The organism is Enterobacter cloacae complex sp. I1M (assembly GCF_014982425.1).
GTDB lineage: Bacteria > Pseudomonadota > Gammaproteobacteria > Enterobacterales > Enterobacteriaceae > Enterobacter > Enterobacter intestinihominis.
Genome location: NZ_JADCLG010000010.1, coordinates 320,511 through 372,048 on the forward strand (window position 1 = coordinate 320,511; position 51,538 = coordinate 372,048).

Below are 51,538 nucleotides of genomic sequence, written 5' to 3' on the forward strand. Positions count from 1 at the left end.
GTCTGCGGATCAATTTCGATATTTACGCGCTGCCCCAGTTTTTTTGCGCCAAGCGTAGTACGTTGCAGCGTTTCAGGAATTAAATGCACGCAAAAACGCGTTGGCGTCACTTCACCGACGGTCAGACTAATCCCATCGATGCCAATAAATCCTTTATAAAGGATGTATTTCATTAATGACGGATCCTGCACCTTAAACCAGATTTGACGGTTATTTTCCGAGGTCACGATTTTCGCCACTTCTGCAGTGGTCATAATATGGCCGGACATCAGATGCCCGCCAATCTCATCGCTGAATTTCGCCGCACGTTCAACGTTGACGGTATCCCCCACCACCAGCTCACCCAGGTTAGTGATGCGCAGCGTCTCTTTCATTAAATCAAAGCTTATCTGGTTACCGTTAATTTCGGTCACCGTCAGGCAGCAGCCGTTATGCGCTATCGACGCCCCGGTTTCAATGCCGTCGAGCATATATTCAGGCAGCTCAACTACGTGAGTGCGGAAATTCGGTTTTTCATCAATGGACACCACTTTGGCAGTGCCCTGCACAATACCAGTAAACATGCTTACAGCTCCTGTTCATTCCGAACGGCGATGACACCGTATAATCCCACCACAATAACAGTTGAAAAAACAGGTTGCCAGTGATGCGCAATTTCTGGCGATTTTTTCACTAGATAATTAGTTAAACCCCGCTACAATAGCTGGCATCCCTCTGTTTTTTCTTCTTGCTGCCAGTAACGGCGGCCTTTTTAGTCTCTCAAATAACTACAATACAAAGGTGTTCACGTGCAGAAGTATATGATCGAAGCGCGTCAGTTATTGGCACTGGCCATACCGGTGATCGTCGCGCAGGTAGCCCAAACCGCAATGGGATTTGTGGATACGGTAATGGCCGGTGGTTACAGCGCCACCGATATGGCCGCCGTGGCGATCGGAACCTCAATCTGGCTCCCGGCCATTCTGTTTGGTCACGGCCTGCTGCTGGCGCTGACGCCCGTTATCGCGCAGCTTAACGGCTCCGGTCGACGCGACCGCGTAGCCCATCAGGTGCGCCAGGGCTTCTGGCTGGCCGGGGGTGTCTCCGTCCTGATTATGATCGTCCTGTGGAACGCCGGGTATATTATCCGCGCCATGCATAATATCGACCCGGCGCTGGCAGATAAAGCAGTCGGTTATCTGCGCGCCTTGCTCTGGGGCGCGCCCGGTTATCTCTTCTTCCAGGTGGCTCGTAACCAGTGTGAAGGGCTGGCAAAAACCAAGCCGGGCATGGTGATGGGCTTTATCGGCTTGCTGGTGAACATTCCCGTGAACTACATCTTCATCTACGGTCATTTTGGCATGCCGGAACTCGGCGGCGTGGGCTGTGGCGTGGCGACGGCTGCGGTGTACTGGGTGATGTTCGGCTGTATGCTCACCTACGTTAAACATGCGCGATCCATGCGCGACATTCGTAACGACACCGCCTTTAGCACGCCTGACTGGTCGATGATGAGCCGCCTTACCCAACTGGGTCTGCCCATTGCGCTGGCGCTGTTCTTTGAAGTGACGCTGTTTGCCGTTGTCGCCCTGCTGGTCTCGCCGTTAGGGATTATTGACGTGGCAGGCCACCAGATCGCCCTGAACTTCAGCTCTTTGATGTTCGTCCTGCCGATGTCCCTGGCTGCTGCGGTGACGATTCGCGTGGGCTTCCGTCTGGGGCAAGGCTCGACGCTGGATGCGCAAACGGCAGCCCGCACCGGGCTGGGCGTCGGCGTCTGCATGGCAGTCTGTACCGCGCTCTTTACTGTGCTGTTGCGTGAGCAAATTGCCCTGCTCTATAACGACAACCCGGAAGTAGTGACCCTGGCCTCGCATTTGATGCTGCTGGCGGCCATTTACCAGATCTCTGACTCCATCCAGGTAATTGGCAGCGGCGTGCTGCGTGGGTATAAAGATACGCGTTCCATCTTCTTTATCACCTTTATCGCTTACTGGGTTCTGGGCCTGCCGAGTGGGTATATTCTGGCGCTCACGGATCTGGTGGTGGATCGCATGGGGCCAGCCGGATTCTGGATGGGCTTTATCATCGGCTTAACGTCTGCAGCCATTATGATGATGCTGCGCATGCGCTTCCTGCAACGTCAGTCGTCTGCGGTAATTTTGCAACGCGCTGCGCGTTAATGACACAGTAGCCGCCGGCTGGCGGCTACTTTCTCTTCACTTTGCGCGGTAATGAAGCAATCGCGTGAAATCAGAGAGAAAAATGCATTTTCCCTCTTGCCACCTTGGGGCTGTGCCGCTAATATTCGTCCCCGTTGTCACCGACAACACAATGCGTTCATAGCTCAGTTGGTTAGAGCACCACCTTGACATGGTGGGGGTCGTTGGTTCGAGTCCAATTGAACGCACCATTCTGCGTCCGTAGCTCAGTTGGTTAGAGCACCACCTTGACATGGTGGGGGTCGGTGGTTCGAGTCCACTCGGACGCACCATTTCAGTCCTGAAATGGTGCAAAAATCCTCTTCTGAACGTCTTAATTTTTCCCTTCATTGAATGACTTAACCTTTCTCCTGCTACGCTTATTCTATGGTTCAGAAACGCAGGAACGCTTTCGATGAAAAAAATCGCCATTATCGGCTCAGGCCCAACAGGGATTTACACCTTTTACTCACTTCTTAACAACGCAGCACCGCTGTCGATCACCGTGTTCGAAAAAGCAGACCAACCCGGCGTAGGGATGCCCTACAGCGACGAGGATAACTCCCGGCTGATGCTGGCGAATATCGCCAGTATCGAAATCCCGCCCATTTTTATCACCTACCTCGACTGGCTCAAACAGCAGAGTGAAGCCCATCTTGCCCGCTATAACGTCGACAAAGACAGACTGAATGACCGGCAGTTTCTGCCGCGTATTCTGCTGGGTGAATATTTTCACGACCGCTTTCTCGCCGTCGTTGCCGAGGCGAAAAAGGCTGGGTTTCATATCGAGGTTCATCCCAACGCAGAAGTCACTGATATTAAGGCTGATGCAGACGGCGTGGCCCTATCAGTGAACGATGCCCCTTTCTCAAGGCGGTTTGATCTTGCAGTGGTCGCCACCGGTCACGTCTGGCCTGATGAAGATGAATCCACCCGCGACTATTTCCCAAGCCCATGGTCAGGGCTGATGGACGCGGATATCCGAGCCTGTGAGGTGGGGATTATGGGTACCTCCCTCAGCGGACTGGACGCTGCTATGGCGGTAGTAATGCAGCATGGTCGGTTTAGCGGGGAGCAGTTCGTTGTCAATAAAGGTAGTGAGGGGCTAAACATCACGCTGATGTCCCGCTCGGGCGTTCTTCCGGAGGCCGACTTTTACTGCCCTATCCCTTATGAACCGCTGTCGGTGTTAACGGAGTCTGTGGCAGAAAGCGAAATTGCCAAAGGCCCTGACGGGCTGCTTGACCGCATCTTTGCGCTGATGGTGAAAGAGCTTGAGCTGGCCGATCCGCGCTGGTGCCAGGCGATAGCGATCGGCACGCTGAATGCTGACACGCTTCGTGATGTCTGGTTTGAGGATCGTAAAAAGCATGGTCCTTTCACCTGGGCCGAAGCGAATCTGAAAGAAGTGGAGCGCAACAAGTGCGAGAAACGCACCGTTGCCTGGCGCTATACCGTGCTTCGTCTGCATGAAGTAGTTCAGGCCATTGTCCCTTCACTCAATGAACGTGACAGAGAACGGTTTAAATCCGGGCTGGAGCGTGTGTTTATTGATAACTATGCCGCCATTCCACCGCAGTCTATCCGCCGGTTACTGGCACTGCGCGAGGCAGGGATCATTAGCGTAGTCGCACTCGGTGATGATTACGCCCTGGATATCGGCAGCGATCAGACCGTCATCACCACGAAAGAAAAGCGTTATCGCTTCGACGTCTTTATCGATGCCCGCGGGCAGAAACCGCTCAGAAATAAGGATATTCCCTTCCCGACGCTGCGCAAACAGCTTGAGGAAACGGGGGATGAGATACCGGACGTGGGGGAAGACTACACGTTGCTGTCACCTGCGTCTCTGCGCGGACGTATCGCTTTTGGGGCGATCCCCTGGCTGATGCACGATCATCCGTTTGTTCAGGGTTTGTCTGAGTGCGCTGAAATTGGTAAAGCGATGGCGAAAGCGGCGGGGAATCCTGCGTCGGGCGTGCGACGAAAATTACCTTTCATGGAGTTTTAACAGGGCTTCCCTGCCCTGCGGTGTCGGATTACTCGAAGAAGACTTCCGGGTTTTCCGACAACGACACGAAGGTTTTAGTGTTCTTGTCCAGGGCAAGGATTTTGCCGCTTTCGATGTCATACACCCAGCCGTGCAGGCGAATGGCGTTGTTGCGCAGGCCTACCGCCACCGACGGATGGGTCTTGATGTTGCTCAGCTGAGCAAAGACGTTCTCCTGCACCATCGCATTCACTTTATCGATTGGCTGATCCCAGGTTTTCTTCTCAACCACCGCTTTTGCCGCATCAGAATAGCGCAGCCAGTGGGAAACGGCTGGCATCGGCTCCAGATCGGCGTTGTCAGCAATCGCCTTCATCGCGCCGCAGTTGGAGTGGCCGCAAATAACAATATCGGTCACGCCAAGGGCCACTACCGCGTATTCGATGGTTGCAGAGACACCGCCAGGCTCCGGCCCGAACGGTGGCACAATGTTGCCCGCGTTTCGAATGACAAAGAGCTGTCCTGGCTCCTGCTGCGTGACCAGTTCCGGAACCAGACGGCTGTCGGAGCAGGAGATAAACAGCGCTTTGGGATTCTGACTGGACGCTAAACTACGAAAAAGCTCTTTACGTTGCGGGAAAATCTCTTTTTGAAAGCTGAGAAAACCTTCAATGATATGTTGCATAGCCATTTCTCTTTAATCTGTTTTAGTTTAGGTATGATCGCGATCACACTCGTAAAATTTAACCACCGTGCCTTAGCGGAGACAAGCAATATATTTCTGGCCCGACCGCTGCACAATCTCATCTGCGTTCGCCGGGATGTTTTGCCCTTCAAAGGCCCCGTACAGTCGCTGGTACGTTTTCCCGGTCAGTCGACCGATCACCGATTCAACGGTGCGGGCAGGCAGCGGCAGCATATTCGGATAACTCCACATAAACGACACGGCGTCCTTACCAGGCGTAACCTGCAAAATATCACCGGCCAGCAGAACGCCGTCGCCTGACTGCCAGTGCAGCACCGTGCCGCCTGCAAAATGTCCGCCCAGACGCAGCAGCGTCACCGACGGCAAAATCTCCAGGGCGTCATCCTCCCAGAAGCGTATCGCCGGACTGTCACGCATCACCCACTGCCGATCGCTGGCTTGCAGGTAGATCGGCGCGTTAAACGCGGCGGCCCACTCCTGCATGGTGGTGTAGTAATGCGGGTGCGAAATCGCGATCGCGCTGATGCCCCCGAGCGCGTCAACTAACGCTCTGGTCGCCGGATCGAGGTTGGCGATGCAGTCCCACAGAACATTGCCCTGCGGCGTACTCAGCAGAAGCGCCCGCTGGTTGATGGCAAAAGCGGGAACGGTTTTGATGCTGAACAGCCGCGGCTCCAGCTGTTGCCATTTGTTGGTGTGCGTGGTCGTAAGGCTGTCGAAGTCCGTCCATGCCTGGCCCGTCACCGGGACATACTGGCGCTCATCGTCGCAAATCGGGCAGTTTTTGGGCTGTTCATCGTAAGCGGTACCGCAGGTTTTACAGAGTGTAATCATCGGCTTTCCTCAGCAATAAAGCACTGAGTATGGCAAGGATTATCCATATGTGCTGAGGGGTGCCTGGCCCGCTTTTTTTGACTTATACTGTGCCAGTATCAAAAACTGAATAACGCAGGTGGCACATGGAAATTGATCTCGATAACTTAGTCTTTAACGGGCTGGATGAAGCAGAAGAGCGCAACGCGGAACGTCTCGACGATGCGGATAAAAAAGCCCAGGCGATTGTCGCCGATGACGACTGCGGCGATGCCTGCAAGATCTGAATACAGAGCACCGGCCATGCCGGTGCTTTTTTTATGAATACATTTGCTACCCGCTATCAGATCTCCGGCGTTTTGCTAAACCCGGTCAGCATCAGGATCAGGCTTTGTTGAGATGACCCCGTCTCAAACTGATAGTGGTTTCCCTGACGATCGCCGCCGATATACCACGAAATTTCAGTTTTCCCTTCTGCCAGCGCCTTGCGTACCGCTTTATCGACATCCACCATCCGGTATTCGCGGGAGTGGTTCAGGTAAAGCACCGCATCCGAGCGATAGTTGCAGGGCGGCCGTAAATGCCAGCTCACGGTGGCCGGATCCCAGTCGTTGCTCGCCGGATAGAAGAAGATTTGATCCGCACCGTTGGTTTCCACTTTCCCGCCATAAATTCTCACGCGGTATTTAAACTGGGCAGGATCCTGTCCGGCAGGCAGCGGAGGAATGTTGAACTTCACCAGCGACAATGTTTCGCTGTTTTTCGTGCGTCCACCGTTCTTCCAGTTATCCTGCACCAGTAAGACCTGGGGATCGGGTTGTGAAAGTGCGGGTTCCATGCTGCTGAGCCAGACGTTGGCCTTCGCTTTTGAATAACCATACGGCACGGTGGTGCCGCAATCCATTCCGCGGTTCATGCACAGGTCGGTCATAAAGCGCGCGGCATCTTCCGTCCAGCCGTTCATGAAGTCAGCATGCGCCGTATACAGGCTCCCCCATCGCTCTTCACGTTCACTGCCATGCATGGTGGGGTCGAGGGAAAGCTGGACTTTACTGGTATCCAGAGAGCTAATTGTCGGAAGCACGTACGCAATATTCATGTTCACCGTCGGGATCTTCACCGGGAAGGCGGACGGACACTGTCCTTTCGTATCGTAGGTGGCGTTAGCCAGGCCGTGGGCGGGCTTCAGGTTGACCCCGTCCCAGCAGTTCGGGAACTGAATGCCGATATTAAACTGCACGGCATCCTTCGCCTTGCGTAAGCCGCAGACTTCACCCGTTCTGGTGGTGTAGCCCTTGCCGTTGGCGCATAAAAAGGTGATATGTGGATTTGGCGCGGTGCCGTGATGATCGCCCGCCAGCAGCGACAGCCCCGCCGGGAACGGGTGCAGCGGCCAGGCGTCAACGTTCGATGCCTGATAATAGGTTTTTTGATAGGCGGGTTTGACCACCGTTCCGTCCAGTAATTTTAGCGACGGAGCCCAGTAGGCCGAGCTGTCTGCTTTGTTATCGCAGGTGGTCTTTTCCTGGGTACGCAGCGATTCACGGCTGGAGTAAGCATCCGTTTGCACGTTACCAAAAAAATCGTGCAGCATGGCCTCGTTGGGCATGCCGTACATCATAATGGCATCATCGCCGAGGGTATGGGAATAACTGCATACAACATGCGCCTGTGGACCAGCGTGTGCCGCCTGCATGGCAAGCAATAGCACGGTGGCAGAAAGCGCGGGGGTTAATACTGTCCGTTTCATTATCATCTCCATCTGAGAAAGGAGATAGTGGTAACAAAACGGCTATCGTTTACCGAGGATTAGCCAGGGCATTTTTCCCTTCATTCTCACTTTACACGCATCACGCACAGCTCATTCCAGTACATTTCGCGCGTCCGGCGAAGTTCAGCGTGACGTTTTAACATAGAACCACTCCGGGTCGATGTTGGCTACGTCCACGCCATAGAGGCTGGCGACAGGCAGTATTGACTCAAGAACACGTTGCGCGCTGTTCTCCGCATTCGCTGGTCGGGGCGCAAAAAACCGCCGTAACGTGCTTATCCATTTTTTCATCGTCATTACCCTTCTCGCTTAACCTGGACTCAGTTAAACACGCCTTCATCATGAAGAGGAAATAACAATAATGACTGTTGATATGCGGGATCTGAAAAACTCGCGAGACGCTTCGTCCTAACCGGCCAGCGCTTTAACCACCGTTTCCATCGCTTTGGTGGTCAACTCACTGCGCTTAACGCGCTGGTTCGCCAGCGCGGTACGCAGTACCCCGGCAATCACGATATGCTTGGGCTCCTGCCCTAAGTCACGCATCTCCAGAACGACCTTGCCTACCACCCGACACATCTCCTGGTACAGCGCTTCGTCTTTGGTCACATTGCCCATTGCCATCACTCCGTTGCCCTAAACCGTCAGCTTAAATCATTCGTCGGCTGGATACAAAAAAGAAGCCCGGCGTGTTGTTCGCCGGGCTTCGTCTGGAAAATCAGGCGATTAGTTGTTTACCGGGATGACCGCGCCTTTGTATTTGGTGCGGATCCAGTCCTGAATCTCTTTGGAGTGCAGCACGTTCACCAGCGCGACGATATCCTTCTTCTTCTCATCACCGCGATGAACGGTAATGATGTTGGCGTACGGGTTATTCTCACCGCTTTCAACCGCAATTGGATCGTGGACCGGATCCAGACCAGCATCAATTGCGTAGTTGGCGTTGATCACCACCGCAGCACCTTCGTCGTTGTTGTACATCTGCGGCAGCAGAGATGCCTCGACGTTAGGGGTGAATTGCAGCTTTTTCGGGTTCTCCACAATATCGCTGATGCGCGCGGTCACTTTATCGATGCCTGGCTTCAGTTTGATCACGCCCTCTTTTTCGAAGATGGAGAGAATACGCCCTTCCTCGGAAACCGCATCACGCATGATGATTTTGCCGCCTTCCGGCAGATCCTTCAGCGATTTGTATTTTTTTGAATAGATACCGATCGGCTCAATGTGGATTGCGCCTGCACTGACAAAATCATAATCCTTATCGCCCGCATGATCTTTAAGCACGCTGTTCAGGTAAGGGATGTGCTGGAAATAGTTGGCATCAATGTCATGCCCTGCCAGCGCCGTGTTTGGCAGAATGTAGTCCTGGAACGGTTTAATCTCCAGTTCAATACCCTGCTTCGCCAGAATCGGCTTAGCCTGCTCCAGAATTTCCGCGTGCGGGGTGTTGGACGCCCCCACGGTGAGCGTGTCCGCCCAGGAGGCAAAGCTCAGGGCGCTCAGGGTGGCTGCGGCGATCAGTGTCAGTGTCTTTTTCATGATGTGGTTCCTGTGTGTATTTATTAGCGTTTATCTAACAGTGAAGTAATGGCATCGCCGCAGAACTGGATAATGAACACGATGATCAGAATGGTCACCGTTGCCACCAGCGTGACGTCACCATGGTTGCGCTGGAATCCTTCCAGATAAGCCAGATTTCCCAAACCGCCGGCACCTATCACCCCCGCCATTGCGCTGTAGCTCACCAGCGCAATCAGCGTCACCGTCATACCTGAAACCAGTGCGGGTGAAGATTCCGGCAGTAAAACCCGAAACACTAACGTGCTCAGCCGCGCGCCCATCGAACGCGTGGCTTCAATTACCCCTTTATCCACTTCCCGCAGGGCAATCTCGACCAGACGGGCGTAGAACGGCGCGGCGCCCACAATCAGGGCGGGCAGCGCAGCGTTAGCGCCGAGAATGGTCCCCACAACGGTCTTGGTGAACGGGATCAGCAGAACAATGAGAATGATGAACGGAATCGAGCGGAACACGTTCACCACAATCGACATCACGCTGTAGACCGTGCGGTTGTGGAATAACCCGCCGCGGGCGGTTAAAAACAGCGCCAGACCGAGCGCGATCCCCAGAACAAACGTCGCCACGCCGGAAAGCGCGGTCATGTAGAGCGTCTCCTGGGTTGCAGCCCAAAGCTGATCCCACTTCAGGTGCGGAAAGAGTTCTTCAGCCATGCTTGATTACCTCGCCTTCAATATCGCTTTGCTTCAGGTCGGCGAGGATATTGTTCAGTTGTTCATCCGATGCCACCACGTGCACCCAGAGCTGCCCGAAAACACCGTGGGCGGTTTGCGTCATTTTGCCGTGCAGGATGTTAAACGGCAGGCCGTAGCGCAGGGTCAGTTCACCGACGATCGGCCTGTGCGTGCTGTGCCCGGTGAAGGTGAGCTTGATGACCGCGCCCTCCAGCTCATTTGCCAGTTCGGTATTGAAGGTCTCTTCCTCCGCGTACTGGCTCACCTGGCGGACAAACTGCCGGGTGATCGGCTGCTGAGGATGCGTAAACACGCTGAGTACCTCCCCCTCTTCCACCACCTTGCCGTTCTCCATTACCGCCACGCGGTCGCAGATTTTGCGCACCACGTGCATCTCATGCGTAATGAGTACGATGGTCAGGTTAAAACGACGGTTAATGTCCAGGAGCAGATCGAGGATCTGATCGGTGGTCTGCGGATCCAGCGCCGAGGTGGCTTCGTCACACAGCAGTACGTCCGGATGATTGGCCAGCGCGCGGGCAATGCCCACACGCTGTTTTTGCCCGCCGCTCAGCTGCGACGGGTAGGCATTCTCGCGCCCCTTCAGGCCGACCAGCTCCACCAGCTCGGCAACGCGAGCCTGGATTTGCGCTTTTGGCACACCGGCAATTTGCATTGAAAAGGCGATGTTTTCCTTCACCGTGCGCGACCAGAGCAGATTAAAGTGCTGGAACACCATGCTGATTTTCAGGCGTGCCTGACGCAGCGCTTCTCCCTTCGCGGCGGATATATCCTGACCGTTAATGGTGACGCTGCCGGCGCTGGGCTTTTCCAGACCGTTCAGCAGACGGATAAGCGTACTTTTCCCGGCCCCGCTGTAACCAATGATCCCGTAAATCTGTCCCTGCTCTATCGTCAAGTTGACGTTATCAACGGCTGTCAGCGCCAGCTTCCCGTTGTCAAAAACCTTCGAAATATTACTGAGTACGATCATTCTTATTCGTTATCCGTTACGCATATAGCGGTTTAGCAGTATGGATGTCCAAAAGATAGTAAACAGCCGTTATCAGCTTTTAAATGACCAAAAAAGAATTTCTTATAATGCGGCGGAATAAGCAGCGAACTGGCGGGTGAAAAGCATTTAGATGAATATCTGCAATAATTATCTGCCTTTTGCATATCAGGTCTCATTCATCCGACGAAATTGGTTAATTTTTCAGCACTATGTGCTGATATAGCCATCCTCACATCCGGACTACTTTACGTCTTGCTGTCTTTCCACCCAAAAACATAAGGATTATTCCTTTCTGTTCTAAAACCCAGTGAAACGTTCTTTATTGAGAAAATTTCATGGTCCTATCATCCGGTCATCACCTCTTCACAGGACATGACCATGACGCTTTACCACTCCGTCACCGAACTAATTGGCCATACGCCACTCATCCAGCTGCACAAGCTGGATACCGGCCCCTGCTCGCTGTTTCTGAAGCTGGAAAATCAGAATCCAGGCGGCTCGATTAAAGACCGCGTCGCGCTGTCGATGATTAACGAAGCCGAGCGTACGGGCCAGCTACGGCCCGGCGGCACCATTATTGAAGCCACGGCGGGGAACACCGGTCTGGGGCTGGCGTTGATTGCGGCGCAGAAGGGCTACTCGCTGATTCTGGTGGTGCCGGACAAAATGAGCCGCGAGAAGATTTTCCACCTGCGGGCGTTAGGGGCGCAGGTCGTGCTGACCCGCTCGGATGTGAATAAAGGGCATCCGGCCTACTACCAGGATTATGCCCGGCGGCTGGCGAATGAACTGCCAGGCGCGTTTTATATCGACCAGTTCAATAACGCAGCCAATCCGCTGGCGCACCGCACCACTACCGCACCGGAACTGTTTGAACAGCTTGACGGCCAGATCGATGCCATCGTCGTCGGCGTAGGGTCCGGCGGTACGCTGGGGGGCTTACAGGCGTGGTTTGCAGAACATTCGCCGCAGACGGAATTTGTGCTTGCCGATCCGGCCGGGTCGGTGCTGGCGGACCAGGTTGAGACCGGACGCCATCACGATGCCGGATCGTGGCTGGTTGAGGGGATTGGCGAAGACTTTATCCCTCCGCTGGCGCACATCGAAGGGGTTAACCGCGCCTGGCGCATTACCGATCGCGAGGCGTTCACCACCGCCCGCGATCTGCTAAAAACGGAAGGGATCCTGGCAGGCTCCTCCACCGGCACGCTGCTGGCGGCGGCGCTGAAATATTGCCAGGCGCAGACTACGCCAAAACGTGTGGTCACCTTCGCCTGCGACAGCGGCAATAAATACCTCTCGAAGATGTTCAACGACGACTGGATGCGCCAGCAGGGGTTGATTTCGCGTCCGCAGGCAGGCGATCTCTCGGACTATATTGCCCTGCGCCACGATGAAGGCGCGACGGTGACTGCCGCCCCGGACGACACGCTTTCCACCGTGCTGGCCCGCATGCGCCTGTACGACATCTCCCAGCTGCCGGTGCTCGATAACAACAAGGTCGTCGGCATCATCGACGAGTGGGACCTGCTGCGGCACATCGGGGGAGATGCCGATCGCTTCTCTCTCCCCATGACGGCGGCCATGACGCGTCAGGTCGAATATCTGGATAAGCAGGCCCCGGAGAGCGCCCTGTACACCATCTTTGACCGTGGCCTGGTGGCGATTATTTATGACGAAGACCGCTTTCTGGGTCTGATCACACGCAGTGACGTACTCACCACCTGGCGTAACCGCCTGACGAAATAAAAGGAGCAAAAGATGAAAAACCTGGCCACCCTCAGCGTTCACAGCGGTGAGTATTACGACACGCACGGCGCCGTGATGCCGCCAATTTACGCCACGTCGACGTTTGCGCAACCGGCACCGGGTGAACATACCGGCTACGAATACTCCCGGAGCGGCAACCCAACCCGCCATGCGCTGGAGACCGCCATCGCCGAACTGGAAGGCGGCACGCGCGGGTACGCCTTCGCGTCAGGGCTGGCGGCCATTTCCACCGTGCTCGAACTGCTGGATAAAGACAGCCATATCGTTGCCATTGACGACGTGTATGGCGGTACGTATCGCCTGATCGAAAACGTGCGCAAGCGCAGCACCGGGTTACAGGTGAGCTGGGTTAAGCCGGACGATGTAGCCGGACTTGAGGCCGCCATTCGCCCGAACACCCGCATGATCTGGGTGGAAACGCCGACGAACCCGCTGCTGAAACTGGCCGACCTGGAGGCCATCGCAGACATTGCCCGGCGCCATAATGCGATCAGCGTGGCGGATAATACCTTCGCCTCCCCGGTCATTCACCGGCCGCTGGAGGTGGGGTTCGACATTGTGGTTCACTCCGCCACCAAATATCTTAACGGTCATTCAGACGTGGTTGCCGGGCTGGCTGTTGTCGGGGCAAATAAGGATCTCGCGGAGCGTCTGGGCTATCTGCAAAACGCGGTTGGCGGCGTTCTGGATCCGTTCAGCAGCTTCCTGACGCTACGGGGGATTCGCACCCTCGCCCTGCGCGTTGAGAAGCACAGCGCCAACGCGCTGGCGATTGCGCAATGGCTGGAGCAGCATCCGCAGGTAGAGAGCGTGCTCTATCCCGGGCTGGAGTCACACCCCCAGTATGCGCTTGCCCGCAGACAAATGGCGCTGCCGGGCGGCATGATCTCCGTTGTGATTAAAGGCGATGCGCAACGCGCGACAGAGGTGATTCGTCATCTTACGCTCTTTACCCTGGCGGAAAGCCTGGGCGGGGTGGAGAGTCTGGTGAGCCAGCCCTACAGCATGACCCACGCCTCCATTCCACTGGCGCAGCGTCTTGCAAACGGCATTGTGCCGCAGCTGATACGCCTGTCGGTGGGGATTGAGGATGCGGAGGATCTGATCGCCGACCTTCAACAGGCGCTGGAAAAGTGAGCAAAAAACGGCGGGCGTTGCGCCTGCCGTCATAAGATGACATTAGGCCTTAACGCCTTGATAACAAACTTATGTGAATCTGCACAGATTGTTTTTGAAACGCTGTTTCCATTTTCCTTTTTACTGTGAATCAGCGTATAATGCGCGCCAAATCCCTGGTGAATGGTTTCAGCGCTTGGAATACAAAAAACAACGTACAACTTCTCCTCTCATTCGTTGGGCTGGCACTCAGGCACACTTTCTTCTGCACGCTCATTTGATGTCACCTATTCTTAGTGCGTGTCATATACTCTTTCGCAACACAGGTTTGACTCCGCGGCGGTGCGCCCCCGGAGCGAGATTTCCATATCCTTCCCAACTTAAAGACTAAGACTGTCATGAAAAAGACGAAAATTGTTTGTACTATCGGCCCGAAAACCGAATCCGAAGAGATGCTGAGCAAAATGCTGGATGCCGGCATGAACGTGATGCGTCTGAACTTCTCCCACGGCGACTATGCTGAACACGGTCAGCGTATTCAGAACTTGCGCAACGTGATGAGCAAGACCGGGAAAAAAGCGGCAATCCTGCTCGACACCAAAGGTCCTGAAATCCGCACCATCAAACTGGAAGGCGGTAACGACGTTTCCCTGAAAGCGGGCCAGACCTTCACCTTCACCACCGACAAATCCGTTGTAGGTAATAACGAAATCGTTGCCGTGACCTACGAAGGCTTCACCAGCGATCTGTCCGTTGGCAACACCGTGCTGGTAGATGACGGCCTGATCGGCATGGAAGTGACCGCGATTGAAGGTAACAAGGTTATCTGTAAAGTGCTGAACAACGGCGATCTGGGCGAAAACAAAGGCGTTAACCTGCCGGGTGTGTCCATTGCTCTGCCAGCGCTGGCTGAAAAAGACAAACAAGACCTGATCTTCGGCTGCGAACAAGGTGTGGACTTCGTTGCGGCGTCCTTCATCCGTAAACGTTCTGACGTGGTTGAGATCCGTGAGCACCTGAAAGCGCACGGCGGTGAGAACATTCAGATCATCTCCAAGATCGAAAACCAGGAAGGCCTGAACAACTTCGACGAAATCCTTGAAGCGTCTGACGGTATCATGGTAGCGCGTGGCGACCTGGGCGTAGAAATCCCGGTTGAAGAAGTGATCTTCGCGCAGAAGATGATGATCGAGAAATGCGTTCGCGCGCGTAAAGTGGTTATCACCGCAACGCAGATGCTGGACTCCATGATCAAAAACCCACGCCCTACCCGTGCTGAAGCCGGCGACGTGGCGAACGCCATCCTCGACGGTACCGATGCCGTTATGCTGTCTGGCGAATCTGCAAAAGGGAAATACCCTCTGGAAGCGGTCGGCATCATGGCGACCATCTGTGAGCGTACCGACCGCGTGATGAAAAGCCGTCTGGATTACAACAACGACAGCCGTAAACTGCGCATCACCGAAGCCGTGTGCCGTGGTGCGGTAGAAACCGCCGAGAAACTGGAAGCCCCACTGATTGTCGTGGCGACCCAGGGCGGTAAATCTGCGCGTGCCGTGCGTAAATACTTCCCGGATGCGACCATTCTGGCGCTGACCACCAACGAAACCACCGCGCGTCAGCTGGTGCTGAGCAAAGGCGTGATCCCACACCTGGTGAAAGAGATTGCCTCTACCGATGATTTCTATCGTCTGGGTAAAGAAGTGGCTCTGGAACTGGTTGATTGTGGCCTGGCTCAGAAAGGCGACGTGGTGGTTATGGTTTCTGGTGCACTGGTACCAAGCGGTACAACCAACACTGCATCTGTCCACGTACTGTAATATTTCACGAACAAATTATTGTTTTGTTAAAAAGCGTCCTTCGGGGCGCTTTTTTTATTCCCGCCATTAACCAGAACTATTCAAAAAGCAAATCGGGTTTTTCTATTTAATCGCGATTTATCTAAGATGAATCCGATGAAAAATGCCTTTTTTAACATAGCTTTTTCGTCAAAATTGCCGATTTCGTTGCTTCTTTGAGCGAACGATCAAAAATAGGCGTAATCCCATCAAAAAAATATTCTCAACCCAAAAAACTTTGTGTAATACTTGTAACGCTACATGGAGATTAACTCAATCTAGAGGGTATTAATAATGAATCGTACTAAACTGGTACTGGGCGCGGTAATCCTGGGTTCTACTCTGCTGGCAGGTTGCTCCAGCAACGCTAAAATCGATCAGCTGTCTTCTGACGTTCAGACTCTGAACGCTAAAGTTGACCAGCTGAGCAACGACGTGAACGCAATGCGTTCCGACGTTCAGGCTGCTAAAGACGACGCAGCTCGCGCTAACCAGCGTCTGGACAACCAGGCTACTAAATACCGTAAGTAATAGTACCTGTTAATAAAATGGCGCACATTGTGCGCCATTTTTTTTGCCTTCGTCAAACCTCTACTGAAGCGCTTTCTCTCCCTCGCCTTCCGTCACCGCCGCTGAGACACGACTGTTCTGAACCGACAGGACAGAATTGCTGGCTGACGAACCATTGCCTGCTGAAACGGCAACCGGGATCCCGGCTCTGCGCGCCAGAGCTTTGTCGATTAGCGTTTTATCGCTACCTGATTCCGCTGCGAAGGCGGTAAACGCCGCAGAGTGCGTGAACGGCACCGTCTGTGGGTTTTCGCCCTCAGCCTGCGCCAGCGGCCTGTGCACCTCGATATAACGTTTGCCGTCCGGCTCGACGGAGAACTTCACCGGCTCATTGATAATCTGCACCCGCGTGCCGACGCGCACTTGTTCAAACAACGCTTTGATATCCGGCGCGTTCATTCGCATACAGCCCGAGCTGACCCGCAGCCCTACGCTGTCCGGCGCGCTGGTGCCATGAATAAGATATTCCCCATTCCCGATGCCCAGACGCAGCGCAAAGCGCCCCAGCGGGTTATTTGGCCCTGCGGGTACCACAGGCGGCAGTTTAATGCCCTGCGCCAGTGAGCGCGCTCTGATGCCCGCTGTGGGGGTCCAGGTAGGGTTAGGGATTTTCTGACTCACACGGGTGGTGCTGACCGGTGTTTCCAGCCCAAGCTGACCAATACCCAGCGGATAGACCTGCACGATATTTTCGCCAGGCGGATAGAAGTAAAGACGCAGCTCCGCCAGATTCACCACAATGCCCTCACGCTCGGTGTCCGGGAGCAGCATCTGGGAAGGAATGGTAATGACCGTTCCTGGCGCAGGGTTTACCGGTGCAATGGTATTATTGGTTTCAAGGATAAGCTGTGCGGCGGTATTAAACCGACGAGCGATAGCCTGGAGCTTATTGTCGCCTTCCTGAATGGTGTATGTCTGATTTTGCCCAATCAGGCGGCTGCCTGCGGGCGGTAAAGGATAATCAACCGCTCTGGCTGAATTAACAGCACTGAGCGAACCAAGGAGTAATAGAGTTATTAGAGACGCGCGCTTCATGCTGAGATTCCTTATTCACTGACCAAACGTCAGAAAGCTGAAAAACCAGCGAGGTGGAAACCACCCCGCGAAACAGAATGAATGCTGTTCTGTCAGTTTAGCTAAGGATTGTGGCTTTGGCGCGTATGGCGCGGATCATCGCTTCCAGTCCCTGGGAGCGGGACGGGGTGAGGTGTTGGGTTAAGGCCATTTTTTCAAACCACGGGCGAACGTCAAAGGCGACAATATCCTGCGCCGACATCTGGTGATAAAGAATAAATACGACGGCAATAAGCCCCTTCACAATGGCGGCATCGCTGTCACCCTGTAAATCGATTACGCCATCATCCGTCTGCTGCATCTGGATCCAGACCTGGCTCTGGCAGCCCTGAATGATGTTGTCCGGGTTATGCGCCTCTTCGCTGAGCGGCGGCAGGCGCTGACCTAGCTCGATAATATAAAGGTATTTCTCTTCCCAGTTTGCGCAACGCCCAAAGTTACGCAGCAATTTATCTCTGTCCGGCAAATCTGCCATCTCTCGCCTCTCCGTTAGCCAAGCAGCTGGTGAATACGTTTTAGTCCCGCCACCAGTCTGTCGACCTCTTCCGTTGTGTTGTACATCACCAGCGATGCGCGGCACATGGCCGGTACCTGATAATACGCCATCAGTGGCATCGCGCAGTGATGCCCGGTACGTACGGCGACGCCGTAATTATCCAGGAAACTGCCCACATCATAAGCGTGATGCTTGCCGAGGTTGAAGGCTATCACACCCAGACGGTCAGCAGGGCCATATAAGGTCAGATCCGGGACGCTGGCAAGCTCCTGCAAGGCATATTGCATCAGCAGCTGTTCGTACTCCTGAATCGCCGCCAGCCCCGTTTCAGATACGTAGCTAATGGCCGCGCCCAGCCCGATGATCCCGCCTGTGTTCGGCGTGCCCGCCTCGAAGCGCCAGGGCGCTCGGGCGTAGGTTGTGCCTTCCGTCAGGCTGACGGTGGCAATCATTGACCCGCCCCCTTCCCACGGCGGCATGGCCTGGAGAATATCCTCCTTCACATACAACACGCCGATGCCCGTCGGACCATACAGCTTGTGCCCGGAGAAGACGTAGAAATCGCAGTCCAGAGTCTGTACGTCAACCGCATGGTGCATCACCGCCTGGGCGCCATCAATCAACACTTTCGCACCGGCCTGATGGGCTTTGTCGACGATCAGCGCCACCGGATTTTCCGTCCCCAGCACGTTTGAAACGTGGGTCACCGCTACCAGCCGCGTTCTGTCGTCAAGCAGGGCGTCCAGCTGTTCAAGCTGAAGCGTACCGTCTTCGTTTAGCGGGATCACCCGCAGTTGCGCCCCCACACGCTCACAGAGCATCTGCCAGGGCACGATGTTAGCGTGGTGCTCCATCTGGGTGATGATGATGTTATCCCCCGCGTGCACCTGCGCATTGCCCCAGCTGTTAGCCACCAGGTTGATCCCTTCGGTGGTGCCACGCACGAACACCAGCTCTTCCGGCGAACGCGCGTTGAGAAACGCCGCAACCTGCGTGCGCACGTTTTCCATGCGCTGGGTCGCCTCGGCGCTCAGGGTGTGGATCCCGCGATGGACCGCCGCATAACCGTGGCGGTAAAACTCGGCTTCCGCATCCACCACCTGATTCGGTTTTTGCGCGCTGGCCGCACTGTCGAGATAGGCCAGCGGCAGACCGTTCACTTCACGGGTCAGTACCGGAAAATCTGCCCGGACTTTCTCTACGGGAAATGTCATGCTTCGCCTCCAGGCAGCCGCTGACCGATACGGGCCAGCACCTGCTGTTTAAGTCCGCCATCGGGCAGCGCTTCCGTCAGCTCAGCCGCAAAGGCGTAAATAATCATCTTTTGCGCGGCCTGCTGGTCTATTCCGCGAGAGCGCAGGTAGAACATCTGCTCATCGTCAATACGCCCGACCGTTGCGCCGTGGCTGCATTTCACGTCGTCCGCATAGATTTCCAGCTGTGGTTTGGTGTCCACCTCTGCCAGACGTCCCAGCAAAAGGTTGTTGTTGGTCATCTGCCCGTCAGTTTTGATGGCGTGCTGCGCCACATTGATCAGGCCGTTAAACACCGCACGTCCTTTGTCGCTGACGATGGTTTTGTGCAGCTGACGGCTGTTGCAGTAGCCTTTGTTATGCTCAAGCCAGGTGCGCGTGTCGCATACTTCTGACTTCACCGGCATCGCCAGGCTGTTAATACGCAGCGTAGTGTTCTCACCGTTCAGCTGGGTGCTGGTATTGTGGCGCAGCACCGCGCCGCCAAGCAGGAAGCTGTGGCTGTACGCCGCGGCATCCTGGCCCAGCAGAATATCGTTGTGGGCGAAGTGGTGGCTGAGCGGATTCTCAAACGCCAGCTTGATATGGTGCAGCTGGGCGTTAGCCGCCACGTTCATCGTCAGACGCGAGCCGGTAAAATGGCGGGTGTCGTTCAGACTAACGTAATGCTCAATTACCGTCGCTTCTGCCCCTTCTGCCAGCTCGAGATGGTGGCGATAGTGGGCGGTGTTGATCTCGTCGCCCTCAACACCCTGGGTGATATGCATCAGCAGCAGCGGTTTCGCCGGGCGCTGGTTACGCTTAACGTGAATATGGGTTAAAGACTGAGACAGGCTCTCTGTCAGATGCAGGAAGACTTCAGGCTGAACGGGCGCGTTCAGCGACTGACGCTCATCGTTAATGGCGATATCGAACCCGCTCTCCTGTACGCTGTCGCTGAGTTCCTCACGAAACTGCCCGTCTACAAACACCAGACGCACGGCATCCACGCTCAGCGCCAGCACATCGCGCTGACCGGGGCTAACCTGCGCCAGACGGGTGACAAACTCGCCGTTCAGCAGGCCGTCCAGCGGGGTATATTTCCAGTTCTCATGCTTACGCGTCGGTAAACCGAGACGCAGCATCTGCTGGAGATGGTGCTGAGCCTGTTCAGAGCGCGCTCCACCCTGCGCTTCAAACAGCCGGTGCCACTGCTGGAGTGCATTACTGCTGTTCGGTAAGCCAGCCATAACCCTGCTCCTCCAGTTGTTTAACCAGCGTAAAGTCACCGGATTTCACAATGCGCCCCTGATAAAGCACGTGGACATAGTCCGGTTTGATGTAGTCCAGAATACGCTGGTAGTGAGTCACGATAATAAATGAGCGGTTACCGTCACGCAGAGAGTTTACGCCGTCGGCAACGATCTTCAGGGCATCAATATCCAGCCCTGAATCGGTTTCATCGAGAATGCACAGCTCCGGCTCAAGAACCGCCATTTGCAGAATATCGTTACGTTTTTTCTCACCGCCAGAAAAACCCACGTTCACCGAGCGGGTGAGCAGATCTTCGGGCATTTTCAGCAGCTTGATTTTCTCTTCCATCAGATCCTGGAAGTCAAAGCGATCCAGCGCCTCAAGTCCGCGATACTTGCGCACCGCGTTCAGCGCGGTTTGCAGGAAGAACTGGTTGCTGACGCCCGGGATTTCCACCGGATACTGGAAGGCCATAAAGATGCCCTCACCGGCACGCTCTTCAGGCGACATCTCCAGCAGATCCTTGCCGTTAAACTCAACGGAGCCGCTGGTGACCTCATAATCTTCGCGTCCTGCCAGCGTCGCTGAAAGCGTACTTTTCCCGGAGCCGTTTGGCCCCATGATGGCGTGAACTTCACCCGGTTTGACGTCAAAATTGAGCCCACGCAGGATCTCTTTCTCTTCCACGCTAACCTGTAAATCTTTAATGCTTAACATGTGCTTTCCTTAACCGACGCTGTGTTCAAGACTAATGGCGAGGAGTTTCTGGGCTTCAACGGCAAATTCAAGCGGCAGTTCAGAGAACACGTCCTTACAGAAGCCGTTAACAATCATTGAAATCGCATCTTCTTCACTGATCCCGCGTTGCAGGCAGTAGAACAGCTGATCTTCACCGATACGTGACGTAGTCGCCTCATGCTCGAGCTGGGCGCTGTTATTGCGGCATTCGACATAGGGGAAGGTATGCGCCCCGCAGTCCGCACCAATCAGCATGGAGTCGCACTGGGTAAAGTTACGTGCGTTGGTGGCTGTCGGCATGATTTTCACCAGCCCGCGATAGCTGTTCTGGCTGTGACCGGCAGAGATCCCTTTGGAGATGATGGTCGATTTGGTGTTTTTACCGATGTGGATCATCTTGGTGCCGGTATCGGCCTGCTGATGACCGCTGGTCAGTGCCACGGAGTAAAACTCACCGATGGAGTTGTCGCCGCGCAGAATACAGCTCGGGTATTTCCAGGTAATGGCGGAGCCGGTTTCTGACTGCGTCCAGGACATCTTACTGTTTTCACCTTCGCACAGCGCACGCTTGGTGACGAAGTTCAGAATACCACCGGTGTTGCCATCGCCCGGGAACCAGTTCTGTACCGTAGAGTATTTCACTTCCGCGTCTTTATGGATGATCACCTCTACCACCGCCGCGTGCAGCTGGTAGCTGTCGCGCACCGGCGCCGAACAGCCTTCGATATAGCTGACGTAGCTGCCTTCATCGGCCACCAGGATGGTGCGTTCAAACTGGCCGGTTTTTTCCGCGTTGATGCGGAAATAGGTTGAGAGCTCCATCGGGCAGCGCACACCTTTAGGCACGTAGATAAAGGTGCCGTCTGACGCCACCGCCGCATTCAGTGCCGCGAAGAAGTTATCGTTACTGGGTACCACGGTGCCAATGTACTTTTTCACCAGCTCCGGGTGATCGTGAATGGCTTCCCCAAAGGAGCAGAAAATTATCCCCTGCTCCGCCAGCTTTTCACGGTAGGTGGTTGCCACCGAGACGGAGTCAAAAATGGCGTCCACCGCCACCTCTTTACCTTCGCGCACGGGCACGCCGAGCTGATTGAAGGCCTCTTCCACCTCTTTACTCAGGAAGCTGTTCTCGGCACCGGTTTGCTGTACCGCGCCGGGCTGCGAGGCACAGGTATCATCGCAGCTGCCGCAGGAGGGCGCGGAGTAGTAGCTGTAATCCTGATAGTTCAGCTTATCGTAATGCGCTTTCAGCCAGTGGGGTTCTTCCATCTCCAGCCACGCGCGGAATGCGCTCAGGCGAAACTCCAGCATCCACTCCGGCTCGTTACGTTTGGCCGAAATGGCGCGCACGACCTCTTCGTTGATGCCTTTCGCCAGCTCATCGGTTTGCAGCTGCGTGAAGAAACCCTCTTTATAGTTGAGGTGTCCGCCGCTCCATGTGTTTACATCACTCGTTGCTTCAGTATTACGAGACATAGTACCGCCTATACCCCAAAGCTTTCGCCGCAGCCGCATTCGTTCTGGGCTTTCGGGTTATGAAATTTGAATAACTGGTTTAAACCTTCCCGAACGTAGTCGACTTCGGTTCCATCAATAAACGGCATAGCCTGTAGCGCGACGTATAACTTTGCACCGTCGGTTTCAAAGACCAGATCGTCCTTTTTGGGTTCGGTTACGGTATCCAGCACGTAGCCAAATCCTGCGCAGCCCGTCTGCTTAACGCCTAAGCGTACGCCGAGGATGTCGGGATTTTTTGCCACCAGCTCATGAATATGCGCCGCCGCCGCGGGCGTCAGCGTTAAGCCACGCCAGGCAAAATCGGCCGGATTGAAGGTTTCTGAATGCAGTTCCATAGGTCCACCTCATCTGATAAGCCACCAGGGCATAACACCATGTTAGTGATAACGATTATCACTTCAACCCCCTGCGAGCAGGGGCTTTGGGCTAAACCGCCCTTTTTGGCTACTTTCATTAAGCATAGACCCTGTGACGGGATGCGGATGGGTGGGTTAGTTTTGTTCAATGCATTGATAAATAATGCATTTCATAAGAAAGGCGGTAAGGTGGCGGGCAATAATAAAAATTGTATTGAAAATACCTATTTTTAAGATAGCTATCTTCCAATAAGAAAGCGGGCTCGAAAAGACAAAAAGGCCCTGACGGACCCCTTAACATCAGTGATGGAACGAGACGGCGAAACCCTGTTCACGCCAGTGGTCGAGCTGCTCCTGTTGACGAGGCGTAGGTGCTTTACCGGTCCAGACGAAAATTTTTTGTCCAGGGAAAAGTTCCGGACGTGGAGAATCAATCGGTTCAGCCAGCACGTCGATATGCCAGCCCTTGTAGGCAAGACGGGCCGCTTCCAGCCACAAATGCGTACGGTCATCGCACTCCCATCCAACCAGTAGCGCATCTTTACCTGCTTTTTTTCGTGATTCAACCAGGCTAGTAACGGCAAACTCAATCAGGACACCGTCGAGCAGGCTCGCCATATGACGCACCGTATTCTGATCCTGATTCATTCGCTGACGCACAGGGGTGATGATGTTATCTATCAGAACATCCATCGCATGGTCGCGGCGGAACTCACTGATTTTGGCGCGCAGTTTTGCCGGATTGGCATAGCGCAGAACGGTTAACATTTCTTCCTGAAACGATGCCCAGTTCCCATGCGTCATCACTTCTGTATTTTCAAGAAGCGCTTTTACTTTACCGACCGAAACACCCGTTTTCATCAGGCGTTTGATCTCTTCGATACGCAGGATATCTTCATCGTCAAACTGACGATGACCCCCTTCACTTCGCTGCGGCTTCAACAATCCATAACGGCGCTGCCAGGCACGCAGCGTAACGGGGTTGATACCGCATCGTTCGGCCACTTCGCCGATACTGTAATAGGCCATTAACTCCCTCACGCACAATACTTCCATACCTAACCAAACCAACCTTATCAGATTGTACAAATCATTTGTATAACTAACTCCTCGTTCTGAGACAAGTGAATGGCTCAAAGAACCCCTCACTCGTTAATGTATTGTTGTATAAATTTAGCCGTACGTACAGGTCACTATTAAGAGTTACGTACAGGTTTTTATAAATCGTACTTTTTCTCGGGCCAGGCAATCGCCGGAATGCCCCCCAGACGCGGGCTGGCAAAAAGGTGGCCCTGGAACTGAGAAATCCCGGCGGATTCCAGCCACATCCACTCTTCAGCCAGCTCTACGCCAACCGCACAGAACAGAATTTCCAGGGACGCACAGCATTTAATGATCGACTGAATGATCGCCTGACGCGGGCCGCTCTTGTGCACGTTGGCAATCAAATCACGGTTGATCTTGATTCTGTCCGGCTGGAACTGGGCCAGCAGTTGCAGACCGGCGAATCCCGCGCCAAAGTGATCGATGGCCACGCTGATCCCGGCGCTTTTAAGCTGTCTGACCGCGCTGGTGAACTCTTCAAAGCGCGAGATGGCCTCGCTCTCGGTGAACTCGACTACAATTTGCTCCGGCACAAAACCGTTCGCCTCAATTGCCGTCAGTAAAAAATCGACGGCGCCAGGAACATTGACCAGCGTCATCGGCAGCAGATTAATGGACAATGTTTGAGTCTGTAGACCCAGCGCGCTGGCCATCGACAAAGCCACCTGTTTACTCTTCAGATCCGATTCGTACAGCGCCTCACGCGACAGGTTGGCAAAATAGCTTTCCGGGGACTCACCGGACGGCGTGCGGATCAGGGCTTCCCAGGAAACAACCTGCTGCATAAACGGATCGACGATAGGTTGAAACGCGAAACTACAGTCCGCGCCCTTTGCCACTACTGTCGGCTGGGAGGATAACGGCGTATTTTCGGTGACAAACTCCCAGGCGTCAGCCGGAGGCAGCTCAAAGTAGTTGGCTTTTTCAGTGGCCTCAACGAAGGTGCGGAAAAATTGCAGGGCGCGATCGTTATAGGTCAGCTGATAGCGCGTTGTGCCTTTATCGAGTACCTGTTGCAGCACTTCGTTGGTGTCGTACTGACGAAGGTCGAAGAGCTCCATACCCACATTGCCAAAACGTCTTGAAGGCCCGTGATCGCTCAACAATTCGACCACGTTGTGATGCCGTGGGTCACGGCAGATGAGCTCATAGATCTCCTTAACGTTATCAGCGGGCCCTTCAAGTAACTGAAAAAAGTGTGTGCCGTTAAACAGCAAAATCCCCGTCACATCGAACTGGCGATTTCTACAATTTGCAGCAGCGACCATGTCTTCCAGCGCTTTCACTGGAACGTCCTCGCAGATATGACTGCGGTAAATGATGGTTGTGAGCATGCTAATCCTGAAGATTGAAGGGGTGACCACGAAAACACGTGGGGAGAACTCTGTTATAGCACATTAATTTCCCAACAAATAATTTACATCTCAACGATTTACACGGCTTCTTTGCGCCTTTCCCAAGCTTGTACAACTCTGCAACGCCGCTTTGGATTGTACAATATATTTTGTGAATCACGCAGTAAAGTGTGCGCACATAACACTATGATAAATAAAGACTTTATAAAATATATTATAAAATATTTAAAAAATTGTACATTTTAAATGTACAGATTTGAAAATTATGTATACCTTATATGTAACGTTACTGATTACAGAATTTTACAGGAGCGAAACATGCAGCAGAACGGATACGTCGCAGACTCAGCAACAGCGATTGCGCAGTACTTCGAAAAAGCCGCGCTTCCAACCCAACAGGAAACCCTGGGTCAGGTTGTTGTTGAAATCCTTAGCGATGGGCGGAATCTGAATCGCAAATCGCTCTGCACAAAACTGTTGAGTCGCCTTGAAAGGGCCAATGGTCCGGAAGAGGAACATCATTATCACCTGCTTCTTGGTCTGCTCTTCGAACGTTAATGTTATGAACAGCAGTGATGCGGACAGACTGATCGACCAGCTTATTGGAGAAGCCGCTCTTTCACTTTTGAAGGAGCGCGGTCCCGTGACGACCGAGGGATTGGTTCAGCGTCTGCGTAACATGCAAGCCTGTGAGACGGATCCCCAGCGGCGGGAGACATTAGCGAGGGTGATAGCTGAAATCAGCACAGGCACGGTCGCTTTTAAAGGTCGCAGAACCGCACAAGGACGAATACAGAGAGAGGGATCTCTCAAAAATAAACGAGACAATGTAGTGCCGTTATTTGGAAATGGAAAACCGTCCGATCCCAAAAAGATGCATTGACTACAACTTTACAGCAACGGTGAGAACAAATGAGACAAAATATTCAGCTTCAACCCGAATACCACTCCGCCTTTTTAGATAGCGCGTTGTCGGAGTATTTCCGTCACGCAGGCGATCGCTTTGCTGAAGAGTCTGCCATTTTTTCGACTGCGGTTCGTTGTGTTCTCGCTTCTGAAGGTCATCTGACCAACAAAGCGATCATTCTCTGGCTGATCCAGACGCTGGAAACTACCGACGATGTCGTTAAGGCGGATGTGATCCGCAAGACGCTGGAAATTGTTGTCGGTTATACCATGGACGATCTTTAACGCCTCTCCCTTCCCATCCCTACGGATAGCGAGTCATCGTCAATACTGACGAACAGACTGACGATGACACACCCTCTTTTCCCTGACGCCCTGTTAATCAAGCACGCTGAATGTGGCATGGATCCTGCTTAGTCCGCTAAGGGACTGGGCTTTCCAGTAAACATTGCTTCATTTCTTAACAGGTCTGTTATTGATGAAAAAAATCGCCAGCGTCTGCCCTTACTGTGGTGCAGGCTGCAAACTAAACCTCGTCGTTAAAAATAACCGGATTATCCGTGCCGAAGCCGCTGATGGCGTAACCAATCAGGGCACGCTTTGCCTGAAAGGATTCTACGGCTGGGACTTTCTTAACGACACACGGCTGCTTACCCCCCGTCTTACGCAGCCCATGATCCGCTACAGCAAAGGCGAGTCCTTTACCCCTGTTACCTGGGAAGAGGCCATTCGCTATACTGCTCACAGGCTTAAAAGCATCAAAGATCAGTACGGCCCTCGATCCATTATGACCACGGGGTCCTCGCGTGGAACGGGCAATGAGACCAACTATGTGATGCAAAAATTTGCCCGTGCGGTGCTGAACACTAACAACGTCGACTGCTGCGCCCGCGTCTGTCACGGTCCGTCCGTTGCCGGTTTACAGGAGACCCTCGGCAACGGTGCCATGAGCAATTCCATTAACGATATTGAAAACTCAAAATGCCTGCTGGTGTTCGGCTATAACTGCGCCGACTCTCACCCCATCGTCGCCCGACGCGTGCTTAAAGCACGTGAAAATGGCGCAAAAATCATCGTCTGCGATCCGCGTCAGATTGAAACGGCACGCATTGCCGATCTTCATCTTCAGTTGAAAAACGGCAGTAACATGGCGCTGGTCAATGCCTTTGGCTATGTCCTGCTTGAAGAGGAACTGTACGACAAAAACTACGTTGCCCGCTTCACAGAAGGGCTTGAGGCTTACCGACTGACGGTAAAAGATTACGCACCCGAGCAGGTTGAACATCTGACGGGCATTCCCGCGCGGGATGTTCGTCAGGCAATGCGCATGTTCGCGGCGGCGCCTTCAGCAACGGTAATGTGGGGAATGGGCGTTACGCAGTTTGGTCAGGCGGTTGATGTGGTGAAAGGTCTCTCCAGCCTGGCGCTGCTCACCGGCAACCTGGGCCGCTCTGCCGTCGGCGTAGGTCCGGTTCGCGGGCAAAATAACGTTCAGGGTGCCTGCGATATGGGCGTTTTGCCCAATATGTTCCCCGGCTACCAGGATGTCACTGACCCGGCGGTCAGACTGAAATTTGCCGATGCGTGGAAAATCAATGTCAGCCGGATGGACGATCGCGTCGGGACGCGTATCACCGAAGTGCCGCATCTCGCGCTGGAAGGTAAGATCAAAGCCTATTACATCATGGGGGAAGATCCGCTTCAGACAGAAGCCGATCTGGGCCTGGTCCGCCGCGGCTTTGAGTCCCTTGATTTTGTGGTGGTTCAGGACATCTTTATGACCAAAACGGCAGAGGTGGCTGACGTACTGCTCCCTGCCACGTCATGGGGAGAACATGCTGGCGTGTTCACCTGTGCCGATCGCGGCTTCCAGCGTTTTGGCAAGGCCATTGAGGCCAGCGGCAACGTCAAGCGCGACTGGGAGATCATCAGCCTGCTGGCCACGGAGATGGGCTATCCCATGCATTACGAGAATAACCAGCAGATCTGGGACGAAATGCGCGAGCTGTGCCCCCTCTTCTACGGCGTGACCTACGAAAAAATGGGCGAGATGGGCCATGTCCAGTGGCCCTGCCCAACCCTTGATCATCCCGGCACACCCTATCTGTACAGGGATAATCAGTTCGACACCCCCACTGGCAAAGGCCAGCTGTTTGCTGCCCCCTGGCGCGCTCCGGCCGAGACACCGGATACGGAATACCCGCTGGTACTTTGCACGGTGCGCGAAGTCGGTCACTACTCCTGTCGCTCAATGACCGGGAACTGCGCGGCGCTGCAAAGCCTGGCCGACGAGCCGGGCCGGGTGCAAATGAACCCGGCCGACGCGGATGAGCGTGGGATCGCCGACGGCCAATTGGTCTGGGTACGTTCACGCCGGGGTAAAGTGATCACGCGCGCCAGCATCAGCGAGCGCATCAATGCGGGAGCAATCTATATGACCTACCAGTGGTGGATTGGCGCCTGTAATGAGCTGACGCAGGATAATCTAGACCCGATCTCCAGAACGCCTGAAACGAAATATTGCGCCGTGCAGATGGAGGCGATCGAGGACCAGCGGTGGGCGGAGGATTTTGCGGCTTCTGCGTACCAGACCATGAAGACGCGGTTGATCGCTGCGGTTAACGTTTAAATGCATTGCCGGGTGGTGGCTATCACTGCCCGGCCAGCTATCCGCTGGCGTTTTACGCTATCTGTTCTGCATAATTATTTTCAAGGTAATCGCGAAGCAGGTTCGGACGGCTCTTTTTCTCCATCAGCCTTCTCAACAGTACGATCAGCTCGTAATCGCTTCGCAGATTAAATTTTTGCATCAGCATATATTTATGGGTAAAGACCGTTTTCTGGCTCATCTCCAGCGCCTGAGCGGTCTGTACTACCGACAGCCCTCGGTAAAAATTGACCAGAATACGAATTTGTTGCCGGGATAACCCTTTATGCTGGCAGTCGAAGCAGTTATGTTTAGTCCATGTGTAACCCGGTAATTGCGTCCTGAACCACGCGATAAACAGTACGCCACTGATACGATCAAGCGATGCACGGCGAGGGAGAAAAATAATGTCCTGAAAGCAGGAGGGCAACGCCGAAAAGCGCAGTTCATCGTCGACAAACCCTAGCACAATCCCTTTTTGCCGGGCGAGTAACTCGGGAAAACAGGTCAGTGTTTCACCCTGGCATAATGACAGGACAATAATATCGGCCTGACTGACGTTTTCATGGGTCAGCGCCAGGTTAAATGTGATGGCACGATGAAAGTTATGTTTAAAAAAATCCTCGAAAAATTCATGTAGCCCAGCCTGAAAAAATAGATCGGTTTCCTGAATCAGAATATTTAACATAGCTCATACCTACGTCTTTAAAAAAGGCATATCACCGGCGCTCAGTTGTACTGCATCGTCATCACCACAACTGCACTGATGCTTCCCGGCGTGACGCCACCCGTCACGGATTTAACCGAGGCCTGCATAGCCATTGTCGCGGTTCTGTCGGCACCAATAGTTTGAGTCATGCCAGAGCCTGTTCCTTTAAGCGTACCCGTTTGGGCATCGCGCATGGCTATCGCCACGTGCGTGGCCGAACCGCTGTTCATAAAATAGTCCGCGCCCGCCGCGGGATCGGGGCTGCCGATAAAAGAGACGGTCACACTTTGCGTTCCCGTTGGGCACTGGGTGAACAGCAGACTAAATGGCACCGGATCCGATGTTGAGCCCGGCGTCGCCATATTGGTTGCCTGAATATTGCCCAGATTGACATCGAGGCTGTTACTCCCGCCATTAAATATGCACGGCGACGCAACGATATTTCCCGTCACACCGATGTTGACGCTATCAGCGGTGAAAGCCTTCCCGCTGAGTAAAGCCAGTAACAGCAGTGTCCCGTATATTATTTTCATCTTCGTACCTGCTACTGATAGGTCAAATTAAGGGTGGCGGAGGCATTTGCTGAACCTGACTCCACGCGGTTCAACGTCTGGTAATATCGGGCCGTTAACGGCAATGTCTCTTGCCCGCCAGCAGACTGCCGCAAGAATAGTCGGCTGTTCATCACCAGCGGCACACCGTTATAGATAAGCTGCACCCCAACCCCTTTTGCGGTGCCGGCATTTCCCTGCCCGGTTAAGGCCATCACGCTGGTATTGGCGCTGTCCGGATTCTGTATTCCACTGAGCGAGACCGTAATATTGGTTCCGGCGGCGCAGGTTAAACCCAGGTTTTGCGTGTTCTGTGCTCCCGCTGGCGTGGTGCCCACCACGGTGCCGAACGCCGAGGCGGGGATATCCCCGATCTGAAACGTCAGTTGTGACGTATTCACCGTGCACGCCATGGCATTAATGGTTCCGGCGGTGAGCTGCGTGGTCAGGCCGTCACGATAGATGCCGTCGCTCCCCTGAAGCGTCACGACGCCGATCGCCCCCGGGGTTAACGCCCCCGATGAGACCGGGCCAGTCACCACCAGCTCAATCCTCCCGCCATACCAGTCGACATAGGAGGTCTGCGCATTGTACGAGAACGTATTGCTCGGGTTTTCAAAATAGGCGTTGGAGGAAAAGCGTATGCCTATCCCGCTGACGTTAGTGTTGTAAACATGATTGCCGTAGCTGCTCAACGTGGCGCTGTTGTAGCGCATGCTGAATCCCAGCATCAGCGGATTAGCACATCCAGTAAGATAGGAACCGGTGGCTGTCGCCGCGCCGGAAAAGACCACCGTGCCGACAGGCGCATCACGCTGCACGTTAATCGTCCCCACGGACAGGGTTGACAGCTGCGGCGTGATGGTGGTGCACGTACCGGCACGGGCGAGGTTTCCCGCCGCGAGCAAACAGAGAAGCAAAATCACGATAAGCCATTTCATGTTAACGTTCCTGACGGCAGGAGGCGCGCATGTCAGCGATCCCACCGAATGTTGAGTGTGTCGGCAGGCTGAAATCAGCGCGGCATTGCTGGCTGGGCTGACTCCCCCATGTCGCGACTAACGTCCCCTCCTCGCGCATACCGGTTAAATAAACCTGACCGCGATCGCCCACAATAAAACTGCTGCTCTCATCACCGACAAGGGTGACCACCGCCCCAAACGGAACGGCGCGTTCGTTGTCGGTCAAGGTCATCAGCACCCGGCGACCTGACTTCGGCAAATAATCGGCTCTCACCACCGCTCCCCGCGTCGGCGTCACCGTGCGGGTGTTGATCTCCAGTTCGACATCCTCCGGCATATTTTCCGGATCGAGAGTGAGATCGTTTTTTCGGTAGACCGAAAGGTTGCTCACGACCGTATAACCGCGAACATCTGTCCGTACACCGGGCTGATTGCGGATATCCACGCCGTGGGCGCCAGGGGCTTTAATTAAGGCGTTGGTCTCCCCCAGCGGCTGAGAAAGCGTGATGCCATCAGCATGGGCGAGAATGCCGCCTTGTAGCCCGTAATTCAGGCGTTCACTGTTTTTGTCATAACCATACCCCGCCGTGGCTTCGCCATAGGTGCCTCTGTAGTCCGCGTTAACGTTGCCGGTATAGCCCACGCCCTCTGTGCCGTATCCCTGCTGCGCGTTCCAGTTCAGGGCTCGGTTTTCGAGTGCCACCCCGTTCAGACCGATGCTGTGTGTCGTCCCGTTATTCCTGCTGGCGTTCATGCCATAGTTCGCCCATGTCTGCGGCAAAAATTTATCCAGCGGAATGCTGATGTTGAACGCCAGAAGCTGGTCGTGATCAGCGTTTTTTTGGTTGTCGCGGGTTTCTGACGCTGAGCGGACATTTTTGCTGTAGGTCCATGTCAGGCCATAGCTGATGTTGTGCCAGTAGTTGCTATAGCCGACGCTCCACGAAGCCATCGACTTACCGTCATTCCAGTAATCTTCCTGCGCCGCACTGAGGGTAAGCGCGCCCAGGTTGTCCCCCAGCGTCTGGCTCATCGTCAGCTCGGCACGGTTACGTCGCCTGTCCTGAAGCGCGCTGCTGTCGCCGTACGAATCGAGGACCTCCTGCATCCCGTAATAGCCGCGGGTCGAGTAGCGATACCCGGCAATCGAAAAGTTCGTCCCGGAATTAATAAAATTCTTGCTGTATCGGGCCCGCCACGACTGACCGCTTGTTTTCGCGGCATGCTCCGGCGTTGACCAGCCCTGGGTGAGGTCTGCGGATATCGCCCCGAGAACGCCCATGTTCTTGCCCACCCCCAGAGCCGCCGACTGGTACTTATCTGCCCGCTGGACGCCGCCATAGAGCGTGAGGCCGTAAGGGAGGCCGTAGATTCCGGTCAGTTGCCCGAAGGGGGTTTTCTCCACGCTACGGTTATACGATCGATACTGCCCGGCGGTAAGGGCATATTTCAGGCGCCCCTCCCGTTGCAGGACCGGCAGCGAAGCGTACGGCAGGGTGAAATGTTGCTCACTGCCATCGGCTTCGACGATCGTGACATCAAGATCGCCCGCGCCGCCGGTGGGATACATATCCGCGATCTCAAACGCGCCCGGCGCCACATAGCTTTGGTAGATTTGATAGCCATTCTGACGCACCACGACCTGCGCGTTAGTTCGCGCAATACCGCGCACCACCGGCGCATAGCCTTTCAGGGAATCCGGTAGCATGTCGTCGTCGGACGCCAGCTGGACGCCGCGAAAAGGCATGCTGTCAAAGACATCGGCAGGGGCGGAACTGTCTCCGAGCGTAAGCTGGGCTTGCAGGGGAATAATCGCGCGCTGCATCAAGGTATAGACATTGTCCCACTTATCCTGGCCGGACGCATCGCGGGACCAGGTGGTGTAGTTGCGTAACCGCCAGGGACCGACGTTGATCCCCGGTCGCAGGTTTGCATACTGACTGTCGCTGCGGGTGCCTGCCCCGCTTCTTGCCCGGCTGTTCGCGCCGCTCAGGCTGTAGTTGAGCATAGCCGCGGTAATGCCTTCATCCCACATCTCCGGCGGAACGTAACCTCTCGCTGGCAGATCTATGGCCGCCTGTGGGATGCTGATTGCCAGACGCTGGGCGCCAAACTGGAAGTCCGCGCTGGCCTGTGGAATCGCCTTGAGATCGGCGCATTCTCCTTGCCCGGCGTCGAGCTGCGGGAAAAGCGCCGTTTTCACGCCCCACGCTTTTAACTGCCTGATACTCAGGCACGGCTGCAACGTTTCACTGCCGTTAGCATCCTTCACGGCCATGAAACGAATATCCCGCGTTTCCAGCAGCCGCTCGTCAAGAATAATATCCACGTGGTACGTCCCGGGCGCCTGCGAGCCGGATTCAAAGGCAGATAAATCCGCTTTTCCCATTCCGGGATTATCCAGTTCTACCAGTTCCGTATTAAACGTCTCACTGGCCCACAGTGTGGGAGAGAAACCCGCAAGCGCGAGGGCAATGAATATTGCCAGGCGCGCAGGCTGCACTGTATTAAATGCCGTTGTCATGACAAGCACCCGATTAATGCAAAGGGATCACAAACTGGCCCGGTGTAATTCGCCAGGATTGCCATAATCGTTAATGACTTTAAACGTCAGCGTATTGCCATTGGTCCCATTCGGTAACGGGAAACGAACTGAGCCTGAAGGCATTACGTACGTGACATCGTCAAGTTTTTTACCCCCGACCGTTATTTCATTGAAATTGATAACGTACGGCGTAGGGTTATTTACCTGCAGAGCATTTCCCGCACGATGCCAGGTTAATTTGTTGGTTTGTTCCTCAGGGGTAGACGCACGAAGGCTCTCTGGCCGATAAATAAGTTTAATCCGCGTTTTGACGGCAATTTGCAGCGAGTTCATCTGCTTTGAGGCTGATGGAATAGCTTTAATGTTCAGCCAGAATAAACTCTCCTGCCCCTGAGGCAGCGAGCCTGTCATGACAATACGCTCAAGGTTTTTTTGCCCGCCATCCAGCCGATACAGCGGAGGCGTAATAATAAAAGGCGCTTTACCGGATTGCCCATCCTGAACATCAATCCACGACTGGATTAAATAAGGAACGTCATCAGGATTGGTGATACTTATTGACGCTTCTTTTTTTGCCCCATCGAAAATAATGCGGGTGCCGCCAATAACTACTCCAGCACTGGCGGATGTTAATGTCAGCGATAACAGCGCCATCGCCAGGCCAGTTGTCGTTATAAAACGCATTTCAATACCTCATAAAACAAGGGGCCGGGAAGCCCCCTGCTAATTACTGCCAATGACTTAGTTGTAAACCACTGAGAAGTTCGCGACCGAGTTAGCCGGGCCCGCGGTCACGGACGCTGCGGTGGAGATATACTGCGCGTAGAAGTTCAGTGTATTATCAGCCGTACTGCTGAGCGCGTAGGTATAGCTGTTGCTGCCGTACAGCGGCAGATCGGCTTTATCTGCAGTCATCAGGTTAATCGCTACCCCTGTGGCCGCCCCCGCCACGGACGTATCAATCGCCAGCAGGCTGGCGTTGGTTAAATCCGGCGTACCGTCAAAACGGACTTTTGCATTAGTGACCGTCACAGGACAGTTTTTCAAAATAATATTAAACTGCGTCGCAGCCGTTCTGGCTCCCGCCGTCGGGAATTCCGTTTTATAATAATCGCCCAATACCACCACCTGGTTCTGAGATGCCACATCTACGTCGCAGGCAGAATCCAGAATATTTCCGTTAAAATTAACGGTACCTGCCGCTGCAAATGCATTGGTCATGGTGAGTACAGAACCTGCCGCTAACATTGCCATCATCAATTTTTTATTCATAATTCTCTTTCCTGTATTACTTTATTTATTACCGATATTCAGTTGCAGAAATAAAACCCCTTTCGACGAATCAAAATTTATACAACTCTTTTTCTACGCACAATCGATTTCAGGGTCTAGCTGTAGACTCTCTTTTAACAAAAACAAAACAAATTACTTTGGAAATATCTTAACAATAAAGTCCCCGGTCTACTTTTAGACCTAAGTCAAAAATGTTTCAAATTCAACTAATTAACACTCATTAATAGGCAAGTCTATAATTAGACTCGACGAAAATATTCCCTGACTAACTGTTTTTTAAGATAATTCTTTATGTCGATCAAAAAATGATCGCATCAGTGTATGAGGCCTCTTATGAACACCCGTATTGCGCCCGTTTCAGGCAATGAAATAACAACAGTGCTTGGCGCTAAGCCTCTTAAGCACATTGAAAAAATAATCGATAATGTTTTGCCGCATACGGAAAGATGCATCATGGCTAAAGGTGAAGTCATCCATTATTATTCCGGTGATATCCGCCAGTGCTTTTTACTGTTACATGGCAGCGTGGCATTGCATCGTCGAGGTGACGGTATCGTCTTAAATTCCGAATCCGCACCTTTTATACTCGGCGTGAGCAGCCAGTTTTCTTCTGAGCACCTCTACGTCAGAGCGCTGGAAACTTCAGAGGTGGCTAGCGTTACGCTGGAGCGTTTTAATCACGTAGTCGCACAACAGAATTTATGGGAGTCCTTCTCGAACCTGCTGATCTATACCGCATCGCGGGTTTACGAACATTGTGCCCAGATATCGCAGATGTCGGCTTACGACATTATCCGCTTTCAGCTGGTAGAACTGATGCAGGAGCCGGAAGCCATAAGACAAAGCATTACCGCCGCAGCCTATATCAAAAGCCGCACCTATCTTTCACGCAGCGGCATTATGCGGATCCTGGCGGAGTTGCGGACGGGGAAATACATCACTATGGAGCGCGGCGTGCTAATCGAGATCCATCACTTACCCCGCAAGTACTGAGGCTGTTTTTATCTCTGGAGAAGGTGGAAAATAAGAGCGACACTATAGAAAGTACAGTCTCTTTCCAGGTTAACGCTATGTCTTCTGACAAACCATCGCATCGCGGCTCTCCCTATGCCCAGGAACTGATTTCCCACTTACAGCCGCACTGCGCCACGTATAAAACCGATCCCGGTGAGCAACTTGATCTCCAGGTTAACGGGCAGAGTATGTGTTATTTAATTCTCGAGGGCACAATCGCGATATACAGAAGAAGCGACGACATGATGCTTACCACCGCGCGCAGTCCCGCCCTGTTTGGTCTCGCTAATCTGACGGACATATATTTTAACGATTATCTCAAAACGGTGACGCCATGCCTGATCGGCGTGCTAGCAACCGATCGGGTGGCAGAAGTTATCAAAGAGAAGGCGTTATGGGGGCTGCTTTCTAATCATCTGATGTTTGTCTATAACCGCCTTTATCACAACGTCATGCCGAAAGGTGCGCCAACGGCTTACGAGATGATTCGTCAGCAGCTCATGATGCTGATGCAGGAAGATGACAGCTACCGACGCAGCGTGACGGCGGAAAGGTACATCCGGGATAAAACCCGGCTTTCCCGCAGCGGCGTAATGCGGATACTGGCTGACCTGAAAACGGGCGGGTTCATCGAAATGGAAGAAGGCCGGCTCATTAAAATTAACAAACTGCCTGCCAAATACTGATTTTCAGACACAAAAAAGGCCGCGCAGGCGGCCTTTTCTTCACTGCTCAATGGACGTGAACGCCCAACCGCCAGGCAAAGTAGATCTCTTCTTTCAGCTCGTTTGAAGAGAGCGCCAGCAAATCCGTAAATTCCAGCTCAAGTTGTTTCAGCTTTTTCAGGTACTGCGCCGGAGACAGATTGCTTTTATCGCGACGTAAATATTCAATTGCCAGCTGTGTTGGGGTTATTTCAGTATCCATGATGTCCTCGCTTATGTTCAAAACGTGACCAGTATATCACAATCAGGCGGCTAATTTTTGACCAAAAGCAAGACATTCGGAAACTTTACACAACGGCCGTCGTCAGTCTGGATGAACAACACAGGCGATCCTGCTCGTCCAGTATATCAATCTGCCACACCTGATGACGACTTCCGGCGTGCAGTGCGCGGCAAACACCGCGCACGCGTCCGCTGCGAACGGAGCGGATGTGGTTGGCATTGACCTCCAGCCCGACCACCTTCTGCTCCCCTTCCGTACACAGGTAACCCGCGACCGACCCCAGCGTTTCGGCCAGCACGACGGACGCACCGCCGTGCAGCAGGCCAAACGGTTGATGAGTACGACTGTCTACTGGCATCGTCGCTTCAAGTTCATTATCGCCAATGCGCGTAAACTGGATATCCAGCAAACCGACCATGTTTTCCGCACCCATGGCATTTAAGGCCTGCAGAGTGACCGCACGTTTCCAGATCATCCGATAATCTCCAGTAAAGCCTGCAAGGGATGGCGAACGCCGTTACCTTCCACCCGTTTCACCTGGCTGCGGCAGGAGTAGCCCGTCGCCAGACAGCGGTTACGCGGCAGGCGCTGCATTGCCTGGTGCCACGACAGCTCGTAAATGCCGAGCGAGTTAGCGTGGTTTTTGACTTCATGACCGTAGGTTCCGGCCATACCGCAGCAACCCACGTTGACGCTTTCCAGCTTCGCGCCATAGCGGGCGAAGATAGAAGCCCACTGGGCAGGCGCCGTCGGCAGCGCGGTCACTTCAGTGCAGTGCCCAAACAGGTACCAGGATTCTCCGCTGACCTCCTGAGGGGCCGTTTGCTTCAGCACCGAAGGCAGCCACTCATGCACCAGTAAGACCTGAAAATCACCGCGCTTATCGCCGAGCGTCTGCTTATATTCATCCCGGTAACAGAGCACCAGCGCCGGATCGACGCCCACCATTGGCATATCGAGCTGCGCCACGCGATTCAGGAAATCTGAAGTTTTCTGCGCGGTTTTCGCGAAGCGGGTCAGGAAACCTTTAATGTGCTGCGCCTTGCCGTTCGGCGAGAACGGCAGTACCACCGGCTGGTAGCCAATTTTCTCTGCCAGACGGACAAAATCAGCCACCACCTGCGCATCGTAATAGCTGGTAAACGGATCCTGCACCACCAGCACCACCTTCGCTTTCTGCTCAGGGCTTAATGCTTCCAGTTGTTCCAGGGTCATGTTCGCCGAGCGGTGCCCCACCAGCCGACGCTGGAGCGATGGCACCGACAGCAGCGGCAGATCCACCATGCCGATATGTTTTTCAGACAGTTTGCGCACCAGCGGCTGATTGATAAAGAAGTTAAAGGTTTTTGGCGCACGAGCCATTAGCGGCGCGTAACTCTCCACCGTTGCCACCAGATGATCGCGCATCGGGCGCAGATAACGCGTGTGGTACAGCTGGAGGAAGCGGGAACGGAATTCCGGCACGTCAATTTTAATCGGGCACTGGGTTGAACACGCCTTGCACGCCAGGCAGCCGGACATCGCCTCTTTCACCTCATGCGAGAAATCGTATTCGCCTTTATTCGCATGCCAGCTGTTGCGGGTCCGTTCGATGAGCCTGCGCAGGCTGGTGCGTTTTTCCGGCAGCTCCAGTTCCAGCTTGAGCGGGTCAATGCCGCGGTCAGCCAGCAGGCGCAGCCATTCGCGCACCAGCGTCGCACGTCCTTTTGGGGAGTGGATGCGGTTGCTGGTGATTTTCATCGACGGACACATCGGGCTTTTCACATCGAAGTTGAAGCACAGCCCGTTGCCGTTGCACTCCATCGCGCCGCGCCAGGAAGCGCGAACCGCAATCGGAATTTGTCGGTCATAGGTGCCGCGCTTGACGGCGTCTACCTGCAACATCGGCGCATCAACGCCCTCTGGCGGGCAGATTTTACCCGGGTTAAGACGGTTATCAGGATCAAAAGCGGCTTTCACCTTACGCAGCTCGGCGTAGAGTTGTTCGCCAAAAAACGCCGGGCTGTACTCGGCGCGGAATCCTTTGCCATGCTCTCCCCATAACAAACCGCCATATTTGGCCGTAAGGGCCACGACTTCGTCGGAGATCTCCTTCATCAGGATCTCCTGCTGCGGATCACACATGTCCAGCGCCGGGCGCACGTGTAGCACACCCGCGTCAACGTGCCCGAACATGCCATAGCTCAGACCATGGCTGTCGAGCAGCGCACGAAACTCCACAATATAATCCGCCAGATGCTCCGGCGGCACGCAGGTATCTTCCGCAAACGGAATCGGCTTCGCCGCCCCTTTCGCGTTACCGAGCAGCCCCACCGCCTTTTTACGCATCGCGTAGATTCGCTCGATGCCGGAGAGGTCGTTACACAGCTGCCAGCCAATGACGCCGCCTTCCCCCTGTGCAATCAGCTCATCCAGACGCTGGCAGAGCGTGCTCACCTGGCTCTCAATCAGCTCTGCGTCATCCCCGGCGAACTCGACGATGTTCAGACCGAGCATCTCTTTATCCGGCACGTCGGTAATCAGTTCGCTCACCGAATGCCAGACAATATCTTCCCGGGCCAGGTTCAGTACTTTTGAATCAACGGTTTCCACCGACAGCGCCCGCGCCTCCACCATAAACGGGGCATTACGCAGCGCGGAGTCAAAGGAGTTGTATTTGACGTTCACCAGACGGCGCACCTTCGGCAGCGGGGTGATATCCAGACGCGCTTCGGTGATAAAGGCCAGCGTCCCTTCTGACCCGGTCAGTACGCGGGTAAGATCGAACTGGCTCAGATCGTCATTAAAGACATGGCGCAGATCGTAGCCCGTCAGGAAGCGATTGAGCTTCGGGAATTTGTCGAGGATCAGTTCGCGATTTTCGCGGCAGCGCTCCAGCACGGTGCGATAAATCCGTCCGCTGGTGGTGCTCTCTTTTGCCAGCGTTTCAGCCAGTTCGACCGGCAACGGCTGGGTATCGAGAATATCGCCCCCAAGCAGCACCGCCCGCACACCCATGACGTGATCGGAGGTTTTGCCGTAGACCAGCGAGCCCTGCCCTGAGGCATCGGTGTTGATCATCCCGCCAAGGGTTGCGCGGTTACTGGTGGAAAGCTCGGGCGCAAAAAAATAGCCATACGGTTTTAAAAACTGATTCAGCTGATCTTTGATTACCCCCGCTTCCACACGCACCCACCCCTCTTCCGGGTTGATCTCAATGATGCGATTCATATAGCGGGACATATCAACGATGATGCCCTGGTTCAGCGCCTGCCCATTGGTGCCCGTCCCGCCGCCGCGCGGGGTAAAGACCAGGGAGCTGAAACGCTCCTGCGACGCCAGACGGGCGATGAGGGCCACATCGGCGGTAGAGCGCGGGAAAACGACGGCATCGGGAAGAAGCTGGTAAATACTGTTATCGGTTGCCATCGTCAGCCTGTCGGCATAATCGGTGGCGGTATCACCTGTAAAACCCTGTTGCTCCAGTGCCTGCAAAAAATTAAGCACCAGTTGAACGACGCCCGGTGCCTGAGAAATCTGTGGGATCATTGCTGTCGACCCTAATGAGAATAGTGTGAAATCGTTTGCGTTGTGTCTGGAAAGTTTTATCACATTTTTTTCTTATGTGCTTCGTAGAATTACGGGCAAAATCCGCCTGTCAAAAATTGCTGAAATCACTAATGATTAGAGAGATGCGGTTTATATTCCCATCAGCCTTGCTGGTGTTCATTTAAGGAAAGTTTCGTTTATGGTCAATCTTCGTCAGCCCAGGGATGTCGCACAGATACTGCTGTCGGTGCTGTTCTTAGCCATTATGATTATTGCGTGTCTGTGGATTGTTCGTCCTTTCGTGCTCGGATTTGCCTGGGCCGCGACCGTCGTGGTCGCAACCTGGCCTTTACTCTTACGTTTGCAGAAACTGCTGTTTGGTCGCCGCGGCCTTGCCGTGCTGGTGATGACGCTGCTGCTGTTCCTGCTGTTTATTATTCCCATTGCGCTGCTGGTTAACAGCCTGGTTGACAGCAGCGGCCCGGTTATTCGCGCGGTCACCAGCGGTGACATGACGCTGCCGGATCTCGCGTGGCTGAACAGCATTCCTGTTGTGGGCGCAAAACTATACAGCGGCTGGCACAGCCTGCTGGAGATGGGCGGTAGCGCCCTGATGGCCAAAGTGCGCCCGTACATCGGCACAACCACCACCTGGTTTGTCGGGCAGGCTGCGCATATTGGTCGCTTCATGATGCACTGTACGTTGATGCTGGTCTTCAGCGCCCTGCTGTACTGGCGCGGCGAGCAGGTTGCGCTGGGGGTACGCCATTTCGCCACCCGACTGGCAGGTAAACGCGGCGATGCGGCCGTGCTGCTGGCAGCCCAGGCCGTTCGCGCGGTGGCGCTCGGCGTGGTGGTCACAGCGCTGGTGCAGGCGGTGCTTGGCGGCATCGGGCTGGCTGTTTCCGGCGTACCTTATGCCACTATTTTCACCGTTGTCATGCTGATGACCTGTCTGGCACAGCTTGGTCCGCTGCTGGTGCTGGTTCCCTGCATTATCTGGCTTTACTGGACGGGGGACACGACCTGGGGCACGGTGCTGCTGGTCTGGAGTTGCGTGGTGGGCACCATGGATAACGTGATTCGTCCTCTCCTCATCCGCATGGGCGCTGATCTGCCGCTGATTCTGATCCTGTCCGGGGTGATCGGGGGGTTGATTGCCTTCGGCATGATTGGCCTGTTTATCGGTCCGGTGCTACTTGCGGTAACCTGGCGTCTCTTCTCAGCCTGGGTGCATGAAGTGCCGCCACCCGGAACCGATCCGGACCTCATCTTAAGCGAACTTGAAGAGCTGGAAGATAAGAACGCGCAGTAATAACCTTTGCCGGGTGGCGCTAACGCTTACCCGGCCTACACTCTTCGCAGGAATACTTAAACGTTGCTAAACTATTTATTCTCTGCGCACTGGTCAGACCCGCCTTTTCATGCCTAAAACCGTCATTCTCTTCAAGAAATCTTTACCTCCCTTTAACTATTGAGACGAATCCGATCGACTCATAAAGTTGGCATGCCTACTATTAAGACACGGTTATAAATCAACACCTTGATTTATAAGCATGGAAATCCCCTGAGTGAAACAACGAATTGCTGTGTGTAGTCTTTGCCCATCTCCCACGATGGGCTTTTTTTTTATTTACCTTATGCTGAGCGCACAGGATTTAGGCGTGTTTTAAACGAAACAACCGTTCATTACAGACGGATGAATAGCGATGAAAGAGTTTTACTGTTTAGTTCCATTCGTCATAAGCATATGCCATTTCACTATCAACTGAATATCTTTCTCGTACCAACAGCCAATTGGCGTTCCTAAAAACGCCATCATTTAGCTTTATCTTTTATACTTTTTTCAACCTGAGCATGAAGATTCATGCAGTTTATATACCCTTCTCTACGCGCTGCGTTGACTTCCGTAGCGTGTCTTAACTCCATTGCTAACAACTTATCTTCCATTACAGAAAGGCGATAAATCAGGGCGCACACAATCATTAAAAGAATAATGAATAACACCGAAATATCTACAACCACTTAACCTCTCCAGTTACTTATTGAATCCTGAGTTCTGACGCTATGCACTGTAGTTCTTCGTTTTCCCTGCATTGCGTTGTCATGTAGCCGTTGCACAGGGAACTTAAATCAGACAGAGTCCGTATATTCATTTAAATTTCATCTTTTATAGCTAATCAAACCTATCAGGCTATCTGGCGCAGTCTTGCAACCAGCAGACGGTGAGGAGTAGCTATATCAGTTCCAGGCTCAGAGCAAGGCGGCTAAGACTATTCTTATGCGAACTATTTTTTTAAGTTATTAGTGCTTTGTAAGTTCATTTTCCTCTTTTGATTGCTTGAAAGAGGACTCGCCTTTGTGGCCAGGCGAGTCCTGAATATTAATTTTTACAAATTTCACTCCTACTCAACATCTGCCATTCCCCCTCCAGCACCCGCGTCTCCCCGGTCACCTGCACGTTCACCACCTCGCGTATATCCGCCGAGGACGCGCCAACCTGTAGCTCAAATTCACCTGGCTCGACAATTCGCTTCCCGTCCCGGCGGGTGAAATTAAACATCTCCACCGGCAAGGTAAAGGTCAGGGTGGCGGTTTCTCCCGGTGAAAGCGTAACGCGTTGAAACGCTTTCAGCTCCTGAAGCGGACGAACCTGCGTCGCGACTTTGTCACGCACGTACACCTGTATTACTTCGCTGCCGCTGCGCTCCCCGATGTTACTGACATCGACGCTTAACACCACCTCTCCGTCGACCGGGACGTGGCTTTCAGCGAGACGCGCCGCACTCCAGCGAAACTGCGTCCAGCCAAGACCGTAACCGAACGGGTAAAGTGCGCCGAAATGGAACGCAAACGGCGTGCCGCCGCTTTTCAGCTTGTGGTTATAGTAGTACGGCATCGCCCCGGCGTTTTTCGGCACGCTGACTACCAGCCTGCCCTGCGGCTCCGCGCGGCCGGTTAAGATATCGGCAATCGCCCAGCCCCCTTCCTGCCCCGGCGCCCAGGCCATCATCAGCGCGGCCACCTTCTCTTCCAGCCCCTGAAGGTTATAAGGACGCCCGCCCGTCATGACGACAATTACCGGCTTGCCGGTTGCCACCAGCTCCTCCAGCAGCTGTTGCTGCACGCCCGGCAGATTCAGCGAATCGGTATCCGATCCTTCCCCCACGGTGCCGCTCTGGAATAGCCCGGCGAGGTCGCCCACGCAGGCCACCACCACGTCACTCTCTTTTGCCGCGCTCACGGCTTCGGGGATCAAATCCGTGCGTTGTGAAACCGGCGATTGCTGCATCGGTTTACCGCCGCTGTCGCCCGGGAACACCGGCGCACCCGCCATCCGTTTTTCAATAATGTGGCACCCTTTGGCGTAACGTATCTGCGATGCACCAAGGTACTGTTCCAGCGCCGCGCGCGGGGTTGTCACCTGCGAGGTCTCTTCAACCATATCGCTGATGATCAGGTGAACCGGGAAGCTGTAGCCGCTCAGCAACGCCAGCGGATCGTCCGCCGTCGGCCCCACTACCGCTACACGGGGTTTTCCGCCGAGGGGCAAAATGCCGTTATTTTCCAGCAGCGTGATCGATTTTGTTGCCACCTCGCGCGCCACCTGCCGGGTCGCCTCATTCTGCAAATCGATACCTTTTTCGTCGGCGTACGGTTTTTCAAACAGCCCGAGACGGAATTTTTCACTTAGCACGCGCGCCACAATCTCATCCACTTTCGCCATTGAGATAAGCCCACGCTCTACCGCTTCCGCCAGATGACGCGCGCAGTCATCCTTCGGCAATTCCACGTCCAGCCCGGCGTTAAACGCCAGCGCCGCCGATTCTGCTGGATCGTGAGAAATCCCGTGGTGCTGGTGCAGCAGGCTGACGCCGCCGTAATCCGCGACAATAATGCCGTCGAAGCCCCACTGTTCACGCAGCACGGTGGTGAGCAGGAAATGGTCGCTGTGCCCTGGCTGATTATCGATGTCATGATAGGCCGGCATCACCGAACCGGCGTTGGCCAGCTTCACCGCCATCTCAAACGGCAGCAGGAAGGTATCGTTTAGCTCGCTGAAACCCAGATGGACCGGCGCATGGTTGCGCGCCCCTTCGCTGAAGGAGTGCCCCACGTAATGTTTCAGGGTCGCCAGCAGATCGCGCTTATCGCCCTGCAACCCCTTCACGTACGCCGTCGCCATCACCCCTACCAGCCACGGATCTTCCCCAAAGGTCTCTTCCGTCCGTCCCCAGCGCACATCGCGCGAGACATCCAGCACCGGGGCCAGCCCCTGCTGGCACCCGACAGACCGGGCCTCGTTGCCAATCTGCTCCGCCGCGCGCTGCACCAGCGCCGGGTCCCAGGTGGAACCGTAGTTCAGCGACGACGGGAACAGGGTTGCATCTTTGCACAGCAGCCCCACCAGACACTCCTCATGAAACAGCGCCGGAATGCCGAGCCGGGTCTCCTCCATCATCATACGTTGCAGGCGGTTAGCGGCACGCACGCCGGTTTTTGCATCAACAATGTGCGTGCCGAGCGGACGGGTGATCTGCCCGACGCCCAGCTTCAGCCTTTCGCTGAGGGACGCCTGTTCGCTCACGCCGGCGAACTCATCGCTCAAATCGCTGCGCTCGCGGTGGTTGCCGTGTTCATCGAGGATCAGCCAGTACGCGTGCATCTGGGCAAATTTCTCTTCCGGCGTCATACGCGCCAGTAAATCAGCGACACGCTCGTGTACGGGACGTCCCGCGTCCTTGTAGATCACAGTCATGGTTTACTCCTGTAGTGCGGATTGGGTTACCGGGCTGAGCTGCCCCGCATCGTTTCGAATTTCTCGCTTGCTGGCCAGCTCACGGGCAATGGAATCCACCAGTCGGCTGTTGAGTTTGTAGATAGCAAGGAGCGCCACCATGCAGAGGAACAGCGCGCAGGGGATCAGGGTGAACAGGGCATTGATGGTTGCGAGGACGTGAGGCGCCTGGTTTGCCTGTCCGGGCGCGTAATCCACCATGCCCAGCACCCAACCGACTACCGCCCCACCCAGCGCCAACCCAAACTTGATGGCAAACAGGGCGGTAGAAAAGACCAGCCCGTCCAGACGGCGGCCGCTGCGGTGTTCTTCGTAGTCCACCACATCGGAGAACATGGTCCATTGCAGCGGCGTGGTCAGGTTCTGAATAAAACTAAACACAATATTCAGACCGAATATCAGCCACACCTGCGAAGGAGGAATGAAGAAAATCAACGCGCCAAAAATAACGAAAGAAATAATGGTCCACTGATAGGCACGTACGCGATCAAATTTCCCCAGCAGGCGTTCAGATAATAATGCGCCGCTTAAGGATGCCACCATGCCGGAAACAATAAAGGCAAAGACCAGTTCAGGGCGTAACAGAACATAGTTAACGTAATACATGGTCGCAGAGCCACGCGTCACGACGGCGGTTAACAGTAAAATATTAAACAGAAAAACAATTCGCCACTGGCTGTTGGCGGCCAGCAGTTTTAAATCCGTCAGCATCGAGCCGGAGGTGTCATTGCGCGGCGAGTAACGCTCCCGGGTCATAAAGAAGCAGCAGAAGAATAAAATAATACCCAGCAGCCCCATCAGGCTCATGGCATAGAAATAACCTTTTTGCACATTCCCCTGACCTAATAATGAGACCAGCGGCAGCGCGATGACCGTTACAATCAACCCGCCGATAAACGACAGGCCAAAGCGCCAGGATTGCAGCGAGTGGCGCTCGCGCGGGTCGAGCGTCAGCGCGCCGGGCATGGCGCAGTATGGAACGTTAATCGCGGAGTAGATCAGGCTCAGGATGGCATAGGTTACGCAGGCATAGACAATTTTCGCCGTCTGCCCGGCATCCGGTACGTAGAAGGTAATCAGGCAGCTCACGCCAAACGGAATGGCAAACCAGAGCAGCCAGGGACGAAAACGACCGTGGCGGGTCTGAGTGCGGTCCACCAGCGCGCCAATGCACGGATCGACAAACGCATCGATCACGCGCACCACTAAAAACATGGTGCCCATAATGGCCGCCGGCAAACCGAATACGTCCGTATAGAAATACGCGAGAAATAACGTTGCCGTTTGCCAGACCAGCGCGCTGGCCATATCACCGAGGCCATAACCTATTTTATCTTTGGTACGTAATACAGAGGAGATTGTCATTGTTATTTGCCTTTTTATCAGGTTAAAACGTATTTCAACCAGTCGCGCATCATCCCGACGGATGTACGCGGTAAGGCTCAAGTATTAGCAACGCCCTGCCCACTAACAATTGTCTAAATTAACAGATAAATTATGATATTTGGTTTTTTGCTTTATTTGTGATGGTGAGCATATTCGCAGGAAAATAAAAAAGGCGAGGACAGATATCCTCGCCTTTTTCAGGTTATGCAGGTTTTACTTGTTCAGCTCTGCCAGGCTCAGCCAGGTTTGCACCACGGTGTCCGGGTTCAGGGAGAGGCTATCAATCCCCTCATCCATCAGCCAGGCCGCAAAGTCTTCATGGTCAGAAGGACCCTGCCCGCAGATCCCGACATATTTACCCTGTTTCTTCGCCGCACGGATGGCCATGGAGAGCAGCGCTTTCACCGCCTCGTTACGCTCATCAAACAGCTCAGAGACGACGCCGGAGTCGCGGTCCAGGCCGAGCGCCAGCTGCGTCATATCATTCGAACCAATGGAGAAGCCGTCGAAGTGCTCCAGGAACTGCTCGGCCAGCAGGGCGTTGGACGGAATTTCACACATCATGATGATCTTCAGCCCGTTCTCGCCGCGCTTCAGCCCCTGACGCGCCAGCTCATCCACCACCGCTTTCGCCTGATCCACGGTACGGACGAACGGGATCATGATTTCCACGTTGGTCAGCCCCATGTCGTTGCGCACGCGTTTTACCGCTTCGCACTCCAGCGCGAAGCAGTCGCGGAAGCTTTCCGACACGTAGCGTCCGGCGCCGCGGAAGCCCAGCATCGGGTTCTCTTCTTCCGGCTCGTAGCGTTCGCCGCCCACCAGGTTGGCATATTCGTTGGACTTAAAGTCCGACAGACGCACGATCACGCGTTTCGGGTAGAAGGCCGCGCCGAGCGTGGCGATGCCTTCCGTCAGGCGGCCGACATAGAACTCTCTCGGCGAGTCGTAACCCTTCATCATCTCGCGGATTTCGTTTTGCAGCTTCGCGTCCTGGTCGTCAAACTCCAGCAGCGCGCGCGGGTGAACGCCGATCATGCGGTTGATGATGAATTCCAGACGCGCCAGGCCCACGCCTTCGTTCGGCAGGCAGGCGAAGTCAAACGCGCGATCCGGGTTACCGACGTTCATCATGATTTTCAGCGGCAGGTCCGGCATGGTATCCACGCTGGAGCTCTTCACGCTGAAGTCGAGGATATCGGCATACACGTAACCGGTATCGCCTTCGGCACAGGAGACCGTCACGTTCTGGTCGTCCTTCATGCGTTCGGTCGCGTCACCGCAGCCGACCACCGCCGGGATCCCCAGCTCACGGGCGATAATAGCCGCGTGGCAGGTACGGCCACCGCGGTTGGTGACGATAGCAGCCGCTTTCTTCATGATCGGCTCCCAGTCCGGGTCGGTCATGTCGGTCACCAGCACGTCGCCAGGCTGAATGCGATTCATCTCGCTGATGTCGTGGATCACTTTCACCGGACCGGCACCGATGCGGTGGCCGATTGCGCGGCCTTCCGCGACAATTTTGCCCTGCGCGTGCAGGGTGTAGCGCTCCATGACCTGACCGCGCGAACGGACGGTTTCCGGACGCGCCTGCACGATAAACAGCTTGCCGGTGTGGCCGTCTTTGGCCCACTCGATGTCCATCGGACGGCCATAGTGTTTTTCAATCTGCACCGCCTGCTTCGCCAGCTCTTCCACTTCGGCGTCGGTGAGCGAGAAGCGATCCCGCTGCTCCTGCGGCACATCTTCAATGGTGACCTGCTTGCCATGCTCTTGCGTCGGGGCATAGATCATGCGGATTTTTTTCGAGCCCATGGTGCGGCGTACCACTGCCGGACGGTTAGCCGCCAGCGTAGGCTTGTGCACGTAGAATTCGTCAGGGTTCACCGCCCCCTGCACCACCATCTCGCCCAGACCCCACGCGGAGGTGATAAACACCACCTGGTCGAAGCCGGATTCCGTGTCGATAGAGAACATCACGCCGGAAGAGCCTACGTCGGAGCGCACCATGCGCTGTACGCCTGCGGAGAGCGCGACGCCGCGGTGGTCATAGCCCTGATGCACGCGATAGGAGATGGCGCGGTCGTTGAACAGGGAAGCAAACACATGCTTCACCGCCACCAGTACCGCCTCGTAACCCTGGACGTTGAGGAAGGTTTCCTGCTGTCCGGCGAAAGAGGCATCCGGCATATCTTCCGCGGTAGCGGAAGAGCGCACGGCAAAGGAGGCCTGCGCGTCGTCAGCGGAGAGCTGGTTGTAGGCGTCATGGATGGCTTTTTCCAGTTCCGGCTGGAAAGGTGTGTCGATAATCCACTGGCGGATTTGCGCGCCGGCTTTGGCAAGCTCGGTGACATCATCAATATCCGTTTTATCCAGCAGGTCGTAAATGCGCTGGTTTACACCGCTCTGGTCTAAAAACAGGTTAAACGCATCGGCGGTTGTGGCAAACCCGTTTGGTACGGAGACACCCATACCGGACAGATTTGTAATCATTTCACCCAGGGAGGCATTTTTGCCCCCAACTCTGTCTACATCATTCATGCCGAGTTGGTTATACCAAAGCACCAGCGGTGACGAGCCATTGTTGGACATCGAAACAATCCTTTTGTGATATTTGATCGGAGTAAGAAACACCTGACTACGTATTTATACTGGCATATTTATTTCCGCTAAAAAAACGGTGAATCGTGTAAGCAATTTAAATTTTCAACTTTTCGGACAGTTTCCCCGCACTCGCTAACCCGATGATTCCTATAGATTCCGGCAAAAACCATAGAAATAACGCCGCTAATCAGAAAATGAAATCCACTTTTCAGGAAAATCAAAAACACCATTTCATTTTAAATTCAGATAAGTTCTTTGCTGTGCAATTAACTTTTTTAATTTATGCTTTCAGGCAATTACGTACGCTATTCAGGGTGGATAAAATGGATAATGCTGTCGATCGCCACGTTTTTTATATTTCTGATGGGACGGCGATTACCGCCGAGGTGCTGGGACACGCGGTGATGTCGCAGTTTCCCGTGTCGATAAACAGCATCACGCTGCCGTTCGTGGAAAACGAGAGCCGGGCCAAAGCGGTCAAGGACCAGATCGACGCCATTTACCAGCAGACCGGTGTTCGTCCGCTGGTGTTCTATTCCATTGTGATCCCTGAGATCCGCAACATCATTCTGCAAAGCGAGGGCTTCTGTCAGGATATCGTGCAGGCGCTGGTTGCACCCTTGCAAAGCGAGCTGAAGCTCGACCCGACGCCGATCGCTCACCGTACCCACGGGCTGAACCCCGGCAACCTGACCAAATACGATGCGCGTATTGCCGCCATTGACTACACTCTGGCGCACGACGACGGGATCTCGCTGCGCAATCTGGACCAGGCGCAGGTCATTTTGCTTGGCGTGTCGCGCTGCGGTAAAACCCCCACCAGCCTTTACCTGGCAATGCAGTTTGGCATTCGCGCCGCCAACTACCCCTTTATTGCCGATGATATGGACAACCTGGTGCTGCCTGCCGCGCTCAAGCCGCTTCAGCATAAGCTGTTTGGGCTGACCATCAACCCGGAACGACTGGCGGCGATCCGCGAAGAACGTCGCGAGAACAGCCGCTACGCCTCAATGCGCCAGTGCCGAATGGAAGTCTCCGAAGTCGAAGCGCTGTACCGGAAAAATCAGATCCCCTGGCTGAACAGTACCAACTATTCAGTAGAAGAAATTGCCACCAAGATCCTCGATATCATGGGACTGAATCGCCGCATGTACTAATATGCTAGTACATTAATCCAGTTTCAGTTATTATCATGCCATCCTCGGGGCGACGTGCCCCGAACTTGAAATCAGCAGGGATTGGTTTAAGGTGATGCCCATCACTTCCCGGTAGTCTGCCGATGAAGCAAAAAATTTCTGAGACATTCCATGAACAAAACCGACGAACTGCGCACCGCGCGCATTGATAGCCTGGTCACCCCGGCTGAGCTGGCCCGGCTGCACCCCGTTTCCGCCGAGGTAGCGGACCATGTGACGGCCTCCCGTCGCCGCATCGAAAAAATTCTCAATGGTGAAGACAAACGTCTTCTGGTAGTAATTGGCCCCTGCTCCATCCACGACCTGGACGCGGCGATGGATTATGCACAACGCCTTCAGACGCTGCGCGGCACGTATCAGGATCGCCTGGAGATCGTGATGCGTACCTACTTTGAAAAACCGCGTACCGTCGTGGGCTGGAAAGGATTGATATCCGATCCCGATCTGAACGGTAGTTACCGGGTGAATCACGGCATTGCGCTGGCGCGTAAGCTGCTGCTACAGGTTAACGAGCTGGGCGTGCCGACCGCTACCGAATTTCTGGATATGGTGACCGGACAGTTTATTGCCGACCTCATTAGCTGGGGCGCGATTGGCGCGCGTACCACCGAAAGCCAGATCCACCGTGAAATGGCGTCGGCGCTCTCCTGCCCGGTGGGCTTCAAAAACGGAACGGACGGCAATACCCGCATCGCCGTTGATGCCATCCGCGCGTCACGCGCCAGCCATATGTTCCTCTCCCCGGATAAAAACGGCCAGATGACCATCTACCAGACCAGCGGCAACCCGTTCGGACATATCATTATGCGTGGCGGTAAAAAACCGAATTACCATGCAGAAGATATTGCCGCCGCCTGCGAAACGCTGGCGGAATTTGACCTGCCGGAGCATCTGGTGGTGGATTTCAGCCACGGCAACTGCCAGAAACAGCACCGCCGCCAGCTGGACGTCTGCGATGAAGTCTGCCAGCAGATCCGCAGCGGCTCGACCGCCATTGCAGGAATTATGGCGGAGAGCTTTATCAAAGAAGGCACGCAGAAGATCGTCGCCGGACAGCAAATGGTGTACGGCCAGTCGATCACCGACCCGTGCCTGAGCTGGGAAGACAGCGAGCTGCTGCTGGAGAAGCTGGCTTCAGCCGTGGACACGCGCTTTTAAAATCCTGCCGGGTGACGCTGCGCTTACCCGGCCTACGGTACGTGCCCTTCTCCCTCTCCCCATGGGCTGAGGGTTCCCCACAAATTAATGCGAGCACTGAGCAATCCCCTCGCCCCTCCGGGGAGAGGGTTAGGGTGAGGGG

General features: G+C 54.4%; 47 protein-coding genes, 2 tRNA genes and 1 other RNA gene (1 of these 50 running past the window's edge). 19 read left to right on the forward strand and 31 right to left on the reverse strand.

The window, feature by feature from the left end:
• A protein-coding gene (locus tag INF86_RS06810) for a riboflavin synthase (protein WP_022647892.1) crosses the window boundary here: on the reverse strand, positions 1-563 show its 5' portion. The gene continues 79 nt to the left of window position 1, outside the view; only the first 563 of its 642 coding nucleotides appear in the window; its start codon is at positions 561-563; its stop codon lies beyond the left edge, outside the window.
• 225 nt (positions 564-788) lie between these two features.
• Between INF86_RS06810 and mdtK the strand changes: the two genes are divergently transcribed.
• From mdtK to INF86_RS06830, 4 genes are all read left to right on the forward strand, one after another.
• Positions 789-2,162, forward strand: a complete 1,374-nt coding sequence (gene mdtK / locus INF86_RS06815) for an MdtK family multidrug efflux MATE transporter (protein ID WP_032622176.1) — start codon at positions 789-791, stop codon at positions 2,160-2,162.
• 153 nt (positions 2,163-2,315) lie between these two features.
• Positions 2,316-2,392, forward strand: a tRNA-Val gene (locus INF86_RS06820).
• Positions 2,393-2,396: 4 nt separating this feature from the next.
• Positions 2,397-2,473, forward strand: a tRNA-Val gene (locus INF86_RS06825).
• A 122-nt stretch (positions 2,474-2,595) separates the two neighbouring features.
• Positions 2,596-4,191 (forward strand): FAD-NAD(P)-binding protein, encoded by a 1,596-nt coding sequence (locus INF86_RS06830; protein ID WP_193132053.1) that lies wholly within the window; start codon positions 2,596-2,598, stop codon positions 4,189-4,191.
• A gap of 28 nt (positions 4,192-4,219) precedes the next feature.
• Here INF86_RS06830 and INF86_RS06835 read toward each other — a convergent pair whose 3' ends face one another.
• Together INF86_RS06835 and INF86_RS06840 are read right to left on the reverse strand one after the other, a co-directional pair.
• Entirely contained in the window at positions 4,220-4,855 is a 636-nt protein-coding gene (locus INF86_RS06835) for a carbonic anhydrase (protein WP_045309087.1), read from the reverse strand.
• Positions 4,856-4,927: 72 nt separating this feature from the next.
• The gene (locus INF86_RS06840) at positions 4,928-5,710 is read right to left on the reverse strand and encodes an MBL fold metallo-hydrolase (RefSeq protein WP_193543366.1); all 783 of its coding nucleotides are present in this window, start codon (positions 5,708-5,710) and stop codon (positions 4,928-4,930) included.
• Positions 5,711-5,835: 125 nt separating this feature from the next.
• Between INF86_RS06840 and INF86_RS06845 the strand changes: the two genes are divergently transcribed.
• A complete protein-coding gene (locus INF86_RS06845; protein ID WP_003857665.1) occupies positions 5,836-5,976 on the forward strand; it encodes a hypothetical protein in 141 nt (46 codons plus the stop codon).
• Positions 5,977-6,032: 56 nt separating this feature from the next.
• Here the strand turns inward: INF86_RS06845 and INF86_RS06850 are convergent, their stop codons facing one another.
• The 6 genes from INF86_RS06850 to INF86_RS06875 all read right to left on the reverse strand — a co-directional run bounded on the left by INF86_RS06850 (position 6,033) and on the right by INF86_RS06875 (position 10,706).
• The gene (locus INF86_RS06850) at positions 6,033-7,439 is read right to left on the reverse strand and encodes a DUF1996 domain-containing protein (RefSeq protein ID WP_193543367.1); all 1,407 of its coding nucleotides are present in this window, start codon (positions 7,437-7,439) and stop codon (positions 6,033-6,035) included.
• 144 nt (positions 7,440-7,583) lie between these two features.
• Positions 7,584-7,751, reverse strand: coding sequence for a hypothetical protein (locus tag INF86_RS06855; protein ID WP_022647883.1), 168 nt, complete (start codon positions 7,749-7,751; stop codon positions 7,584-7,586).
• 117 nt (positions 7,752-7,868) lie between these two features.
• Positions 7,869-8,078, reverse strand: a complete 210-nt coding sequence (fumD, locus tag INF86_RS06860; protein ID WP_003857676.1) for a fumarate hydratase FumD — start codon at positions 8,076-8,078, stop codon at positions 7,869-7,871.
• A 108-nt stretch (positions 8,079-8,186) separates the two neighbouring features.
• Positions 8,187-8,999, reverse strand: coding sequence for a MetQ/NlpA family ABC transporter substrate-binding protein (locus INF86_RS06865; RefSeq protein WP_023305994.1), 813 nt, complete (start codon positions 8,997-8,999; stop codon positions 8,187-8,189).
• Between the two features lie 23 nt (positions 9,000-9,022).
• Positions 9,023-9,691 carry a methionine ABC transporter permease gene (locus INF86_RS06870; RefSeq protein ID WP_017384621.1) on the reverse strand — a complete coding sequence of 223 codons (669 nt, stop codon included), beginning with the start codon at positions 9,689-9,691 and terminating at the stop codon, positions 9,023-9,025.
• Positions 9,684-10,706: a methionine ABC transporter ATP-binding protein gene (locus INF86_RS06875; protein WP_023299939.1), complete on the reverse strand. Its 1,023-nt coding sequence runs from the start codon at positions 10,704-10,706 to the stop codon at positions 9,684-9,686. The genes INF86_RS06870 and INF86_RS06875 overlap by 8 nt, the downstream gene beginning before the upstream one ends.
• 399 nt (positions 10,707-11,105) lie before the next feature.
• Between INF86_RS06875 and INF86_RS06880 the strand changes: the two genes are divergently transcribed.
• The 4 genes from INF86_RS06880 to lpp all read left to right on the forward strand — a co-directional run bounded on the left by INF86_RS06880 (position 11,106) and on the right by lpp (position 15,982).
• Positions 11,106-12,476, forward strand: coding sequence for a cystathionine beta-synthase (locus INF86_RS06880; RefSeq protein ID WP_193543368.1), 1,371 nt, complete (start codon positions 11,106-11,108; stop codon positions 12,474-12,476).
• 12 nt (positions 12,477-12,488) lie between these two features.
• Positions 12,489-13,634 carry a PLP-dependent aspartate aminotransferase family protein gene (locus INF86_RS06885; protein ID WP_193543369.1) on the forward strand — a complete coding sequence of 382 codons (1,146 nt, stop codon included), beginning with the start codon at positions 12,489-12,491 and terminating at the stop codon, positions 13,632-13,634.
• Between the two features lie 377 nt (positions 13,635-14,011).
• Positions 14,012-15,433, forward strand: coding sequence for a pyruvate kinase PykF (gene pykF / locus INF86_RS06890; RefSeq protein WP_015570703.1), 1,422 nt, complete (start codon positions 14,012-14,014; stop codon positions 15,431-15,433).
• A gap of 312 nt (positions 15,434-15,745) precedes the next feature.
• Positions 15,746-15,982: a murein lipoprotein Lpp gene (lpp, locus tag INF86_RS06895; protein ID WP_001082307.1), complete on the forward strand. Its 237-nt coding sequence runs from the start codon at positions 15,746-15,748 to the stop codon at positions 15,980-15,982.
• A gap of 60 nt (positions 15,983-16,042) precedes the next feature.
• Here the strand turns inward: lpp and INF86_RS06900 are convergent, their stop codons facing one another.
• The 9 genes from INF86_RS06900 to INF86_RS06940 all read right to left on the reverse strand — a co-directional run bounded on the left by INF86_RS06900 (position 16,043) and on the right by INF86_RS06940 (position 25,130).
• Positions 16,043-17,056, reverse strand: a complete 1,014-nt coding sequence (locus tag INF86_RS06900; protein WP_038415919.1) for a L,D-transpeptidase family protein — start codon at positions 17,054-17,056, stop codon at positions 16,043-16,045.
• A gap of 97 nt (positions 17,057-17,153) precedes the next feature.
• A complete protein-coding gene (gene sufE, locus INF86_RS06905) occupies positions 17,154-17,570 on the reverse strand; it encodes a cysteine desulfuration protein SufE (RefSeq protein ID WP_045309081.1) in 417 nt (138 codons plus the stop codon).
• Between the two features lie 14 nt (positions 17,571-17,584).
• Positions 17,585-18,805: a cysteine desulfurase SufS gene (sufS, locus tag INF86_RS06910; RefSeq protein ID WP_193543370.1), complete on the reverse strand. Its 1,221-nt coding sequence runs from the start codon at positions 18,803-18,805 to the stop codon at positions 17,585-17,587.
• A complete protein-coding gene (gene sufD, locus INF86_RS06915; protein WP_171932171.1) occupies positions 18,802-20,073 on the reverse strand; it encodes a Fe-S cluster assembly protein SufD in 1,272 nt (423 codons plus the stop codon). Before sufD ends, sufS begins: the two co-directional genes overlap by 4 nt.
• Positions 20,048-20,794 (reverse strand): Fe-S cluster assembly ATPase SufC, encoded by a 747-nt coding sequence (gene sufC / locus INF86_RS06920; protein ID WP_022647874.1) that lies wholly within the window; start codon positions 20,792-20,794, stop codon positions 20,048-20,050. The genes sufD and sufC overlap by 26 nt, the downstream gene beginning before the upstream one ends.
• A 9-nt stretch (positions 20,795-20,803) precedes the next feature.
• Positions 20,804-22,294, reverse strand: a complete 1,491-nt coding sequence (gene sufB / locus INF86_RS06925; protein WP_003857739.1) for a Fe-S cluster assembly protein SufB — start codon at positions 22,292-22,294, stop codon at positions 20,804-20,806.
• Positions 22,295-22,302: 8 nt separating this feature from the next.
• Positions 22,303-22,671: a Fe-S cluster assembly scaffold SufA gene (sufA, locus tag INF86_RS06930; protein WP_022647873.1), complete on the reverse strand. Its 369-nt coding sequence runs from the start codon at positions 22,669-22,671 to the stop codon at positions 22,303-22,305.
• Between the two features lie 321 nt (positions 22,672-22,992).
• Positions 22,993-23,721, reverse strand: a complete 729-nt coding sequence (locus tag INF86_RS06935) for a MerR family transcriptional regulator (protein ID WP_023299929.1) — start codon at positions 23,719-23,721, stop codon at positions 22,993-22,995.
• 188 nt (positions 23,722-23,909) lie between these two features.
• A complete protein-coding gene (locus tag INF86_RS06940) occupies positions 23,910-25,130 on the reverse strand; it encodes a diguanylate phosphodiesterase (protein WP_165715783.1) in 1,221 nt (406 codons plus the stop codon).
• Positions 25,131-25,469: 339 nt separating this feature from the next.
• On the opposite strand from INF86_RS06940, the gene ycgZ reads away from it, so the two are divergent.
• The 4 genes from ycgZ (at position 25,470) to fdhF (ending at position 28,686) form a co-directional block, all read left to right on the forward strand.
• Complete coding sequence (ycgZ, locus tag INF86_RS06945; protein WP_022647869.1) at positions 25,470-25,709, forward strand: regulatory protein YcgZ; 240 nt, start codon at positions 25,470-25,472, stop codon at positions 25,707-25,709.
• Positions 25,710-25,713: 4 nt separating this feature from the next.
• The gene (locus INF86_RS06950; RefSeq protein ID WP_193543371.1) at positions 25,714-26,034 is read left to right on the forward strand and encodes a hypothetical protein; all 321 of its coding nucleotides are present in this window, start codon (positions 25,714-25,716) and stop codon (positions 26,032-26,034) included.
• A gap of 29 nt (positions 26,035-26,063) precedes the next feature.
• The gene (locus INF86_RS06955; RefSeq protein WP_022647868.1) at positions 26,064-26,342 is read left to right on the forward strand and encodes a biofilm/acid-resistance regulator YmgB/AriR; all 279 of its coding nucleotides are present in this window, start codon (positions 26,064-26,066) and stop codon (positions 26,340-26,342) included.
• 193 nt (positions 26,343-26,535) lie between these two features.
• Positions 26,536-28,686 carry a formate dehydrogenase subunit alpha gene (gene fdhF, locus INF86_RS06960; RefSeq protein WP_193543372.1) on the forward strand — a complete coding sequence of 717 codons (2,151 nt, stop codon included), beginning with the start codon at positions 26,536-26,538 and terminating at the stop codon, positions 28,684-28,686.
• 52 nt (positions 28,687-28,738) lie between these two features.
• Here fdhF and INF86_RS06965 read toward each other — a convergent pair whose 3' ends face one another.
• The 6 genes from INF86_RS06965 to INF86_RS06990 are packed head-to-tail and all read right to left on the reverse strand — an operon-like array spanning position 28,739 to position 34,743.
• A complete protein-coding gene (locus INF86_RS06965) occupies positions 28,739-29,392 on the reverse strand; it encodes a LuxR C-terminal-related transcriptional regulator (RefSeq protein WP_022647866.1) in 654 nt (217 codons plus the stop codon).
• Between the two features lie 41 nt (positions 29,393-29,433).
• A complete protein-coding gene (locus INF86_RS06970; protein ID WP_193543373.1) occupies positions 29,434-29,946 on the reverse strand; it encodes a fimbrial protein in 513 nt (170 codons plus the stop codon).
• 11 nt (positions 29,947-29,957) lie between these two features.
• Positions 29,958-30,905 carry a fimbrial protein gene (locus INF86_RS06975; protein WP_161177334.1) on the reverse strand — a complete coding sequence of 316 codons (948 nt, stop codon included), beginning with the start codon at positions 30,903-30,905 and terminating at the stop codon, positions 29,958-29,960.
• 1 nt (position 30,906) lies between these two features.
• Entirely contained in the window at positions 30,907-33,450 is a 2,544-nt protein-coding gene (locus INF86_RS06980; protein WP_193543374.1) for a fimbria/pilus outer membrane usher protein, read from the reverse strand.
• 27 nt (positions 33,451-33,477) lie between these two features.
• Positions 33,478-34,155: a molecular chaperone gene (locus INF86_RS06985; protein WP_022647862.1), complete on the reverse strand. Its 678-nt coding sequence runs from the start codon at positions 34,153-34,155 to the stop codon at positions 33,478-33,480.
• A gap of 57 nt (positions 34,156-34,212) precedes the next feature.
• The gene (locus INF86_RS06990; RefSeq protein WP_022647861.1) at positions 34,213-34,743 is read right to left on the reverse strand and encodes a fimbrial protein; all 531 of its coding nucleotides are present in this window, start codon (positions 34,741-34,743) and stop codon (positions 34,213-34,215) included.
• A 354-nt stretch (positions 34,744-35,097) separates the two neighbouring features.
• Between INF86_RS06990 and INF86_RS06995 the strand changes: the two genes are divergently transcribed.
• Together INF86_RS06995 and INF86_RS07000 are read left to right on the forward strand one after the other, a co-directional pair.
• Positions 35,098-35,757, forward strand: coding sequence for a winged helix-turn-helix transcriptional regulator (locus INF86_RS06995; protein WP_022647860.1), 660 nt, complete (start codon positions 35,098-35,100; stop codon positions 35,755-35,757).
• Positions 35,758-35,834: 77 nt separating this feature from the next.
• A complete protein-coding gene (locus tag INF86_RS07000) occupies positions 35,835-36,464 on the forward strand; it encodes a helix-turn-helix domain-containing protein (RefSeq protein WP_108367686.1) in 630 nt (209 codons plus the stop codon).
• 46 nt (positions 36,465-36,510) lie between these two features.
• Here the strand turns inward: INF86_RS07000 and INF86_RS07005 are convergent, their stop codons facing one another.
• The 3 genes from INF86_RS07005 to INF86_RS07015 all read right to left on the reverse strand — a co-directional run bounded on the left by INF86_RS07005 (position 36,511) and on the right by INF86_RS07015 (position 40,254).
• Positions 36,511-36,705 (reverse strand): YdiH family protein, encoded by a 195-nt coding sequence (locus INF86_RS07005; protein WP_003857766.1) that lies wholly within the window; start codon positions 36,703-36,705, stop codon positions 36,511-36,513.
• A gap of 85 nt (positions 36,706-36,790) precedes the next feature.
• On the reverse strand, positions 36,791-37,201 hold the full coding sequence (menI, locus tag INF86_RS07010) for a 1,4-dihydroxy-2-naphthoyl-CoA hydrolase (protein WP_023305978.1): 411 nt from the start codon (positions 37,199-37,201) through the stop codon (positions 36,791-36,793).
• Complete coding sequence (locus tag INF86_RS07015) at positions 37,198-40,254, reverse strand: FAD-binding and (Fe-S)-binding domain-containing protein (RefSeq protein WP_048966244.1); 3,057 nt, start codon at positions 40,252-40,254, stop codon at positions 37,198-37,200. The genes menI and INF86_RS07015 overlap by 4 nt, the downstream gene beginning before the upstream one ends.
• Positions 40,255-40,453: 199 nt before the next feature.
• On the opposite strand from INF86_RS07015, the gene ydiK reads away from it, so the two are divergent.
• Both ydiK and rprA read left to right on the forward strand, forming a co-directional pair.
• Positions 40,454-41,569: an AI-2E family transporter YdiK gene (gene ydiK / locus INF86_RS07020; protein WP_022647856.1), complete on the forward strand. Its 1,116-nt coding sequence runs from the start codon at positions 40,454-40,456 to the stop codon at positions 41,567-41,569.
• A gap of 209 nt (positions 41,570-41,778) precedes the next feature.
• Positions 41,779-41,886, forward strand: an RNA gene (gene rprA / locus INF86_RS07025) — antisense sRNA RprA.
• Between the two features lie 186 nt (positions 41,887-42,072).
• On the opposite strand, the gene INF86_RS07030 is transcribed toward rprA, so the two are convergent.
• From INF86_RS07030 to ppsA, 4 genes are all read right to left on the reverse strand, one after another.
• Complete coding sequence (locus INF86_RS07030) at positions 42,073-42,279, reverse strand: hypothetical protein (RefSeq protein WP_022647855.1); 207 nt, start codon at positions 42,277-42,279, stop codon at positions 42,073-42,075.
• A gap of 358 nt (positions 42,280-42,637) precedes the next feature.
• Positions 42,638-45,013: a glycoside hydrolase family 3 N-terminal domain-containing protein gene (locus INF86_RS07035; protein ID WP_058677983.1), complete on the reverse strand. Its 2,376-nt coding sequence runs from the start codon at positions 45,011-45,013 to the stop codon at positions 42,638-42,640.
• 3 nt (positions 45,014-45,016) lie between these two features.
• Positions 45,017-46,417, reverse strand: coding sequence for an MFS transporter (locus INF86_RS07040; protein ID WP_022647853.1), 1,401 nt, complete (start codon positions 46,415-46,417; stop codon positions 45,017-45,019).
• Positions 46,418-46,651: 234 nt separating this feature from the next.
• Positions 46,652-49,030, reverse strand: a complete 2,379-nt coding sequence (gene ppsA, locus INF86_RS07045; protein ID WP_023305974.1) for a phosphoenolpyruvate synthase — start codon at positions 49,028-49,030, stop codon at positions 46,652-46,654.
• A 335-nt stretch (positions 49,031-49,365) separates the two neighbouring features.
• On the opposite strand from ppsA, the gene ppsR reads away from it, so the two are divergent.
• Positions 49,366-50,199, forward strand: a complete 834-nt coding sequence (ppsR, locus tag INF86_RS07050; protein WP_017384644.1) for a posphoenolpyruvate synthetase regulatory kinase/phosphorylase PpsR — start codon at positions 49,366-49,368, stop codon at positions 50,197-50,199.
• A 150-nt stretch (positions 50,200-50,349) separates the two neighbouring features.
• Positions 50,350-51,396, forward strand: coding sequence for a 3-deoxy-7-phosphoheptulonate synthase AroH (aroH, locus tag INF86_RS07055; RefSeq protein WP_045309066.1), 1,047 nt, complete (start codon positions 50,350-50,352; stop codon positions 51,394-51,396).
• Positions 51,397-51,538: the final 142 nt, after the last annotated feature.

Bases quoted from the DNA above. Each gene is read 5' to 3' on its own strand.
- INF86_RS06830 (WP_193132053.1), top strand. From the start codon at position 2,596: ATGAAAAAAATCGCCATTATCGGCTCAGGCCCAACAGGGATTTACACC.
- INF86_RS06835 (WP_045309087.1), bottom strand. From the start codon at position 4,855: ATGCAACATATCATTGAAGGTTTTCTCAGCTTTCAAAAAGAGATTTTC.
- INF86_RS06840 (WP_193543366.1), bottom strand. From the start codon at position 5,710: ATGATTACACTCTGTAAAACCTGCGGTACCGCTTACGATGAACAGCCC.
- INF86_RS06845 (WP_003857665.1), top strand. From the start codon at position 5,836: ATGGAAATTGATCTCGATAACTTAGTCTTTAACGGGCTGGATGAAGCA.
- INF86_RS06850 (WP_193543367.1), bottom strand. From the start codon at position 7,439: ATGAAACGGACAGTATTAACCCCCGCGCTTTCTGCCACCGTGCTATTG.
- INF86_RS06855 (WP_022647883.1), bottom strand. From the start codon at position 7,751: ATGAAAAAATGGATAAGCACGTTACGGCGGTTTTTTGCGCCCCGACCA.
- fumD (WP_003857676.1), bottom strand. From the start codon at position 8,078: ATGGGCAATGTGACCAAAGACGAAGCGCTGTACCAGGAGATGTGTCGG.
- INF86_RS06865 (WP_023305994.1), bottom strand. From the start codon at position 8,999: ATGAAAAAGACACTGACACTGATCGCCGCAGCCACCCTGAGCGCCCTG.
- INF86_RS06870 (WP_017384621.1), bottom strand. From the start codon at position 9,691: ATGGCTGAAGAACTCTTTCCGCACCTGAAGTGGGATCAGCTTTGGGCT.
- INF86_RS06875 (WP_023299939.1), bottom strand. From the start codon at position 10,706: ATGATCGTACTCAGTAATATTTCGAAGGTTTTTGACAACGGGAAGCTG.
- INF86_RS06880 (WP_193543368.1), top strand. From the start codon at position 11,106: ATGACGCTTTACCACTCCGTCACCGAACTAATTGGCCATACGCCACTC.
- INF86_RS06885 (WP_193543369.1), top strand. From the start codon at position 12,489: ATGAAAAACCTGGCCACCCTCAGCGTTCACAGCGGTGAGTATTACGAC.
- pykF (WP_015570703.1), top strand. From the start codon at position 14,012: ATGAAAAAGACGAAAATTGTTTGTACTATCGGCCCGAAAACCGAATCC.
- lpp (WP_001082307.1), top strand. From the start codon at position 15,746: ATGAATCGTACTAAACTGGTACTGGGCGCGGTAATCCTGGGTTCTACT.
- INF86_RS06900 (WP_038415919.1), bottom strand. From the start codon at position 17,056: ATGAAGCGCGCGTCTCTAATAACTCTATTACTCCTTGGTTCGCTCAGT.
- sufE (WP_045309081.1), bottom strand. From the start codon at position 17,570: ATGGCAGATTTGCCGGACAGAGATAAATTGCTGCGTAACTTTGGGCGT.
- sufS (WP_193543370.1), bottom strand. From the start codon at position 18,805: ATGACATTTCCCGTAGAGAAAGTCCGGGCAGATTTTCCGGTACTGACC.
- sufD (WP_171932171.1), bottom strand. From the start codon at position 20,073: ATGGCTGGCTTACCGAACAGCAGTAATGCACTCCAGCAGTGGCACCGG.
- sufC (WP_022647874.1), bottom strand. From the start codon at position 20,794: ATGTTAAGCATTAAAGATTTACAGGTTAGCGTGGAAGAGAAAGAGATC.
- sufB (WP_003857739.1), bottom strand. From the start codon at position 22,294: ATGTCTCGTAATACTGAAGCAACGAGTGATGTAAACACATGGAGCGGC.
- sufA (WP_022647873.1), bottom strand. From the start codon at position 22,671: ATGGAACTGCATTCAGAAACCTTCAATCCGGCCGATTTTGCCTGGCGT.
- INF86_RS06935 (WP_023299929.1), bottom strand. From the start codon at position 23,721: ATGGCCTATTACAGTATCGGCGAAGTGGCCGAACGATGCGGTATCAAC.
- INF86_RS06940 (WP_165715783.1), bottom strand. From the start codon at position 25,130: ATGCTCACAACCATCATTTACCGCAGTCATATCTGCGAGGACGTTCCA.
- ycgZ (WP_022647869.1), top strand. From the start codon at position 25,470: ATGCAGCAGAACGGATACGTCGCAGACTCAGCAACAGCGATTGCGCAG.
- INF86_RS06950 (WP_193543371.1), top strand. From the start codon at position 25,714: ATGAACAGCAGTGATGCGGACAGACTGATCGACCAGCTTATTGGAGAA.
- INF86_RS06955 (WP_022647868.1), top strand. From the start codon at position 26,064: ATGAGACAAAATATTCAGCTTCAACCCGAATACCACTCCGCCTTTTTA.
- fdhF (WP_193543372.1), top strand. From the start codon at position 26,536: ATGAAAAAAATCGCCAGCGTCTGCCCTTACTGTGGTGCAGGCTGCAAA.
- INF86_RS06965 (WP_022647866.1), bottom strand. From the start codon at position 29,392: ATGTTAAATATTCTGATTCAGGAAACCGATCTATTTTTTCAGGCTGGG.
- INF86_RS06970 (WP_193543373.1), bottom strand. From the start codon at position 29,946: ATGAAAATAATATACGGGACACTGCTGTTACTGGCTTTACTCAGCGGG.
- INF86_RS06975 (WP_161177334.1), bottom strand. From the start codon at position 30,905: ATGAAATGGCTTATCGTGATTTTGCTTCTCTGTTTGCTCGCGGCGGGA.
- INF86_RS06980 (WP_193543374.1), bottom strand. From the start codon at position 33,450: ATGACAACGGCATTTAATACAGTGCAGCCTGCGCGCCTGGCAATATTC.
- INF86_RS06985 (WP_022647862.1), bottom strand. From the start codon at position 34,155: ATGCGTTTTATAACGACAACTGGCCTGGCGATGGCGCTGTTATCGCTG.
- INF86_RS06990 (WP_022647861.1), bottom strand. From the start codon at position 34,743: ATGAATAAAAAATTGATGATGGCAATGTTAGCGGCAGGTTCTGTACTC.
- INF86_RS06995 (WP_022647860.1), top strand. From the start codon at position 35,098: ATGAACACCCGTATTGCGCCCGTTTCAGGCAATGAAATAACAACAGTG.
- INF86_RS07000 (WP_108367686.1), top strand. From the start codon at position 35,835: ATGTCTTCTGACAAACCATCGCATCGCGGCTCTCCCTATGCCCAGGAA.
- INF86_RS07005 (WP_003857766.1), bottom strand. From the start codon at position 36,705: ATGGATACTGAAATAACCCCAACACAGCTGGCAATTGAATATTTACGT.
- menI (WP_023305978.1), bottom strand. From the start codon at position 37,201: ATGATCTGGAAACGTGCGGTCACTCTGCAGGCCTTAAATGCCATGGGT.
- INF86_RS07015 (WP_048966244.1), bottom strand. From the start codon at position 40,254: ATGATCCCACAGATTTCTCAGGCACCGGGCGTCGTTCAACTGGTGCTT.
- ydiK (WP_022647856.1), top strand. From the start codon at position 40,454: ATGGTCAATCTTCGTCAGCCCAGGGATGTCGCACAGATACTGCTGTCG.
- INF86_RS07035 (WP_058677983.1), bottom strand. From the start codon at position 45,013: ATGACTGTGATCTACAAGGACGCGGGACGTCCCGTACACGAGCGTGTC.
- INF86_RS07040 (WP_022647853.1), bottom strand. From the start codon at position 46,417: ATGACAATCTCCTCTGTATTACGTACCAAAGATAAAATAGGTTATGGC.
- ppsA (WP_023305974.1), bottom strand. From the start codon at position 49,030: ATGTCCAACAATGGCTCGTCACCGCTGGTGCTTTGGTATAACCAACTC.
- ppsR (WP_017384644.1), top strand. From the start codon at position 49,366: ATGGATAATGCTGTCGATCGCCACGTTTTTTATATTTCTGATGGGACG.
- aroH (WP_045309066.1), top strand. From the start codon at position 50,350: ATGAACAAAACCGACGAACTGCGCACCGCGCGCATTGATAGCCTGGTC.